Raw genomic sequence first — 47,233 nt, 5'->3', positions numbered from 1 at the left:
GCAAGATCAAAAGCGGTACTCGAGCTAACGCTCATTGTGTTGAGTGGTGAAGGGCGGAGGTGGACGGCTTTTGCTTTCGCTTTTGCTTTCGCTTTTGCTTTCGCTTTGGCTTTTGCTTTCGCTTTGGCTTTTGCTTTCGCTTTGGCTTTTGCTTTCGCTTTGGCTTTGGCTTTGGCTTTGGCTTTTGTGGGAATGGGCTTGCCCGTGAAGGCGGCCTTCGGGCCGACCGGGTTTGGATGGGTGTACGCCTTCTTTGCTGCCGCCTCGATCAGTCCCCTCTCCCTCCGGGCGGTCCGACGTTTCGGGAGGGCTAGGGTGAGGGCAGCGATCTGAAGTCCGCTGAAAAATGACCTGAACCCGAAAACCAAACCGACAGTTGCCCCCCTCGCAAACGCGCTCAACCCGCCGCTGGAGCACGCTTGCTCATAAATGCAATCATGCCGTCGCCGCCGCCCCTTGCGGTTCGATCACTGCTCCCAGCCCTTCTTTCATTCGCTGCGCATCCCGCACAAAGCACCGCGAAGCCAGGAACAGGAACACCATGGTGAAGAACAGCGCCACGGGGATCAGGTACATCGCGTCGTGCAGGCCGACCGCTTTGAATCCTTCGGTCATTTGGTCGGCACCGGCCAGGAGCATCGCCGAATGGGCGAAATGGTCCGACAAGGCGCCAACCACCACCGGTCCCAGGCCGCCGCCCAGCAGGTACAGGCCGGCGAAGAACAGTGCCATCGCCGTGGCTCGCAGGCGGGGTTCGACCACGTCCTGGATCGCCGTGTACACGCAGGTGTAGAAGTTGTAGGCAAACAGCCAGCCGACGCTGAACACCGCGACGAACACGCCGATTTCGATGCGCCCGGCGTGCAGCGCCCAAGCGGTACACAGGGTCGAGATGATCAGGCTGAATGCGGCAAACAGCAGGCGTCCGCTGGCGACGCGCTGGTGGATCTTGTCGGCGATCCAGCCGCCGAGGGTCAGGCCGATCAGGCCGGTCACGCCGACGATCAGTCCGGTGGCCACCGCCGCTTCCTGCAGTGGCATCAGGAAGTAACGCTGGAGCATCGGCACCAGAAACGAGTTGCAGGCGTAGGTGGCGAAGTTGAAGCACAGCCCGGCCAGCACCAGCCACAGGAACGTCGGCACCGCCAGCACCCGGCGGATCGGCCTGTCGATTTTTTCCTGGGAGACCTGCACGGTTTCCGCCGCGCCGCGTTTGGGTTCCTTGATGAAAAACATGAACACCGCCAGCAGCAGGCCCGGCACGGCGGCGATGAAGAATGGTGCGCGCCAGCTGTCGAACGCCTTGACCATCGCACCGATGGTGAAGAACGCCAGCAGCAGCCCCAGCGGCAGGCCCAACATGAAAATGCCCATGGCCCGCGCCCGGCGATGGGCCGGGAACAGGTCGCCGATCAGCGAATTGGCGGCCGGTGCATAACTGGCCTCGCCGATGCCGATGCCCATGCGCACCAGCAGGAAACTCCAGAAACTGCCGACCATGCCGTTGACCGCCGTCAGCGCGCTCCAGGTCGCCAGGCCCCAGCCCATCAGTTTGCTGCGCGAGCCGGTGTCGGCCATGCGTCCGAGCGGCAGGCCGGCGATGGCATAGACGATGGTGAAAGCCGTACCGATGATGCCTAGCTGAAAGTCGCTGAGGTGCCACTCCATGCGGATCGGCTCGATGATGATCGCCGGAATGGTGCGGTCGAAGAAATTGAACAGGTTGGCAAGGAACAGCAGGAACAGAATGCGCCAGGCATTCGCCGCTTGGGTCGAGTTCTGCATGGGTCCGTCTCTTTATTGTTATGAGGGCTTCACTGCCAACGCATTCGAGCCCGGAACCTGCAATCTAGTAAGGCTCGCCGGGGCTGTCTGTGATCATTCGCCAGCCTGATATAGGCCCATGGCACTGTAACGAAACGTAAGCCCTTGAAAAGCCTGGATTCCCCCGTAAACAGGGGCTTTTGCGGAAAAATCCGGCAATGAAAAAATACTTTCGCGCCCCCCTTCCCAAGTTTGTGGCGAAGCCTAGAATGGCCGCCGGATCCGTCCGGATCTCCCGATCAATCCCTTTGATGTCCCGTCCATGTCCGAAGTCAGTCCGTGTCTGAATTGCGGTGCCTGCTGTTCCCATTTTCGCGTGTCTTTTTTCTGGGGTGAGTGCGCGTCCTCCGGCGGTACGGTGCCCGATGAACTGGTCACGCAGATCACCCCCAGCCGGGTGGCGATGATCGGCACCGACCGCAAACCGGCACGCTGCACCTCATTGGTCGGTGAAGTGGGCGACACGGTGCAATGTTCGATCTACGACAAGCGCTCCAGCACCTGCCGCGAGTTCGAGGCGTCCTGGGAGAACGGTGAGCAGAACACCGATTGTGACGCCGCCCGCGCCCGCTTCGGCCTGCCGCCCCTGCAACCGGGCTGGAATGAACTGCCTTACGAGCAGAGCGCCTGACCCTTAGCACGAATCGCTATGGGGCTAATGCCGAAATCGTTAGCACCAATGTGCCACTACCGCTTACACGGCAAATCCGGTCTCTATACTCCTGTCATTCGTGCGTCGATGACGCAATCAGGAAGCGCTGGCTAACCGGGGCAAGCTATGGAGTGGCTGGGTTTGCAGTTTTTTACCGAGCTGCCGCAGAGCGGACAGGTCATTCTCGATTGCACACACAACCCTTTGCTGGTGCTGGTGGCCTATCTGGTCGCCTGCGCGGCGAGTTTTGCCACCCTCGACATGGCGGAACGGGTCGGCCATGCCGAAGATCCGGCATCGCGGCGCCTGTGGCGCTGGATCGGTGCGACGTGCCTGGCGGGCGGGATCTGGGCCATGCACTTCATCGGCATGCTGGCGTTCCAGGCGCCGATAGAAATCCATTACGACCTGCCGATCACCCTGTTTTCCCTGCTGATCGCCCTGCTTGCCTCGTGGCTGGCGATGCACACGCTGAGCGAACTGCGGCCCAGCCTTGCGCATTATCTGCAAACCGCCATCGTCATCGGACTCGGTATCGCCGGGATGCACTACGTCGGCATGGCGGCGATGAATTCGATTGCCACGGCGTACTACCAACCGACGCTGTTCGGCCTGTCCATCGCGGTGGCCATCGGTGCCAGTTTCGCCGCGCTGTGGGTGGCCGGCTACCTGCGTGAAGGCAGCGGTCTGCTCCATCAGATGCTCAAATACACCGCAGCGCTTATTCTCGGCGCGGGCATCATCAGCATGCATTTCACCGGGATGGCCGCGTTGCAATTGGTGCTGCCCGAAGACCGCGTGCCCACCCTGCCGGCGCAAACCGGCCATCTGCAATTGGGCCTGACCGTGGCCCTGATTATTCTGCTGATTCTCGGCAGTGCGGTCAGCGCAGCCCTGGCCGACAAAAAGCTGCAAAACAAGGAGCACGACCTGCGCCGCCTCAACACGCTGCTGGGCCAGCTCGATCAGGCGCGGGTCTCGCTGCAGCAAGCGGCCAATTACGATGCCCTGACCAACCTGATCAACCGTCGCGGCTTCAACCAGCTCTTCGCCGAAAAACTGAGCCAGAAGGCGGCGGATGGCGGCATGCTCGCGGTGATGTTCCTCGACATCGACCACTTCAAGCGCATCAACGACAGCCTCGGCCATGACGCTGGCGACGCCTTGCTGAAGGTCATCGCCGATCACATCAAGGGCTCGGTGCGCAGCCATGAGGACGTGGTCGCGCGGTTTGGCGGCGACGAGTTCTGCATCCTGATCGGCCTGCGTGACCGCGAAGAAGCGCGCAACCTGGCCCAGCGCATCATGCTCAAGATGAAGGAACCGATCGAGCTGGCCGGGCGGCGCATGGTGATGACCACCAGCATCGGCATCAGTCTGTACCCGGAGGACGGCGCCACCTGCGAAGAGCTGCTCAAACACGCGGATCTGGCGTTGTATCAATCCAAGGCTGCCGGGCGTAACGGTCTGCATTTTTACAGCTCCAACCTCAAGAGCCGCGCCAGTTACGAGCTGCAACTGGAAGAGGAACTGCGCCATGCCCTGCATGAAGAAAACGGCCTGACCCTGCACTATCAGCCGATCTTCGAACTGAAAACCGGTCGGGTGACCAAGCTCGAAGCACTGATTCGCTGGCAACACCCCGTCCACGGATTGCTGACCCCGGATCGCTTCCTCAACATCGCCGAAAACAACGGCCTGATCGCCGAACTCGACAACTGGGTGCTGCGCCGGGCCTGCCGCGATCTCGGCGAGCTGTCGCGCCACGGCTGCAATGAACTGAAAATCGCCTGGAACTGCTCACCGCTGAACCTGGCCCGGGAAGAGCTGGCCAATGAAATCGAAAGCGCCTTGCGCTCGGCCGGCGTTGCACCGGAGCGGCTGGAACTGGAAGTGACCGAGAATGCCCTGATGGGCAATATCGCCGACACCCTGGTGCTGCTGCGGCAGATCCGCGCCCTCGGCGTGTCGCTGTCGATCGACGATTTCGGCACCGGCTATTCGTCGCTGGCCTACCTCAAGCGTCTGCCCCTGAACACCTTGAAGGTCGACCGCTCGTTCATTCTCGACATCCCCAAATCCACGGCGGACATGGAGATCGTCCAGGCCATCATCGTCATGGCTCACACCCTGCATTTGCAGGTGGTCACCGAAGGCGTGGAAAGCCTGGAGCAGTACGAGTTCCTTGAGCGTTCGGGCTGCGATTTCATTCAGGGCTATCTGCTCAGCCGCCCGGTGCCGCTGGAGGAATTGCGACCGGTGCTGGAGGAAATCAATCAGCGCAAACACGCGCCCGGGGTCAATCCGTTGAGTCTGGCGCGCGGTACATCTGCACCAGCGTCGCCGGATCCTTCGCCAAAAAGCCCTGCGCCCCATGCAGGCGCATCAGTTGTGCGGCCAATCCGCTGATCGGTGTGGCCGAGCCCGTTTCGCGGGAAAACTTCACCGCCGTGTCGAGATCCTTGAGCAGCGTGCGCACGTGCCACTTCACCGGTTCGAAACGGCTTTCAGCCATCTGCGGAGCGAGGATCTGCAACGGCTTCGAATCGGCAAACCCGCCGGCCAGCGCTTCGGCGATCAGGCTGGCATCGACCCCAGCCTGCTCGGCCAGCGCCACCACTTCAGCGATCACCAGCGCATTGCAGGCAACGATCATCTGGTTGCAGGCCTTCGTCACCTGCCCGGCGCCGACGCCGCCCATGTGCGTGACGCGCTGTCCGAGGCTGAGCAGCACCGGACGCACCCGCGCCAGATCCGCCGCGTCACCGCCGACCATGATCGCCAGGCTGCCGGCCTCGGCACCGACCACCCCGCCGGACACCGGTGAGTCGAGCCAGGCCATACCGGTCCTGTCGGCCAGTTCGGCGGCCATTTCCCGGGTGGCGGTGGGTTCGAGGCTGGAAAAATCCACCAGCAACTGAGTGTTTTTCGCACCTTCGACGATACCGGCCGGGCCAAACACCACCTCGCGCACCACCGCCGTATCGGCCAGGCACAGCATCAGTACATCGGCGTGCTCACACAGCTCGGCGGGCGTAGCGACCTGCCGGGCACCAGCCTCGACCAGCGGTGCACACTTTTCCGGGTTGCGGTTCCACACCGTCAACGGGTAACCGGCGGCCAGCAGACGGCGGCACATCGGCAGGCCCATCAGGCCGATTCCGGCGAACCCCAACGAAGGTAGCGTTGACATCATTTAGCCTCCTTTTGATTAAAGATCGCCGAATAATGGCCGATCCATCATCAATCAGGAAAGGATTCCCCCTGGCGACCCTCAGCGCAAACCCCTGACGCCCGGGCCAAATACGCGCAGTAAAAAGACGCGAGATTCTCTTTCCGTGAGGCCCGGCGACAACGGTCGCGGGCCAACCAGTCCAGGTACATGGCGCAAAATGACTTCTAAAAACAACCCGGCCACCGCGGTATCCGATCTGACCCTGAGCCCAGCGGCGAACAGCAGCGCCCCGATGAAGCCATTGCCACCCTCGCGCCCGCTGGGCACCCAGCAATACCTGTACTTCACCGAAACCAATACCGACCGCATCCTCGATAACCTCGACGGCCTGCGCGATCTGGTGTTCCCGCGCCCGCCGCATCTGGAAGGCGACAACGAACAGCACAACGATCAGGAATTCCCGTCGGTGTGCCTGATCGGCCTCGGTCGCTGCGGCTCCAACATCGCCCTCGACGTCGCGGAGCTGGTGTACAACGCGCGCAAGTTCTACCTCAACGAATTCAACAACGAAGACCGTGCGACGGATCGGCGCCTGGCCGACAAGGGCTACAGCCCGGCCCAGTGGATCAAGCACAACCTGCGGATCGGCCCGAACAAATCCACCAAACCGGTGTTCCTGGTCGAGCCGCTGGTGATGCTCGGCGACCTCGACAAGGACATCGCCGGGCGTATCCGTTTCTCGCGCAAGGGCGAGAAAAGCGGCTTCCTGCGCGACTACAGCAAAATGAAGATCATGGACTTGTCCGAAGTCCACGCCGGTGGCGCCGGTAACGCGCCGATCCTCGGCCAGTACCTGGCCAAGATCATCCTCAACAAGGACACCCAGCGCTTCTCCAGCCCTGACTGGAAAATGATCCACTCGTACCTGATCGACAGCTGCGGCATCAAGGCCAACCAGTCGCGCCTGTACTTCTCGATCTTCAGTGCCGGCGGCGGTACGGGTTCGGGCATGGCCTCGGAATTCGGCCTGGCCCAGCAGCACTCGTACATGAACAAGACGTTCGACACCAAACCGATGGACGAGCATGACGGCAAGAGCGGTCATTCCTTCGTGTTCGAACCGATCTTCACCAGCGGCATCTGCGTGCTGCCGAACATTTCCGACCATCGCAGCGAAATGTCCGAGGCGCTGCACATCAACGCCGGTCGCCTGCTGTGCAAATACCTGTCGGAAGAATGGGATTTCTCCTACAACTTCGCCAACGAAGACAGCAGCGAAGCCAGCGTCATGGGCCGCATCCGCCCATGGAACGCGATGATGCTGATCTCCAACGACATCATGCGTTACGCCGAAGAAAGCGATGACGGCAACATCCAGAACATTGATGTCAATGCGATGGAAAAACACGCCAACCAGTACATCTCACAACAGATTTTCAACATCCTGACGGCCCAGGCGGTCACGACCGACTACGACCAGAACTATTTCCGTCGTGCCGGCATCGACATCGGCGAGACCATTCGCCTGGACGCCAACGACCTGTTCATGAGCCTGGCCGGCCCGGTGGCGATTGCCTACGCCGAATCGGTGGTGCCGGAAACCCCGCCACCGAGCAGCGACAAGTTCAAGGTGTTCGATAAAGAGCCGCAGCGCCTGAACATCGACGACCTGTTCTTCCGCTCGATCGACCTGCCGCACTTCAACAAAGTCACCCAGGCCATCGAGGGCATCAGCCTGCTGCCGATCGAATCCAAGCGCTATCGCGCCTCGCTCGAGCAGTACAAGAACTCCGGCTACGACGCGGCAGCCCTGCATGACCTGCACTTCTTCAAGAACTGCTCGTCGGTGGTGTCGATCGTTTCGCTGCCCAAGGACTACAAGCTGTCGTACATGGATCTGAACCGGCTCAAGACCCACCTCAACAGCCTGTTCCCTAACACCACGCTCAAGCGCTATGCGCTGGTGATCGGTGCCTCGGCCAACCTGTCGCTGACCACCCTGATCGCCAAGAGCCCGTGCCTGTCGGACGACTTCCTGACCCTGATCGTCGCCTTCATCAAGCGCTGCTTCGCCAAGACCCCGTATCGCTTCGACGAAACCCTGGACAACTCGATCCTCGACTTCATCATCCACGAAGACTTCGACGAAGACCGTATCGACGACCTGCTCAACGAATTCGAAAACCCGGCGAAGATCCTCGACACCAACTGGTACGCGATCAAGCCGATGTACGAGAAGAAATACCGCGAGCTGATCAACGACAAAGAGAAGTTCGTCTCGATCAATGACATTCGCCTGTCGCGCGACTGCGTGAAGAAAGCGATCAAGTACCTGCGCGAGATCTACCGTCACCGGATCGGCAAGACCAAAGTCATTTCGCTCAACAGCCACACCGGCAAGACCTACTGATCACGGCTCGCTGACGAGTCGCGTCGATTCGCGAGCAAGCCTGCACATTCCGGTGGGAGCCAACCTGCTCGCGAAGGCGTCCGCTGAATTCACCACGCCTTCGACATTCAACATCCAGAAACAATTGAGCAGCCATCCGGCTGCTCAATAAACTGTTCCCGTTACGTTTACGTCACCGTTATGCCACCCCCGCTTGTGGCGTTTCTCTACGGCAACGTGCCATCACGCTACTCGGCTACACACTTTTAACAGACGAAGACGCGCACCAAAGAGGTGCAGCCATTCAGGCCGACGCCCTTTCCTGGATCAGGATCCACGGACGCACCACAACCGACCACAGCTCGGGATTGCGCTCGAGAATATCCTGCGCCCGCGTCGCAGACAGTTTGGCGACCTTATCTTCGTCCAGCCAGGCCGCCACTTTCTGGCCCTCATCCGAGGCAACAGCCTCTGCGACAGCGATCAAATCCAGCTCGCTGCTGACCCATAACAGGTCACCCTTGGCAAAGAAGGGTTCCAGCTCCTTCCACGTAATAGTTGCGGTTTCACCAAGCAGCTTGGCATAGAGGGTGCTAGGTTCTTGATTCATGGGAGCTGTCCGGAAAAGAAATCGACGCGAATGATAACGTCGGTGGTTCGGCAGAAAAACCCGGTTGCAAATGGCTGCACCGAACGAAAAGAGCAGGAACGCCAGGGAATGCTGCTGATTGGGGTATAAGCCCCGGGAACGCCCCGCCGCAATTCTGTCTTTTTCTTTCATTTAAGCGACATCATCAGGTTTTGCCCCTTGGCGCCAGCTTCCCAGGCCAACAACCGGCGCTCTACACTGTACCGGTACAGTTGCCGGGGGCATTTCCGGAGGATGTCGCGAGATATCTGACCCGGTTCTGCTGCTACGGCGCCAGGACTCTAAAAAAATACAACAGTAAGAGTGGAGCACTATGACTAAGGCTACTAAGCAGATTTCCAAACTGTTTGCCGCTATGGTTCTGGCCGGGGTTGCCAGCCATTCGTTCGCTGCCGACACCATCAAGATCGGCATCGCCGGCCCGAAAACCGGCCCGGTGACCCAGTACGGCGACATGCAGTTCGTCGGCGCCAAACAAGCCATCAAGGACATCAACGCCAAGGGCGGCGTCGACGGCAAGATGCTTGAAGCCAAAGAATACGACGACGCGTGCGATCCTAAACAAGCGGTAGCCGTGGCCAACAAAGTGGTCAACGACGGCGTCAAGTTCGTAGTCGGTCACCTGTGCTCCAGCTCCACTCAGCCGGCTTCGGACATCTACGAAGACGAAGGCGTGATCATGATCACCCCTGCCGCCACCAGCCCGGACATCACCACTCGTGGCTACAAGCTGGTATTCCGTACCATCGGTCTGGACAGCGCCCAAGGCCCTGCAGCCGGCAACTACATCGCCGACCACGTCAAGCCGAAAGTCGTTGCCGTGCTGCACGACAAGCAGCAATACGGTGAAGGCATCGCCACCGCCGTGAAGAAAACCCTGGAAGGCAAAGGCGTGAAAGTCGCCGTCTTCGAAGGCCTGAACGCCGGTGACAAGGACTTCTCCTCGATCATCCAGAAACTCAAGCAAGCCAACGTCGACTTCGTCTACTACGGCGGCTACCACCCGGAACTGGGCCTGATCCTGCGTCAGTCCAAGGAAAAAGGCCTGAACGCCAAGTTCATGGGTCCGGAAGGCGTCGGCAACGACTCCATCTCGCAGATCGCCCAGGACGCTTCCGAAGGCCTGCTGGTAACCCTGCCGAAGTCCTTCGACGCCGACCCTGCGAACAAGGCCATCGTTGACGCCATCAAGGCTGACGGCAAGGATCCTAGCGGTCCGTTCGTCTTCCCGGCCTACTCCGCCGTCGAGCTGATCGCAGAAGGCATCAAGGCAGCCAAGAGCGAAGACACCGCCAAGGTGGCCGAAGCCATCCACGCGGGCACCTTCAAGACCCCTACCGGCGATCTGTCGTACGACGCCAAGGGCGACCTGAAGGACTTCAAGTTCGTGGTCTACCAGTGGCACTTCGGCAAGCCGAAAACCGAAGTCTCCCCTCAGTAACGCCTGGCATTACTGATCGACAAGCCCACTGTGCAAGCAGTGGGCTTTGTTTTACGAGGTTTATGGGCCAGACACCCGCGATCCGGGCGCTGGTTCACCTGAAAATCTTAAAACCGTCACCAGCGGTTCGCTGGCAAACGCCCCTTGCAAATGTGCTCAGAGAACACAGCACCGGGCGGGAACATGACTCCACCAGTGAAATGCGTATCGGGTTTTTAGGAGCGCTGTAATGCCTGAGATCTATCATTTTTTCCAACAGCTGGTTAATGGACTGACCATTGGCAGCACGTATGCGTTGATAGCCATTGGCTACACAATGGTTTACGGCATCATTGGAATGATTAACTTCGCCCATGGCGAGGTCTACATGATTGGTTCCTACGTGGCCTTCATCGCCCTTGCCGGGCTGGCCATGATGGGTATCCACTCTCTGCCGCTGCTCATGACCGCCGCGTTCATCGCGTCGATCGTTGTCACCAGTGCCTATGGCTACAGTATCGAACGTGTTGCATACCGGCCCTTGCGTGGCAGCAACCGTCTGATCCCGCTGATTTCCGCCATCGGCATGTCGATTTTCCTGCAGAACACCGTACTGCTTTCCCAGGATTCCAAGGACAAATCCATCCCCAACCTGATCCCGGGGAGCTTCTCCTTCGGTCCGGGCGGCGCTGAAGAAGTCCTGATTTCCTACATGCAGATCCTGGTCTTCGTCGTGACGCTGATCGCCATGCTCGGCCTGACCACGTTCATCTCCCGTTCTCGCCTGGGCCGCGCCTGCCGCGCCTGCGCCGAAGACATCAAGATGGCCAACCTGCTGGGTATCAACACCAACAACATCATCGCCCTGACCTTCGTCATCGGTGCTGCGCTGGCGGCTGTCGCAGCCGTGCTGCTGAGCATGCAATACGGCGTGATCAACCCGAACGCCGGTTTCCTGGTGGGCCTGAAGGCCTTCACCGCGGCGGTACTGGGCGGTATCGGCAGTATTCCGGGCGCGATGCTCGGCGGGCTGGTGCTGGGTGTGGCCGAAGCGTTCGGTGCCGACATCTTTGGCGACCAATACAAGGACGTGGTGGCTTTCGGCCTCCTGGTTCTCGTTCTGTTGTTCCGGCCGACCGGCATCCTGGGCCGTCCGGAGGTTGAGAAAGTATGAACAAATATTTTAGACAAGCGCTGTTCAGTGCCTTGCTGGTCTGGGCTGTCGCCTTCCCTGTCCTCGGCCTCAAGCTGAGCATTGTCGGGATCAACCTTGAAGTACACGGCACCGGCCCGATCACACTGAGCATCATCGCCCTGTGTTCGGTGCTGATGTTCCTGCGTGTCCTGTTCACCCAACAGGTCGGGACCCTGTTCCGCTCCAACCGTGGGCCGCTGGTTTCGCCCAAGGTCAGCCAGTTCCTGACCCTGCCGCGCACCCAGCGCTGGATCATCATCGGCCTGATCGTGGTCGCGCTGGTGTGGCCGTTCTTCGGTTCGCGCGGCGCGGTGGACATCGCCACCCTGATCCTGATCTACGTGTTGCTGGGCCTGGGCCTGAACATCGTGGTCGGTCTGGCCGGCCTGCTCGACCTCGGCTATGTGGGTTTCTACGCGGTAGGCGCCTACAGCTACGCGCTGCTGTCGCACTACTTCGGCTGGAGCTTCTGGATCTGCCTGCCGATCGCCGGCCTGATGGCAGCCACCTTCGGCTTCCTGCTGGGCTTCCCGGTATTGCGGCTGCGCGGTGACTACCTGGCCATCGTGACCCTGGGTTTCGGTGAAATCATCCGGCTGTTCCTGCGTAACCTCACCGACCTCACCGGCGGCCCGAACGGCATCAGCAACATTCCCAAGCCGACGTTCTTCGGCCTGAGCTTCGAGCGTTCGGCCGGCGAAGGCCTGCAGACCTTCCACGAGTTCTTCGGGCTGACCTACAACCCGGTGAGCAAAGTGGTGTTCCTGTACCTGGTGGCCCTGCTGCTGGCACTGGCGGCGCTGTTCATCATCAACCGCCTGCTGCGCATGCCGATCGGCCGTGCCTGGGAAGCGCTGCGTGAAGATGAAATCGCCTGCCGCGCGCTGGGCCTGAACCCGACCATCATCAAGCTCTCCGCGTTCACCCTGGGTGCGAGCTTCGCCGGTTTCGCCGGCAGCTTCTTCGCCGCCCGTCAGGGCCTGGTGACCCCGGAGTCGTTCACCTTCATCGAGTCGGCGATCATCCTCGCCATCGTAGTGCTGGGCGGCATGGGTTCGCAGCTGGGCGTGATCCTCGCGGCCGTGGTGATGATCCTGCTGCCGGAAATGATGCGTGAGTTCAGCGAGTACCGGATGTTGATGTTCGGTGCCCTGATGGTGTTGATGATGATCTGGCGTCCACAAGGTCTGCTGCCGATGCAACGCCCACACATGGAGTTGCGAAAATGAGCCGCGAGATCCTTAAAGTCGAAAACTTGAGCATGCGCTTCGGCGGCTTGCTGGCGGTCAACGGCGTGGCCCTGACCGTGAAAGAGAAGCAGGTGGTTGCGTTGATCGGGCCGAACGGCGCGGGCAAGACCACCGTGTTCAACTGCCTGACCGGCTTCTATCAGCCGACGGGCGGCAGCATCGTGCTGGACGGCGAGCCGATCCAGGGCCTGCCCGGACACAAGATCGCCCTCAAGGGCGTGGTGCGTACCTTCCAGAACGTGCGGCTGTTCAAGGACATGACGGCGGTCGAGAACCTGCTGATCGCCCAGCACCGTCACCTGAACACCAACTTCCTGTCCGGCCTGTTCAAGACCCCGTCGTTCCGCAAGAGCGAGCGCGAGGCCATGGAATACGCCGAGTACTGGCTGGAGAAGGTCAACCTCAAGGAGTTCGCCAACCGTCCGGCCGGCACCCTGGCCTACGGTCAGCAACGCCGCCTGGAAATCGCCCGCTGCATGATGACCCGCCCACGGATCCTCATGCTCGACGAACCGGCCGCCGGCCTGAACCCGAAGGAAACCGAAGATCTGAAGGCGCTGATCAGCGTGCTGCGCGAGGAGCACAACGTCACCGTGCTGCTGATCGAACACGACATGAAACTGGTCATGAGCATTTCCGACCACATCGTCGTGATCAACCAGGGCACGCCCCTGGCCAACGGCACGCCGGAACAGATCCGCGACAATCCTGAAGTGATCAAAGCCTACCTGGGGGAAGCGTAAATGCTGCAGTTCGAAAACGTTTCCACCTTCTACGGCAAGATCCAGGCCCTGCACAGCGTCAACGTCGAAGTCCGCCAGGGCGAGATCGTGACCCTGATCGGTGCCAACGGCGCCGGCAAGTCAACCCTGCTGATGACGCTTTGCGGTTCGCCGCAGGCCCACAGCGGCAGCATCCGCTACATGGGTGAGGAACTGGTCGGCCAGAACTCGTCGCAGATCATGCGCAAGAGCATCGCCGTGGTGCCGGAAGGTCGTCGGGTGTTTGCCCGCCTGACCGTCGAAGAAAACCTGTCCATGGGCGGATTCTTCACCGACAAGGGCGACTATCAGGAACAGATGGACAAGGTTCTCGGACTTTTCCCACGCCTGAAAGAACGCTTCAGCCAACGTGGCGGCACCATGTCCGGCGGCGAACAGCAAATGCTCGCCATCGGCCGTGCACTGATGAGCAAGCCGAAACTGCTGCTGCTCGACGAGCCGTCGCTGGGCCTGGCACCGATCATCATCCAGCAGATCTTCGACATCATCGAACAGCTGCGCAAGGACGGTGTGACGGTGTTCCTGGTCGAGCAGAACGCCAACCAGGCCCTGAAAATCGCCGACCGCGCCTACGTTCTGGAGAACGGCCGGGTGGTGATGCAAGGCACTGGCGAGGCGCTGCTGACCGATCCGAAAGTACGCGAGGCGTACCTCGGCGGTTAACTGCTCGCGCTAAACAGAAAACGGCCTTCGGGCCGTTTTTTGTTGTCTGTCCAAAAATCCTGAAGCCACTCCCACAAGGGAATTGCGCTGTGTTGAAAACTTTTCTGAATTTTTTCTGCATGGCCTGTAACGCATCGCCGTGTCGTTTCTCTAGTGGGGCAAGCAAGCGCAATCGCTTGTTCAACCCAAGCTCAAATCGGAGAAACATCATGACTGCGACCACCCGTACCCTGTCCGCCACCGCCCTGGTTCTGGCCCTCGGTTCTGCCCTGAGCATCGCCGCCGTCTCGACCGCCCATGCCGCTGACGACAACATGGAAAAATGCTTCGGCGTCGCCATGAAAGGCAAGAACGATTGCGCAGCAGGCGCAGGCACCACCTGCGCCGGCACCGCCAAAATGGATCATCAGGCCAACGCCTGGAAACTCGTTCCGAAAGGCACCTGCGCCACCACCGAAAGCAAGACTTCGCCGACCGGTTTCGGTCAGCTCGAAGCCTTCAAAGCCAAGTCCTGATCCGTCAGCAGCCTGAGTGACGATCATGATCACCTCCAATGACCATTCCGCGCCACGCACTCAGGCTGCCCACGCCGGGCTCCCGCCCCGTGCGGGGCTCGGGCTCAAGACCGGGCACTTCCAGCAAGTGCTCGGCGCCCGACCGGACATCGGCTTCTTCGAAGTCCACGCCGAAAACTACATGGTGGACGGCGGCCCGTTTCATCACTTCCTGAGTTTGATCCGTCAGCAATATCCGCTGTCGCTGCACGGCGTCGGGCTCTCCATCGGGGCCGAAGGGCCACTGGATGCACAGCACCTCAAACGCCTCGCCGCGCTGATCGAGCGCTATCAACCCCACTCCTTTTCCGAACACCTGGCCTGGTCGACCCACGGTCCGGTGTTCCTCAATGACCTGCTGCCCCTGGCCTACGACGCGCCGACGCTGAACCGCGTCTGCGAACATATCGATCAGGTGCAGAACCGCCTCAGGCGCCCGATGCTGCTGGAAAACCCGGCGACTTATCTGGCGTTCCAGCGCTCGACACTGGATGAACCCGAGTTCATCGCCGAAGTGATCCGGCGCAGCGGCTGCGGATTGTTGCTGGACATCAACAATGTCTACGTTTCCTGCATCAACCATCAGCGCGATCCACTGGCCTATCTCGACAGCCTGCCGTTGCACGCGGTCGGCGAGATTCATCTGGCCGGGTTCGCCGAAGATTCCGACAGCCTCGGCGACCGGTTGCTGATCGACGACCACGGCGCGCCCATCGATCAAGCCGTGTGGGCCTTGTACCAAAAGGTGCTGGAATACATCGGCCCGATGGCGACGCTGATCGAACGCGACAATAACGTGCCGGCCTTCAACGTCCTGCTGGCCGAGGCCCGGCAAGCCGATGTGCTTCTGCGGCGCGCGGGAGGCCGGTCATGAGCACGCAAGCCGCGTTCGCCGCCGCGCTGCTCGATACCGAGCGCCCCTGCCCCGAAGGACTGTGCAGCGCCAACGGTGCCGATCCGGCCAGCCGTTTTGCGGTGTATCGCAACAATGTACAAAGCTCGTTGATCAACGCACTGGCGGACAGCTATCCGGTGGTCGAGCAATTGGTGGGGACGGAATTTTTCCGCGCAATGGCTGCCCTGTTCGTCCAGCACCAACCGCCCGACACCCCGTTGATGAGCCGCTACGGTGACGCGCTGCCGGATTTCATTGACGGTTTCGAACCCGCATCGAGCGTGCCGTACCTGGCCGATGTGGCGCGCCTGGAGCGTTTGCGCGTTCTCGCCTATCACGCCGCCGATGCCAACCCGGTGCGGCCGGAACGGATCAGCGCCGCACTGGCCGATCCGCACACCCTGAGCGAGTTGCGCCTGGAGCTTCATCCCTCCCTGCACCTGCTCGACTCACGCCATGCGGTGGTTGCGATCTGGGCAGCGCATCAACACGACGCAACGCTTGCGGGTGTTGAAGTCGATCAAGGCCAACATGCCCTGGTACTGCGCAATGGTCTGGAGGTCGAGGTGTTCGCCCTCGATCACGGCGCCAGCCTGTTCATTCGCCATCTGCGTAACGGCCAGTCACTGCTGGGCGCCGTGGAAAACAGTCCGGAATTCGATCTGAGCGCGACCCTCGCCCTGCTCATCACCCACAACGCAATCACCTGCCTGAACAACAAGGTATCGCCATGAACAACCCCATCACTCGCGCCATCATGCTGCTGGAAAAGATTCCCCACAGCCTGATCGCCTTCATTGCCCGCTTCGCGATTGCCGCCGTGTTCTGGAAGTCCGGGCAAACCAAGGTCGAAGGACTGGCCATCGACCTGATCGACGGCCCCTTCGAATTCGGCTGGCCACGCTTGGCCGACTCGACGATCCCACTGTTCAAGAGCGAATACCACGTCCCGCTGCTGTCACCGGACATTGCTGCTCATCTGGCGGCGTTCGCCGAGCACTTCTTCCCGATCCTGATCCTGATCGGCTTCGCCACGCGCTTCTCGGCGCTGGCGCTCCTGGGCATGACCCTGACCATTCAACTGTTCGTCTATCCCGACGCCTACCCGACCCACGGCACCTGGGCGGCGGTGTTGCTGTACCTGATGGCGACCGGACCAGGCAAATTGTCGATCGATCACCTGATCGCCAGATCCCGGTGACGGTTTACCGGGTTATCGCGACAGTCGGTCGAGCGCCTCGCCACTGCGCTTGAACCAGCCAATCAGATAGTCCGCCAGCACCTGGGTACGTTTCGGCAAACCGCCCTGATACGGATGCACGAGGTACATCGGCATGCGCCGGGTCTGAAAATCGCGCAAGAGCCAGCGCAAACGTCCGTCGGCCAACTCCGTCTGTAGCAGGTAGGAAGGCAGACGGGCGATGCCGGCACCGGCCAGTGCGGCTTTCTTCAACAGGTTGTAATGGTTGCTGGCGAACGGCCCCGATACGGGCACCCGCAACAGTTCGTGCTGCTGGTGATACAGCCATTCCTCGCGGCCGCTGTAATGGCTGTTGAGCAGGCAGCGATGCTCAGCCAGTGCCTGGGGTGTCAGCGGTTCACCGAAACGCTCAAGGTAGGCAGGACTGGCGCAGGTCATTTCCTGCCAGGCCAGCAACGGCCTGGCGACCAGCCTTTCGTCATTGGCCACCTCGGTACGGATGGCGAGGTCGAAACTGTCCCGGGACAGATCGCGGAAACTGTTGTTCAGCTCCAGCTCGATCTGCACTTGCGGGTATTTCTGCGAGAACTCCAGCAACAAGCCGTCGAAGAACGTTTCTCCCAGCGACACCGGAACCGTCATACGCACCGGGCCGGCCATGTCGTCCTTCAGCCGCGCCAATGCCTGACGCGCCCGTTCCACCTGAACGACAAGCGCCTGGGCCTGAGGCAACAAAGCCGCGCCCGCCGCCGTCAAGCTCAAACGGCGCGTCGTGCGTTGCAGCAACACCACGCAAAACCGCGCCTCCAACTGACTGATGCGCTTGGACAACTGGCCTTTGCTGCAGCCCAGTTGTTGCGCCGCCAGGGTAAAACTGCCGGCGTCGATCAACACCGCAAACGCCGCCAGATCATCCATCTCGCTCATGGATTGTTTCCATTTGAAAACCAAAGGTTGCCCATTAGTGCGCTTATCCGCAGAAAAAACCACTCTAGACTGAAACCTCGTTCAATCACTCGAGGCACAGCACGATGAAAATTCTGTTGATAGGCGCTGGCGGCACCATCGGTTCGGCCGTGGACAAAGAACTGTCGCAACGTCATGACGTCATCCGCATCGGCCGCAACAGCGGCGACTTCCAGGTGGACATCAGCGACAGCGCGTCGATTCGCAAACTGTTCGAGCAGACCGGCAAGTTCGACGCCCTGGTCTGCGCCGCCGGCAACGTGACCTTCGCACCGCTGGGCGAAATGACCGAAGACAGCTTCGCGCTGGGTCTGAAAGACAAACTGATGGGCCAGGTCAATCTGCTGCTGATCGGCCGCGAATTCGCCAACGACGGCGCATCGTTCACCCTCACCACCGGTGTGCTCAGCCACGACCCGATTCGCAGCGGCGCTTCGGCGGCACTGGTCAACGGCGCCCTCGACAGCTTTGTTCGCGCTGCCGCCATCGAGCTGCCACGCGGTCTGCGCGTGAACTCGATCAGCCCGACCGTGCTGGTGGAAGCCATGGGTAGTTACGCCCCGTATTTCCGGGGTTACAAGCCGGTTCCTGCAGCCGATGTGGCATTGGCCTACGCCAAAAGTGTCGAAGGCTTGCAGACAGGTCAGACCTTTCACGTGGGCTAAACCCTTGTGATGAACGGTCAGGCTGCGTAACGTGGCGGCACCTGTCTGGAGAGCCGAAGATGCGTGTTGCCCGTTCGTTGATCGTTGTTGCCCTGCTGCCGTTGTTTGCCGCGTGCCAGTTGTTCGATGGCCAGCGAGAAAGCGCTTCTCACGCCGGCCAGACGCGGATGCAGGGGCAACTGACCGCCGCCGACGGCAAACTGGTGTTCCAGCCATGCCAGGACCCGCGCCAGCTGGTGGTCAACGACATCGGCGGCACCAGCATCCTGCAAGAAGCGGCGACCCTCGCCGATGAGCAGGGCAAACTGTTCGCCGACGTGCGCGGCAAGGTCGCCGGCGACCGCCTCGACCTGAGCCAGCTGTACCGCGTCGAACGCTCCGGCACCGCCTGCGATGATCCGAACTTCAAGTTGCTGATCCTGCGCGCTGCCGGCCACGGCCCGGAATGGAACGTCAAGGTCAGCGGCAAGGGCATGGTCATTGACCGCGAAGGCCAGCCACCACTGGCCGTGCCCTACGTCGAAGAGCAACTGGGCGATGGCCGTTTCAACCTCAGCAGCGAAGCCAACAACCAGCGCATCGAGTTGTGGGTGGCGCCGCAACGTTGCGTCGACAGCAGCACCGGCAGCGTCCAGCACATGAGCGCCGAGTTGCGGATCGACGGCAAGGTGCAGCGCGGCTGCGGGTATTTCGGCGGATCACGCAACGACTGATCGTTTTAGCCTCACGGGATCCGGCCGTTGCGGCTTATAATCGCCGCCTTCAAACGCCCTGGCGCAGTTGTGCGCCCCGCGAACCGGATCCTGTCATGTTACGAATTACCGAACTCAAGCTGCCGATCGACCATCCCGACGAAGACCTGCGCGCTGCCATCGTGCAGCGCCTGGGGATCGCCAGCGATGACCTGCTCGATTTCACCTTGTTCAAGCGCAGCTACGATGCGCGCAAAAAGTCCTCCGAACTGTGCTTCATCTACACCATCGACCTCAGCGTGCGCGACGAGGCCAAGGTATTGGGCAAGTTCGCCGACGACCGTAACGTCAATGTGGCGCCGGATGTCAGCTACAAGTTCGTCGGCCAGGCGCCGAACGACCTGAGCGAACGCCCGATCGTGGTCGGCTTCGGCCCGTGCGGGATCTTCGCCGGCCTGCTGCTGGCGCAGATGGGCTTCAAGCCGATCATCCTCGAACGCGGCACCGAAGTGCGCCAGCGCACCAAGGACACCTGGGGCCTGTGGCGCAAAAGCGTGCTCAACCCCGAGTCCAACGTGCAGTTCGGCGAAGGCGGCGCGGGGACGTTCTCCGACGGCAAGCTCTACAGCCAGATCAAGGATCCGAAGTTCCTCGGGCGCAAGGTCCTGCACGAGTTCGTCAAGGCTGGCGCCCCGGAGGAAATCCTCTACGTCAGTAAGCCGCACATCGGTACGTTCCGCCTGACCGGCATGGTCGAGAACATGCGCGAGCAAATCCGCGAGCTGGGCGGTGAAGTGCGCTTTCAGGAGCGCGTTACCGACGTGCTGATCGAAGACGGCCAACTGGTCGGCGTCGAGCTGGCCAGCGGCGAAACCCTGCGTTCGAAGCACGTGGTTCTGGCCCTCGGCCACAGCGCCCGCGACACCTTCCGCATGCTGCACAGCCGTGGCGTATTCATGGAAGCCAAACCGTTTTCGGTGGGTTTCCGCATCGAGCACCCGCAATCGCTGATTGACCGCGCGCGACTGGGCAAGTATGCCGGCCACCCGAAACTCGGCGCCGCCGATTACAAACTGGTGCACCACGCCAAAAATGGTCGCTCGGTCTACAGCTTCTGCATGTGCCCGGGCGGCACCGTGGTCGCGGCGACTTCCGAGCCGAACCGCGTGGTGACCAACGGCATGAGCCAATACTCGCGTAACGAACGCAATGCCAACTCCGGCATCGTCGTCGGCATCACCCCGGAAGTCGATTATCCGGGCGGCCCGCTGGCGGGGATCGAGTTGCAGGAACGCCTGGAATCCCACGCATTCATCCTCGGCGGCAGCGACTACAAGGCCCCGGCACAACTGGTCGGCGACTTCATCGCCGGCACGCCTTCGACCGAACTGGGCGAAGTCGAGCCGTCGTACAAACCGGGCGTGGCGCTGGGCGACCTGGCGCTGGCCTTGCCGGATTTCGCCATCGAAGCGATCCGTGAAGCCTTGCCGGCGTTCGAGAAGCAGATTCGCGGCTACTCGCTGCACGACGCGGTGCTGACCGGGATCGAGACCCGCACCTCGTCGCCGTTGCGCATCACCCGCGACGAGACGCTGCAAAGCATGAACGTCAAAGGGCTGTTCCCGGCCGGTGAAGGCGCGGGCTACGCGGGCGGAATCCTGTCGGCAGGCGTTGACGGGATTCGCATCGCCGAAGCCGTGGCTCGCGACATCCTCGGCCTGGAAGCCTGATCTAAAAAACCTGTGGGAGCGAGCTTGCTCGCGAAAGCGGTGGATCAATCAACACACATGTTGAAAGTGAAACCGCATTCGCGAGCAAGCTCGCTCCCACATTGGTTTTGAGGTGTTCTTCAGATATTCGCGCGCAGCACCGAAGTCGGCAACGCCTCCCCTCGCTCTGCCGTCGCCGCTACCGTCGCGATCAATCCATCCAGCTCATAGCCCTGCGCCTTGAGCCACGCCTGATCGTAATAGGTATCGGCATAGCGCTCGCCGCCATCGCACAAGATCGCCACGATCGACCCCGACGCCCCCGCCGCTTTCATCTGCTGCGCGGCCATCAATGCGCCGATCAGGTTAGTCCCGCTCGATCCGCCCACATGCCGCCCCAGACGCTGCGCCAGATAGTGCATGGCCGCCAGTGACAAGGCGTCCGGCACCTTGACCATCGCGTCGATCACCTTGGGCAGGAACGAGGCCTCGACCCGTGGCCGGCCAATGCCCTCGATCCGCGAACCGTGGCTCAGGCGCAGGCTGGCGTCGCCGGTCTGGTAGTAGTCGAAGAACACCGAACGCTCGGCGTCGGCGCACAACACACGGGTGCAGTGCTGGCGATAACGTACGTAGCGGCCGAGCGTGGCAGTGGTGCCGCCAGTGCCGGGGCTGGAGATCAGCCAGCTCGGTTCGGGATGCCGCTCGTAGCGCATCTGCTGGAAGATCGATTCGGCGATGTTGTTGTTCGCGCGCCAGTCGGTGGCGCGCTCGGCGTAGGTGAACTGGTCGATGAAATGGCCGTCATGCTCGCGGGCCAGACGCTCGGATTCGGTGTAGATCTGCGTCGGATCGTCCACCAGATGGCTCTGCCCGCCGTAGAACGCGATCTGGGCGATTTTTTCCTTCGAAGTGGTCGCCGGCATCACCGCAATGAACGGCAGGCCGAGCATTCGGGCGAAATACGCCTCGGAAATCGCCGTCGAACCGCTGGACGCTTCGATCACCGGCGCACCGGGCTTGAGCCAGCCATTACACAGCGCGTAGAGGAACAGCGAGCGCGCCAGCCGATGCTTGAGACTGCCGGTGGGATGGCTGGACTCATCCTTGAAGTACAACTCGATGCCCGGAAAACCCGGCAGCGGCAAAGGGATCAGGTGAGTGTCGGCGCTGCGCTGAAAGTCGGCTTCGATGATCCGGATGGCTTCGCGAGCCCACTGTCGGTTGTCGCTCATGGCTGTTGTTCTCTTTGAATCGGGCAGGAGGCGCCTTCGACCCACAAGCTTAGGAAAAAACCCACAACACCGACAGATACAGCTGACCTTCAATACCCTGGGCAACTGCTAGGCTCTGCTGCACATCGACCCGGCGCCCTGTAACGACATATAACAAAAAAGAATATAACTTTTGTTTTAACAACTAACGGTACGGGTTAGGGTGTCCCACCTTTTGACTTTACCGATGGAGAGCGACCTTGCCTCTGCGTAGCACTTTCACGCGTTTCTTTCAGTTGGAAGCTGCCAGCGGTCTGTTACTGATCGCCGCAGCCATCCTGGCTTTAATCATCAACAACTCGCCGCTGTCGTGGCTCTACAGCGGCCTGCTCGACACCCCCGTGGTGGCGCAGATCGGCGCATTGAAAATCGCCAAACCCCTGCTGCTGTGGATCAACGACGGCCTGATGGCGCTGTTCTTCCTGCTGATCGGCCTGGAAGTGAAACGTGAAGTGCTCGACGGCCAACTGTCGAAACCTTCGCAGATCGTCCTGCCCGGCGCGGCAGCTATCGGCGGCATGCTGGTGCCGGCACTGATCTACTGGTTCCTCAACCGCGACAACCCGGCGGCCCTCGACGGCTGGGCGATCCCGACCGCCACCGACATTGCCTTCGCCCTCGGCGTGCTGGCTCTGCTGGGCAAACGTGTACCGGTGTCGCTGAAGCTGTTCCTGATGACCCTGGCGATCATCGACGACCTCGGCGCCATCGTGATCATCGCGATCTTCTATTCCGGCGAACTCTCGACCCTGTCGCTGGGACTTGCGGCAGCGTGCATCGCGGCGCTGGTGGCGATGAACCGCCTCGGCGTGGTCAAGCTCGGGCCGTACATGATCGTCGGCCTGATCCTCTGGGTCTGCGTGCTCAAGAGTGGTGTCCACGCGACACTGGCCGGCGTGACACTCGCGTTCTGCATCCCGCTGCGCACGAAAAACGCCGAGCCTTCGCCGCTGCTGAGCCTCGAACACGCGCTGCATCCGTGGGTCGCCTACGGCATCCTGCCGCTGTTCGCCTTCGCCAACGCCGGCCTGTCGCTGACCGGCGTCACCGCCGAAAGCTTCACCCATCACGTACCGATGGGCATCGCCGTCGGCCTGCTGCTGGGCAAGACCGTCGGCGTGTTCGGCTTGACCTGGCTCAGCGTGAAGATCGGCCTCGCCGCACTGCCTCAGGGCGCCAACTGGGGCCAGGTGCTGGGTGTCGCGATCCTGTGCGGGATCGGTTTCACCATGAGTCTGTTTGTCGGCTCACTGGCCTTCGTGCCCGGCGCCAGCGAATACGCGGGCATGGACCGCATGGGGATTCTCACCGGATCGGTTTTCGCGGCATTGATTGGTTATGCGGTGACGGCGGCGGCGAGTCGCAGAAACAACACCCTGCCGTCCTGATACACAGCGAGCAATTTTCACGTCATTAGAGACGCGTCCTACAGTCACGATTTTCCTGCTTCGTTAACGTCGTGCAGCCCCTTCCGAGGGGCTGTCGATGTTAACGAAAGCGTGGGAAAAACCATTGCTGATCCGGCCTTTCTCTTTCAATTGAGTTGCAATGCCTATTAAACACTTGCAAATAAACGCAGGCCCCTAAAAAAACCCCGACCAGTCACCTGATCGGGGTTTTTCTTTAACCTACATCCCGCTTAGTGCGAAACGCGGCTGGTCCCACCGACGGTGGAGATACGCACGCGCTCACCCACGCGGAACACTTCGTTTTCCTGCACTTGCTGCACGTAGGCGCGCATGCTGCCGTCGTCTTCGCGAACGGTGATTTCCACGCCCTGGGTGCGGGTCAGGCCTTCTTCAGTGGCCGAACCGATCAGGCCGCCGGCCACGGCGCCGATGACCGCTGCCACGATGCTGCCTTTGCCGCCGCCGATGGCGCTGCCGCCAACACCGCCGACCACTGCACCGGCGGCGCCGCCGATCGGGGTTTTGGTGCCTTCGATTTTCACCGGACGCAGGGATTCGATGGTGCCCATGCGAATCGTCTGCACGCGACGTGCTTCGTCACGGGAATAGGAGTCGCCGGTCAGGCTCGATTGGCAGCCGGTGAGCAACATCGCCATCGTGGAAAAGGAAGCAACCAGCAGAACAGACTTACGCATAGCATCAACTCCAAAGGAACAGATTTTCATTAAACTCCGCTGCTTGACGCCTGTCACGACGCCGCCCGGACAAATTTGCTTTCATTCAGGCCCGGTACAGGCGCCCTCGCGAACTCACCAACAGTAGCGCCAAATTCGAAAACTTGCGTCGTAACCCCAAGGATTTCCATGGATTACTTCATCATTGTGGTCACCACCGCCGCCGGTCTGTACTTCCACTGGTGGCTGTATGTGCGGACCAGACGCTGGATGGATCGCGATCTGGCATTGTCGCTGGCCGGCAAGGATGAAGGCAAACGCGCCTTCATGCTCGAACGGCTGGCGCACGCTCAGGCGCAGAAGATCAAGCGCCGGGATCTGCCGCAATGGCTGGAGGCCGCTGCGGCGGAGTATCCCGGTCGGTAGACTGCTCAGGGTGCCAGACGTTCAAGAATCCAGTCAGCGCCCTGCGCACGGTAGTTGAGGCGATCATGCAGACGGCTCGGACGGCCCTGCCAGAACTCGATGCGCTCGGGAAGCAGGCGATAACCACCCCAGTGTTGCGGGCAGTCAGGCTGGGTGTCGCTGAAACGCTGTTCGGTGGCCTTCAGCAAATCTTCCAGCTCCCCCCTTCCATTGATCACCCGGCTCTGCGGTGAAGCCCAGGCGCCAAGGCGACTGCCCAGCGGGCGCACCTGATAGTAAGCGTCGGACTCGGCTGGCGTGACCTTCACCACTCGTCCTTCGATACGCACCTGACGCTCCAGGGTCGGCCAGAAGAACGTCATCGCGGCAAACGGGTTCGCCGCCAGATGCTGGCCCTTGGCACTGTCGTAGTTGGTGAAGAAGGTGAAGCCCTGCTCGTCCAGGCCCTTGAGCAGCAGAATGCGGCAATGCGGACGCCCGTCCGCATCGACCGTGGCCAGGGTCATGGCATTGGCTTCCACCGGTGCCTGTTCGGTTTTCACCGCGTCGGCGAACCACTGGTGGAACAGCGCGAATGGCTCGGCCGGGGCTTGCGCCTCGGTCAGGCCATCACGGGTGTAATCACGACGCATATCTGCCAGAGCCTGGGTCATGGCGCATTCCTTTTCGTTAGCGGATCACTTTTTCGCAGGATCGGCAGCGGCGACGTTCTTGTCGGTCGCGGCGGCTTTGGCCGGTGCGGTTTTCTTCACTGGCGTTTTCGCCGGGGCCTTGGCCGGGGTCTTTTTCGCCGGAGCCTTGGCGGCGGCTTTCTTCGCCGGAGCTTTCTTGCTGGCCGGAACTGCGGCTTTCTTCGCGGCCGGAGCCGGGGTCACCGGTTTGGCAGTTGGCTTGACGTCCTGGGCAGCGACCATGGTCACCGGTTTCGGCGCCGGCATGTTGTACTTGCTCAGCAGCGCAACCATGGTGTTCTGCGGCGTCACCAGCAGCTCGACGCGGCGGTTCAGGGCGCGGCCCTCAACACTGTCATTGGCCGCACGCGGCGCTTCGGAACCCATGCCGCGCAGCATCAGGCGATCACGCTGCAAGCCGCTGAGACGGAAAATCGCCGCGACGGCCTGGGCACGCTCCTGGCTCAGCTTGGTGTTGGCTGGAGCGGCGCCGGTGGTGTCGCTGTGACCGAGAACCAGCACGGCAGTCTTCGGGTCGGCTTCGAGGATTTTCGCCACGCGGGTGAACGGGCCGAGGGTGACCGGCAGCAGCATCGCCGGACGATCCGGGTTGAACGAGCCCTCAACCGGAGCGATCACGACCAGTACATCTTCACGACGTTCGAATTGCAGGTTGCTGCCCTTGATCGCTTCACGCAGGCGCGGTTCGTAGTCATCAAGCCAGGCCTGGGTGACTTTCGGGTCAGGCATCGGCACAACCTTGGCGGTGTCCTGATCCTTGCCACCGAACGGCCACCACCATTTGCCACCCTTGTCGGCGTCGGTCTTGGCGACGGCAACCGGTTTGGCCTCAGGTTTTACTTCTGGCTTCACGTCGGCCTTGGCAGCCGAGTCATCAGAGCCGAACGGCCAGTACCAATGGCTGCTGCTTTCGGTCTTGGCCACTGGCGCGGTGACGGCAGGCTTCAACGGTGCAGGCGCAGGCGCGGGAGCAGGTTCCTTGGCCGCGACTTTGTCGGAAGAGCCGAACGGCCACCAGCTACCGCCGTCCGCGTCGTTCTTCGGAGTCTGTGCACAACCGGTAATCGCAAAACACAGGGCCAGGGCGAGAGTTTGTTTGGATGACATTGGAAACCCACAAAATGAAGTAATGAACAATCAGAGGACTTTCGCCCGGATAAACAGACGCTTTGAATCAAAAAACAGGGTGAGGTTCCGGCCCTGGAACCTCGGATGACGCTTTACAGACAAGTGGCAAGCACGCGCGCAAGGTTCTGCGCGCGCGGATCCATCAAGACGTACGGCCCCAGGGTGTTTGTCACAAAACCGAAGGCGACATCGTGTTCGGGGTCGGCAAAGCCGATCGAGCCGCCCGCCCCCGGATGACCGAACGCCCGTGGGCCAAGGCCGTAGGTGGCATTCGGCACGTCAGGCTGGTCGAGCATGCAGCCGAGGCCGAAACGGGTGCGGGTCAGCAAGGTCTTGTCCTCGCCGAGGCTGTGTTCGCGGGTCAGTTCGTCGAGCATTTCGCTTTCGAGCAGGCTGCCGTCGAGCAGACCGGCGTAGAACCCGGCCAGGCTGCGGGCATTGCCGTGGCCGTTGGCCGCCGGTTGCTGCATGCGCCGCCACTCGGGCTTGTTGGTGCTGGTCAGCACCGACGGCGGATTGGTGAAGGCCCGGGTGGTCATCGCCGTCGGCTCGCGCATGGTCACTTGCAACAGGCGCTGAGCGGCGGCGTCACCGGTGTTGCCCTTGCCTCGAGCGATGTGCGCCACGCGGTAGAACTCTTCGTCGGCGAGGCCGACATGGAAGTCCAGGCCCAGCGGCCTGGCGACCCGCGCCACAATCGATTCGCCCGGCCCGCGCCCGTCGGCCCGCCGCAGCAATTCACCGATCAGCCAGCCGTAAGTGATGGCGGCATACCCGTGACCGGTGCCCGGCGTCCACCACGGGGCTTCGGCGGCGAGAGCGTCGACCATGGTTTGCCAGTCATACAGGGCTTCGGGGGCCAGCAGCTCGCGCAGGGCCGGCAGACCGGCCTGATGGCAGAGCAATTGGCGCAGGGTGACGGACTCCTTGCCGGCGGCGGCGAACTCCGGCCAGTAGCGGGCGACCGGCGCATCGAGTTGCAGCTTGCCTTCGGCCACCAGTTGCAGCGCGGTGACCGCCGTGAAGGTTTTGGTGCAGGAGAACAGGTTGGCGATGGTGTCGCTGTGCCAGGCCTCGGCGTCGTCCTTGTCGGCGGTGCCGGACCAGAGGTCGAGGACGGTTTCCCCGCCGACCCGGATGCACAGGGCTGCGCCGCGTTCCTGGGGATCGTCGAACAGCGCGGCGAAGGCTTCACGCACCGGTTCGAACTGAAGCTCGTAATGTCCCTGAATCTGCACCCGCAACTCCCCGCGAAAACGCCTTTAAAGTGGCGCGCATTGTTCCAGCCCTTGAGGGTTTTGGGAACTGTTGCGGGCCGGGCGGTTGTGTCACGGCGGATTGCCGCGATGGCGCGAATGGCGCCTTCGCGAGCAAGCCCGCCCCCTCAGAGACGAGATCAGTGACCGTTCCCGGAGTGCCCCCCGGCATGCCCGGCGCCAGGCCCCTTGCCGGCCTCGCTCTTGCGGCCGCCTTCCGCTTCATGCCCCGCCTCGGTCGCTACTTTCTCCGTTTCCTTGCCCAACTGATCGAGGGTCGCCAGGTTGCTCTTGCGCACCGTTTCGACAAAGCCCTGGAACGGCAGGTCAGTCACCCCGACCAGGCCGAAGTGGCCGTTCTCGCCATCGAGCAGGCGCCCGGTCACCGGTTGATCCAGATACTGGAACCAATGCACGCCGACGATCGACGGCTCGCTCAGTGCCTGCTTGAGGAAGTTGGTGTAGGCCGGGCCGCGATCTTCTTCTTTCGCCAGTTGCGTCACGCCGCCCCAGAACGGGCCACGATCCGCCGAACCGAAGTTGAACTCGGTGATCAGCACCGGTTTGTCCAGCGCCCGCAGCGCGGCGAAGTCATAACCGTCCTGCGGCTTGAGGGTGTACATATTGAAGCTCAGCACGTCGCAATACTGCGCGCAGGAGTTCACGGCCTCCGGGGTGCTGATGGCGAACCGACCGCCGAGCAGCAACTGGTTCGGCGCGTGCCATTTGAGCGAATCGGAAATGGTCTTGAAGTAAGTGTCGGCAAAGACCTTCTGGAAATACTTGAAGTCGGCCTCGATTTCCGGATGTTCCGGGTTCGGCAGCGGTGGCTCGAAGCCCGGGTCTTCCATCAATTCCCACGCTTGCAGATCAATGCCCCAGGCTTTCGACAGACCGGCCTGGTTGCGGTACTTGTCGCGCAGTTGCTTGAGGAACGCACGTTTGGCCGGCACATCGGTGGTCATTTTCAAAGTGCCGTAGGCCAGCGCGTAGCGGGATTTCGGATCGTCGCCGGGGCCGGCCCAGGCCAGTTCATTGTCGGCGAAATAACCGATCAGCCATGGATCGTCGCGGTGATCGCGGGCGGCGATGGCCACCGCGCGCTCGGTAGCCATGGCGAAACGCGGATCGAACGGATCGGGCATGCCGCCCCACCAGTCATTACCGGTGCTGATGCTGGTGTAATCGCCGACGATCGACAGCGGCAAGGTGTACGGCACCCGCTCGGCGTCGCCGAGTGCCGGTGCGCTCCAGTTGCCGACGGTGTTGAAACCCCAGGCTTGCAGGCGATCGAGGGTGTGGCTGGCCCAGCGCTGCGCGTCGACCGTGGCCTTGCATGGTGTTGCCGCCGGCGGCGGCTCGGTCGATTCGGTCTTCGCAGCTTCGGCGACACCCGCCTTGGCTTGCTCAGGTTTCGCGAGTGGTTCTGCGGCGTTGGCAGCGGTTTCTTCCGCTGCGCCAGCCTTGGCCGCTTCGGCTACGCCGGCCTTGTTGTCGCTGTCCGGTTTGCAAGGCTCGCCGTAGAGGCGTTGCAGGTTGGCACCGTAGAAATCGTACCAGCGCCCGGCGCTGTAGCCACGACCCAGATCGGCGCCATTGCCGCCACGGTTGTCGCCTTCGCCGAAATGGCTGGCCAGCGGTTCCTGCGGCTTGGGCAGGGATTCGAACATCCATTCGCGGCCGGACACGTAGGTCTGGTTGACCTCCGGGCTGACGGTGTTCACGCCAAGGGAGTAGAACGGATGCCCCAGCGGCGTGACCAGATACCAGCGACCGTCGCGCTTTTCCGTGCGGAAGAAGCCGCTGGCCTTGAACGCCGGGCCTTTGCTCCAGCCGCCAAACTTGTCCAGCGAGGACTTTTCACGCTCGGCCAGCCAGGTTTTCAGTTGTTGCTGTTCCTTGGCGGCGGCGGATGTCAGCTGTTCGTCGTTGGCGACTTTCTCTGGCCACCTGGCGCGGGTCGACTGGCCGTAGGCATCCACCAGATTGCCGTAGACAGCCTTGACCACCTCGTCGCCATCCTGCACGCCAAAGCGCTCCAGCAGCAGGCTTTGCGCGGCCTTCGGCTGATCCATCGACAGGCTCACGGAAACCACCTGGCTGCGATCCAGTTCACCGCTGCTGCTGGCCAGCAAAATACGCTGGCCGTCGACGGTCATCGGCATCGGTGGCCCGGCCTTCATGCCCTGACTCAGGGGCGCAGTCGCGACCAGTGGCACCAGCAAGGTCTGCGCCGGGCCGGCCGGCAGGTCGACGCGGCTGACCAGGGTCTTGCCGTCGTTGCTCTGGATTTGTACATAAAGCGTGACCGCCCAGTTCATCGCACTCTGGATGCGCAGGCTCATCATTCCCGATTGCGACCAGTCCCAGGCGCCAGTCTGCGGGGTCAGGCGCAGGGTCGGGCGTTCCACCGGGTTGAAGGTCACCCGGCGCAGCACTTCGCCTTCGGGGGTTTGCTCGGCGTTGGCTTGCGGCAGGTCGGCGTTCTCGGTCGCGACCTTCACCACGTCGGCGGGGCGGACAAAGTTGAACAGCGTCTGCTGACCGGCAGGCGCCGCCAGCAACGGGGCGGCGAAGATCAAGGCAAAAACGGCAGGCAACGAACGGCGAATCATAAGAACGGAGTTCTCCCTAGCGACCAACAATGGCCGGTGAAAAAGCGATGGCAGAGAGATAGACAACGCGGCGGGCAAAACTGCCCACCGATGTCTCAGGATATTTCACGGCGGAAAGGCGGCAACGCATTGAGGATCGCCTTGCCGTAGCGTTGGGTGACCAGACGCCGGTCAAGCAAGGTGATGGTGCCGCGATCCTCTTCGGTTCGCAGCAGACGGCCACAGGCCTGGACCAGTTTCAGCGAAGCGTCGGGCACCGAGATTTCCATGAACGGATTGCCGCCCCGGGCCTCGATCCACTCCGACAGCGCGGCCTCGACCGGATCGTCGGGCACCGAGAACGGAATCTTGGCAATCACGACGTGTTCGCAGTAAGCCCCCGGCAAGTCCACCCCTTCGGCAAAACTGGCGAGGCCGAACAGCACGCTGGAATCGCCGCCATCGACCCGCGCCTTGTGTTTGTTCAGGGTTTCCTGTTTCGACAGGTTGCCTTGAATGAACACCTGCTTGCGCCAGTCGCGGTCGAGGCCGTCGAACACGTCCTGCATCTGTTTGCGCGATGAGAACAGCACCAGCGAGCCACGAGAGCCTTCGACCAGTTCCGGCAGGTCGCGGATGATCGCGGCGGTATGAGCGGCGGCGTCCCGTGGGTCGGCTTTCAGATCCGGGACCCGCAACACGCCGGCATCGGCATGATGGAACGGGCTTGGCACCACGGCGGTCACGGCTTTTTTCGGCAGCCCGGCGCGCATACGGAAACGGTCGAACGTACCGAGCGCGGTCAGGGTCGCCGAAGTCACCAGACAGCCGTAGGCCACGTTCCACAGACTACGCCGCAGGGTTTCCGCCGCCAGAATCGGACTGGCGTTGACCTCGATGTCGAACAGCGAACCGCTTTCGGCCAGGGTCAGCCAGCGGGCCATCGGCGGGTTGTCCTCCGGGTCTTCAACGGTGAACGCGGTCCACAGCTCCCAGTTGCCGGACGAACGCGACAGCAGGCTGCCGAACAGCGGATACCACTCCTCGGCCTGATTGCTGGCGATGCCGATGTTGACCTCGCCGTCCATGCCTTCCTTGAGCAGGTCGGTCAGGCGGGTGAACAGGTCGGTGAGACGGGCGAAGCCTTTTTTCAGCTCGACGCCCATCTCGCGCATGTGCTCGGGAATCACCCCGCCGACGAAACGGTGACGCGGACGCTCGCGACCTTCGACGTCTTCGCCGGGCTTGAAATCGGCGACCTGTTCGCAGGCACTGAACATGAACTGCTGCTGGGTCTTGATCTCCCGCGCCAGCTCCGGCACCTGCTCGATCAGCTTGCCCAGATCCCCCGGCAGCGGGTGCTGGGCCAGCAGCTTGGTGAGGTTCTTGGCGGTGGTTTCCAGCCAGTCGGCGGTGGAGCGCAGGCGCGTGTAATGGGCGAAATGGCCGATGGCTTTGTCCGGCAGGTGGTGACCTTCGTCGAACACGTAGATGGTGTCGCGCGGATCGGGCAGCACCGCGCCGCCGCCGAGGGCCAGGTCGGCCAAAACCATGTCGTGGTTGGTGACGATCACATCAACCTTGCCCATGCCCTCGCGGGCCTTGTAGAAGGCGCACTGGCCAAAGTTCGGGCAATGCCGGTTGGTGCACTGGCTGTGATCGGTGGTCAGACGCGCCCAGTCGGCGTCTTCCAGGGCGGTGGGCCAACTGTCGCGGTCGCCGTCCCATTTATTGCCGGCGAGCTTCTCGATCATGCTGGTGAACAGCTTCTGACTGGCCTCATCGACCTCGATCTTGAAGCCTTCTTCTTCGAACAGCTGGGCGGTGGCGGTTTGCGCGTGGCCTTCCTGCAACAGCATGTCGAGCTTGGACAGGCACATGTAGCGGCCACGGCCCTTGGCCAGGGCGAAGCTGAAACTCAGCCCGCTGTTGCGCATCAGGTCGGGCAGATCCTTGTGGACGATCTGCTCTTGCAGGGCCACGGTCGCGGTAGCAATCACCAGCCGTTTGCCCGCCGCCTTCGCGGTCGGAATCGCCGCCATGCTGTAGGCCACGGTCTTGCCCGTACCGGTGCCGGCTTCCACCGCGACAATCGCCGGGTCGCCACTGCGCCGGCCTTCGTCGTCGGTGTCGATATCCCCGAGGACTTTCGCGACTTCGGCGATCATCAGGCGCTGGCCGTAACGCGGCTTGAGGCTCTTGGCCTCCAGAAAACGCGAGTAGGCGCCCTGGATCGTGGTTTTGAGTTCGGTGCTGATCATGGATTGTCGGGCGCAAAAAACGCTGGATAAATTTTCAGTGGTTCGGATCGGCGGCTATCATACCCCGCTAATCAGTCCCGCGCAGAACGGAGTACCCGAATGACACCTTTTAGCCTTGTTTATCCCCTGCATGTGCTGGCCGCCCTGGTCTGGGTCGGCGGCATGTTTTTCGCCTGGATGGTGCTGCGCCCGGCGGCTGTGAAGGCACTCGACGGCCCCGGACGGCTGACATTGTGGGTGGAAGTGTTTCAAGGTTTTTTCCGCTGGGTCTGGGGCGCGGTGATTCTGCTGCCGGTGACGGGGATTGGCATGTTGCATCTGCAACACATCGGTTTCGAGACCGCGCCCAGGTATGTGCAGGTGATGATGGGGTTGTACGTGGTGATGACGGCGCTGTTCATCCGGATTCAGGCGCTGATGCTGCCTGAACTGCGCACGGCGGTGGAGGCGAAGGACTGGCCGGCAGGTGCGGCGGTGCTGGGGCGGATCCGCAAGGTCGTGGGGTTCAACTTGCTGGTCGGCGTGGTGCTGGTGGCGATTGCGGCGGCTCGGCCAGGCTTCTGATAGTCAAAAGCCCCTCACCCTGATGAGGGGCTTTTGATCCAGGCAGCTTTTAAAGACGCTGCACCGTAACGGACCCTGCGGCCCCCGCAGGCCCAGGCTGGCCATCGGCCCCCGCCTTGCCATTCTTGCCGCCATCGGCCTGATACACCAGGCAGCCCTTGGCCTTGCCTCCCGCCCCCGGTTTACCGCCAGGCCCTGCCGCGCCACCGGCACCGCCGGCCACTTCGACCTTGATCAGCTCGGCCGGAAACTCACGCGGCACTTCCAGACGTACCAACGCGCCCGGCGCACCGGGCTGACCGTTGCTGCCGTCGCTGCCATCAAACCCGCGCCCGGCCTGGCCCCAGGTGCAGCCCGGCGCCTCGCCATTGGCCCCGTCGAGGCCGACAAACCCTGGCGCGCCAGTGCCGCCACGGGCATCGACCAGCAATTTCGGTGCATTCAGCGCCTTGAACTGCAGATTCAGATTACGTCCGGCACGCGCCGCCTTTTCGTAAGTGCCCGGTGCACCGCGCGCGGTGATCTGGCTGCCTTCGGCGAGTTGCGCGCGGCTGACTTTGAGGTCCAGAGGCTGTTCGCTCGGCACGATGGCGATGCGCGCCTCACGCCCCAGTTGCAGCTCGCCGACACTCAGTTCGGTGACGTTCGAGGGCACCAGCAAGGTGCCGTAATCGGCGACCACCAGTTTTTCCAGCTGCAAGGTGCTGGCGGTGTTGGGCAGACGCATCAGCGAGTTGGTTTCGACGCTGACCACCTGGGCGCAGGCCAAAGGACTGATGAATGCAGCGAGCAGGCAGAGTTTACGCATGGGAAGCCTCCGGAGCGGCCGGGGCCGGGATGGTTTGCAGGTGGAAAACGCCGAACAGCAGGATTCGGCCACGGTCACGCCACGGGTGCGGACGGCCCTTGAGGCTGCGATTGCACAGCAGCACTTCGAGTACATGGATGGTCAGCAACAGCACGCCGGCCAGATTGACCAGCAGATGCAGCGGATGGACGAACGGCACCAGTTGATTGGCCAGCACCACACAGCAGAACAGCAGGGTCAGCAACCGCCCCAGCCCCCAGAAAACCTTCATACGTGCCCCCGTGTTGCGAATTATTCTTTGGGCGCACAGTAACGGCTTCCGTACGAGATAAGCCAGAGGGGCAAATGAAATATTTGCACCCGACCGCCGGATGGCTGCCGGCGCGACGCCCATCGTCACCCGGCAGCTCTAGCCTGCGGACTACAGACACTTCCTAGCGGTTGATGTGCAACTCCACACGACGGTTCTGTGCACGCCCCTCGTCGGTGTTGTTGTCGGCAACCGGTTCGCGCTCGCCACGTCCTTCGCTGGTGAGTTTGTCCGGCGCCAGCCCCTGGCTCAGCAGATACTCCGCGACGCTGCTGGCGCGACGCTCTGAAAGTGCCTGGTTGTAGGAATCAGAACCCTTGCTGTCGGTGTGGCCGATGACTTTGATGCTGACCACATCGGCGTTGCGCAGCTTGTCCATCAGCCCGTCGAGCTGGCTCTTCGCCGCCGGGGTCAGGTTGGATTTGTCGAAATCGAACAGCACGTTGCCGGCGTCGTTCAGGGTGATGACTTCGGTTTGCGGGGCCGGTTCGGCGGCTTTTTCCGTGACCGGATATTGTGGCAACGGGCAGCCACGGTGGTCGACCGGGGTATTGGCCGGGGTGTCAGGGCAACGGTCGCGGCGGTCGAACACGCCATCGCCGTCTTCATCGCCATCCTGGGCGTAGCAGATCAGTCCGCCGGTGAGGATCCCCAGCGCCGCGCCGCCTCCGGCCCAGCCGCCACTTTCAATGGCGCCAAGACCGCCGCCGACCAGTCCGCCAATCAGGCTGCAGATCGGCCACGTACGTTGATTGAGGGGGGCAGTGCCATCGCTGTGGGTGGCGCAACCGGTGAGCACGCTGCCAAGCAGCAACACCGGCAAGACGGACCTTGTGAAAACACTCATCGTGAAAGCTCCTGTGTCACCGGGCCATACCGGTTACACAGGAGTAAAGACCCGCATCCGCGACTGCACAAGCCGCGGATGCGAGGGGACTAGCGGACGATTTTGATTTCCGTGCGACGGTTCTGCGCGCGGCCATCGGCGGTTTTGTTATCCGCCACTGGCTGGCTTTCCCCGGCACCGGTCACCGAAACGAAGCTGGAACGAGGCACACCTTGCTGGATCAGGTATTCCACCACCGAATGTGCGCGACGATCCGACAGTTTCTTGTTGTAGGCATCGCTGCCCACGCTGTCGGTGTGGCCGGTCACGGTCAGTTGCGCGGTGGAAGACTCTTGTTTCAGGCGCGTGGCGACCTTGTCGAGCACCTGTTTGTCGGAAGCAGTCAGCGCCGCCTTGTCGAACTGGAAGTGAACATCGCGGATGACGATGGTTTCTTCCTTGACCACTACAGCTTCTTCTACCACTGGCGCAGGGGCTGGTGGAGGGCAGCCGTCGGCATCGACCTGAACGCCTTTAGGCGTGTGCGGGCACTTGTCGCGACTGTCCGGCACACCGTCGCCGTCCTCGTCGCCATCACCGTGAACCCAGCAATAGGCTGCCGCCGTACCACCGACCAACAACGCGCCGTAGCCGGCCCACGACGAACTCTCGGTCGCCCCGAGACCCGCACCGACAACGCCGCCGACTGCCGCACAGGTCGGCCAGTCGGTTTTCTGCAAACCTGCGCAACCAGTCAACACACTGGTTAGCAGAACCAAGGGTAATGCTGTCCGAACTATGCTCATCTAGTTTTCTCCTGAGGGATCGGCTTAGAACCGATTCAGGGAGTAAAGACCGGAGTTTTAATCTCCGCCAGCAATAGGCCAGCGGTGTTTGCGACCGTGTTCACAGGACTTCGGCGCTTTTGCCGCAAACCCGCTCTAGGCTCGAACGATTGGGCAGGCTAGTCTTGGCGATCTGATTTGAGGAGTTTCGATGAACGTCGCCCTATCTTCACGCACGCCGCAACAGGCCCTGGCCGCGTTGCTCGATCGCTACGCCCCGGCGCGCCTGCTGCTGATCGGCGCCAGCGAGTTCCCGGCGCTGGCCGCTTTCAGGCAGGCGCACCCGGACACCTGCGTGGCCCACGCGGCGCCTGGCGCCCTGCCCGCCGAGCTGGCGGCACGACGTTTCGACCTGGCGCTGGTGGTCGATTGCCTGGAGCATTTGCCCAAGCGCGACGGCCTGAATCTGCTCGGCGGGATCCGCAACCTCAACGCCAGCCGCATCGCGGTGTTGACGGATCTGTCGGCCAGCGGCTGGCAGGAGACGGATTTCTACTCCCTGGCCCTGCAAGCCAGCGAGCGCTTTCAGCGGGACGAGCAGGTGCTGACCCTGTTCACCTACGATCTGCTTGAATACAAACAAGTCCCCGACTGGCTCAACTCGCGGTTCTGGGCCAATCCGGAAAATTTCGGGAAATACTGGTGGTAATGCAATGAGTACAGCCATTTGCCCGTGCGGCAGCGGCAATCTGCTGGAGGCCTGCTGCGGCCACTATCACGCCGGCCACCCGTCCCCCTGCGCCGAAGCGTTGATGCGTTCGCGCTACAGCGCTTATGTGCTGGGCCTGATCGATTATCTGGTGGCAACCACCCTGCCCGCCCAGCAAGCGGGCCTGGATCGCCAGTCGATCGGCGCCTGGAGCGCGCAGAGCACCTGGCTGGGCCTTGATGTCGAAAGCTCGGAAGTCCTCGGCGGCCAGCCAGAACACGCCTTCGTCACCTTCACCGCGCGCTGGCATGACAGCCAGGGCGAACACAGCCACCGCGAGCGCTCGTCGTTCGTGCAGAACAGCGGCCGCTGGTACTTCATCGACCCGACCTTGCAGATGAAGCTGGGCCGCAACGACGCCTGCCCATGCGCCAGCGGCCAGAAGTTCAAGAAATGCTGTGCGGGATATTTCGGCGCCTAGGAGGGGGCCGAAGGTTGTGACCGTTTAGCGACTAGACTGGCGTCAAAGGGAGCAAAACCATGGTCGGTCGCAGGCGCATATTCCAATCCTTGATTCTGATGCTGGTCCTGAGCCTCGGCGGCTGCGCCTCCTGGTTCAGCGATGACTTGCCCGATCCCGCCGTGCATCTGGTGAAAGTCGAAGTCGTGCGGGCCAAATTGCTCGAACAGAAGTTCATCCTGCACTTTCGCATCGACAACCCCAACGACAGCGAGCTGACCGTGCGCGGCCTGGATTACCGCGTGCATCTGGGCGGCATGCTACTGGCCGAGGGCGAGCACGAACACTGGATCACCGTCGGGGCCAGACGCAGCGCTTTCTACAACGTGCCGATCCGCACCAACCTGTGGCCGAAAGTCAAAGAGGTGGTCAAGCTGCTGAAAAAACCCGAGCAGAGCATTCCCTATCGGCTGGAAGGCGAGATGGAAACCGGTTTATTCATCGCTCACTACGTGCATCTGGCGCGCAATGGCGTGATAATCCCCGCCGATTTAATTCCGGAGTGACCCCGATGACCCAGCAACCTCATGTCCATGGCCCTGACTGCAACCACGATCATGACCATCACCACCATGATCACGACCATGGCCATGTCCACGGCCCGAACTGCGGCCATGCCCACCAGGAACCGGTGCGCAACGCCTTGAAAGACGTCGGCCGCAACGACCCGTGCCCATGCGGCAACGGCAAGAAATTCAAGAAGTGCCACGGCGCTTGATGCGCCAGGCGTAGAAAGCTCCACGCCAGTCGGATCACCTTCGCGGGCAAGCCCGCTCCCACATTGGATCAAGTTGCCGTTGTGGGAGCAGGCTTGCCCGCGAAGGCTTCAGCCCATGCAGCCTCGACGTGTCAGACCGCCGCCAGAATCTCGCGACTCCCCGTCACCGTCGCATATTCCCCGTGCAGGTTCCCCAGCGACATGGCGTGTACCTCTTCTGCTGAATGCGCAGTGCCGAAATAGTCAGCCTTGTCGAAGGTAAAACACGCATCTTCCGCCACCCAGGCCTCGAACCCCAGATTCCCTGCCGTACGCGCCGTGGACTCCACCGAATTGTGGGTCGCCACGCCGACGATGACCAACTGAGCGATATCCGCCTCGCGCAGCTTCGCCTCCAGTCCCGTGGCGCAAAACGCATCCGGCACCTGCTTCTGGATCAGCCACTCGCCGTCCAGCGGGAAAAACCGCTCCTGAAACTCCACCCCGGATTGCTCCGGCCAAAACACCGATTCCGGCGAGCGCGACAAATGCTGCACCTGAATCACCGGCCGCCCGCTGCGCCGCCAGGCCCCCAGCAGATCAAGGATGCGCAGCTCGGCCTGCGGATTGTTCCGCCGCCCCAGTCGGGGATGAAGGATGCCTTTCTGCTGGTCGATGATGATCAGCGCGGCGTTGGCCTGAAGCTCCATGGCAATTGTTCTCTTGAGTGGTTGAAGGCTTGCGCACTTCAACATCCCCGCCTTCACCCGTGCAACCCGTCAGCACATGCTCATCGAGCATTCCGTGCACATTCATCGACATATCCAGAAATAACCGCGCGCCCCGCTTGCGCGGCCAACGCCCGCTCACTAACGTAGCGCCTTTATTGCGCCCCCAGCCTCTACACCCCCGCAGGAGCTTTGCCATGGCCTCGCCAGCCCTCACACATTTTCTTCCCCGGTTCGGCGTTGCCGCAGCAGTGGCCGGTGTCCTGAGTCTGGCCGGTTGCCAGACCTGGAACGCTCAGGATTCTCTGCCGCCCACCTCCGGTGTACAGCCGCTCAAGGGCCTGGCGCAGAACGTTTCGGTACGCCGCAATGCCATGGGCATGCCGCTAATCGAGAGCAACAGCTTCCACGATGCGCTGTTCGCCCTCGGTTACGTCCACGCCAGCGACCGCATCAATCAGATGGTCACCCTGCGCCTGCTGGCCCAGGGGCGGCTGGCGGAAATGTCCGGCGCGTCGATGCTCGATGCCGACCGCTACATGCGCGCGGTCAATCTGAAGAAAAGCGCCGACGAGCTGTACAAGGCGTCGTCGCCACGCCTCAAGCGTTTCTTCGAGGTCTATGCGCGGGGCGTCAACGCCTACCTGTTCCGCTACGCCGACAAGCTGCCGGGGGATCTCGCCAGCAGCGGTTACAAGCCTGAATACTGGAAGCCGGAAGATTCGGCGCTGATTTTCTGCCTGCTGAACTTCAGCCAGTCGGCCAACCTGCCGGAAGAAATCGCTTCGCTGGTACTGGCGCAGACCGTCACCACCGACAAACTCGCCTGGCTGACGCCGTCGGCGCCTGACGAAAACCTGCCGCTGGCCGAAGCCGACAAGCTGCAAGGCATCAAGCTCAACGGACAGATCCCCGGCCTGAGCGAACTGAACAATGCCAGCGAACAACTGGCGGCGCTGAACCTGCTCGGCACCCCGTCGTCGAACAACTGGGCGATCGCCCCGCAGCGCAGCCGCAGTGGCAAGAGCCTGCTGGCCAGCGACAGCCATGGCCCGCTGGCCGCGCCGTCGCTGTGGAGTTTCGTGCAGATCCGTGCGCCGAAATATCAGGCCGCCGGCGTGACCGTGGCCGGTCTGCCGATGGTGCTGGGCGGTTTCAACGGCAAAGTGGCGTGGAGCCTGACCAGTGTGCTCGGCGACAACCAGGACCTGTTCCTGGAAAAAATCCGCCGCCAGGGCAGCAGCCTGACCTACGAGGTCAACGGCAAATGGCAACCGCTGGGTGTGCGCAACGAAACCTATTTCGTCAAAGGCCAGCGGCCGATTCGCGAAGCGGTGTACGAAACCCGTCACGGTGCGCTGCTCAACAGCGCCCAGGCTGCGGCTCAGGGCGCCGGTTTCGGTCTGGCCTTGCAGACCCCGAGTTTCACCGACGACAAATCCCTCGACGCGTTCTTCGACCTGAGCCGCGCGCAGAACGTTGAGCGCGCGTCGGACGCCAGTCGGGAAATCCGCGCCATCGCGTTGAACCTGGTGTTTGCCGACGCCAGCAACATCGGCTGGCAAGTCACCGGGCGCTTCCCCAACCGCCGTGAAGGCGAGGGCCTGCTGCCGTCGCCGGGCTGGGAGGGTCGCTACGACTGGGACGGCTACGCTGACCCGATGCTCCACCCCTACGATCAGGATCCGGCCCAGGGCTGGCTCGGCACCGCCAACCAGCGGGTCATTCCCCACGGCTATGGCATGCAACTGTCCAACTCCTGGGCGGCGCCGGAGCGTGGCGAACGCCTGGCCGAACTGGCCGGCGCCGGCAAGCATGACAGCCGCAGCGTGATCGCCATGCAGTACGACCAGACCACCACCTTCGCCGCCAAGCTGAAAAAGATGTTCGAAGCGCCGGGCATGGCGCAGCCGTTGAAACAAGCCATCGAAGCCCTTCCGGACGCCGAACGCAGCAAGGCGCGCGAGGCGTACACCCGTTTGATGGCGTTCGACGGCAAGCTCAGCCCGACCTCCGCCGATGCGGCGATCTACGAATTGTTCCTGCAAGAAAGCATGAAGCAGATCTTCCTCGACGAACTCGGCCCGCAGAGCAGTCCGGCGTGGAAAGCCTTTATCGCCAACGGTGACTTGTCCTACGCGGCGCAAGCCGATCACTTGCTCGGCCGCGAGGACAGTCCGTTCTGGGACGACGTCCGCACCCCGCAGAAAGAAGACAAACCGGCGATCCTCGCCCGCAGCCTGGCCGCCGCGATCAGCGCCGGCGACAGTCAGTTGGGCGGCGATCACCGGGCCTGGCAGTGGGGCAAGCTGCATCGCTATGAGTGGAAAAACGCCAGCGGCCAGACCGTGCGCGGCCCGCTCGCGGCCGGCGGCGACCACACCACGCTCAACGCCGCTGCGTTTGCCTGGGGCCAGGACTTCAACACCACGCGGGCGCCGTCGATGCGCTTCATCGTCGACTTCGGCCAGAGCGAGCCGCTGATGGCGCAGAACGGTGCGGGGCAATCCGGCAACCCGGCCAGCCCGAACTACCTCAACGGGATCGATGCCTGGCTCAAGGGGCAATACACCGGCCTGCCGATGCAGCCGCAGAACTTTGACCGGGTGTACGGCAAGACCCGTCTGACCCTGACACCGGGCAAGTAAAGCCCCCTCCGTCGGCCTGAAAATCCATAATCGACTGGTTTTTTTCAGGTCGACGCATGACGCCAGACACCGCGGTCGGCCCCCTCTCTCTCCGGGAGAGGGGATCGCCAAAAAATCGATAGAACTTCTCAACCCGCGCCAGCCTCATAGCTAACAAGTCCTCCATCCGGGTCACGACATGGACCTTGTTATCGCGCGCCCCGAAGGCTTGTACTGCCCCGCCGGGGATTTCTATATCGATCCCTGGCGACCGGTCGAGCGCTCGGTCATCACCCATGCCCACGGCGATCACGCCCGCACCGGCAACGGGCATTACCTGGCCAGCAGCGCCAGCGAAGGGATTCTGCGCGCGCGTCTGGGCCAGGACATCAATCTGCAGACCCTGCCCTACGGCCAGCGCCTGACTCACCACGGCGTCACCCTGAGTTTCCACCCGGCCGGGCATGTGCTCGGCTCGGCCCAGATTCGCCTGGAATACGGCGGCGAAGTCTGGGTCGCCTCCGGCGACTACAAAATCGAGCCCGACGGCACCTGCGCGCCTTTCGAACCGGTGCGTTGCCACACCTTCATCACCGAATCGACCTTCGGCCTGCCGATCTACCGCTGGCAGCCGCAGGCGCAGGTGTTCACCGAGATCAACCAGTGGTGGCAGGCGAACATCGCGCTCGGCAAGGCCAGCGTGCTGTTCTGCTATTCCTTCGGCAAGGCCCAGCGGATTCTCCACGGCATCGACGAAACCCTCGGCCCGATCCTCAGCCACGGTGCGGTCGAGCCGTTGAACCGGGTGTACCGCGACGCCGGGGTGTACCTGCCGCCGACGCTCTACGCCGGCGACGTGAAGAAGAACGACCCGCTGCTGCGCCAGGCGCTGATCATCGCCCCGCCCTCGGCCGGTGGCAGCAGCTGGATGCGCCGTTTCGGCGACTACAGCGACAGCTTCGCCAGTGGCTGGATGCGCTTGCGTGGCACGCGACGGCGGCGTGGCGTGGATCGCGGCTTCGTGCTCTCGGATCACGCCGACTGGCCCGGCCTGCTGTGGGCCATCGAACAGACCGGCGCGGAACGGGTGATGGTCACCCACGGCTCGATCGGCGTACTGGTGCGGCATCTGCGCGAACGCGGACTCGACGCCCAGGGTTTCAACACCGAATACGGTGACGACGAAGAGGACAACACCACCGCCGAACCGGCCATTGCCGAGGTGCAACCATGAAGGATTTCGCCGGGTTGTACGCCGAACTCGACGCCACCACGTCCAGCAACGCCAAACTCGCAGCCATGCAGGCCTATTTCGCCCAGGCTGCGCCGCAGGATGCCGCGTGGGCGGTGTACTTTCTGTCGGGCGGGCGGCCACGACAATTGGTGCCGGTGCGAATCCTGCGGGAGTTGGCCGTGGAGGTGTCCGGGTTGACGCCCTGGCTATTCGAGGAAAGTTATCAGGCGGTGGGCGACCTGGCGGAAACCATCTCGCTGGTGCTGCCGGAAAATCCACACACTTCCGAAGCCGGCCTGGCGCAGTGGATCGAAGACAAACTGCTACCGCTGCGCGGTGAAACCCCGGACTACCTCTCCCGCCAGTTACCCCTGCTTTGGGCGCAACTGGACCGGCCGAGCCTGATGCTGTGCATCAAACTGATCACCGGCAGTTTCCGCGTCGGCGTCTCGAAGCTGCTGGTGACCCGTGCCCTGGCGTCCATGGCCGGTCTCGACAGCAAACGCGTGGCGCAGCGGCTGGTGGGTTACACCGACCTGTCGAACCGCCCGGACGCCGCCAGCTATCTGAAACTGATCGCCCCCGAATCCAGCGACGAACACGCCCAACGCGGTGGCCAGCCCTATCCGTTCTTTCTCGCCCATGCACTGTCGCAGCCGGTGGAGCAGTTCGAAGCCTTGCTGGGACCGGCCAGCCACTGGCAGGTGGAATGGAAGTGGGATGGCATCCGCGCGCAAGTGGTCAAACGCGACGGACGGCTGTGGGTCTGGTCGCGGGGCGAAGAACTAGTGACCGAACGCTTTCCCGAACTCGACAGTCTGGTCCACGGTTTGCCCGACGGCACGGTGATCGACGGCGAAATCGTGGTCTGGAAAACTGCCCGGCCGAGCACCGAAGATGCCTTCGACCCGCAATCGTCAGCGCCACCGGCGGTGCAACCGTTCGCCCTGCTCCAGCAGCGCATCGGCCGCAAGACTCTGGACAAGAAGATCCTCGAAGAAGTGCCGGTGGTGGTACTCGCCTACGACTTGCTGGAATGGCAGGGCGAAGACTGGCGCAACCAGCCCCAGGCCAGGCGTCGCACGCAACTGGAGCAGGTCATCGTCCGCTGCAACAATCCGGTGCTGCTGCCCTCGCCCGTGCTGACCGGTGAAGACTGGTTCGATCTGGCGCGCCAGCGCGAGGCGTCACGGCGCCTTGGCGTCGAGGGCATGATGCTCAAGGCCCGGGATGCCTTATACGGTGTGGGCCGCACCAAGGACATGGGCGTGTGGTGGAAATGGAAGGTCGACCCGTTCAGCGTCGACGCGGTGTTGATCTACGCCCAGCGTGGACACGGCCGGCGCGCCAGCCTGTACAGCGATTACACCTTCGCCGTGTGGGACGGCCCGCCCGAATCCAGCCAGCGGGCGCTGGTGCCGTTCGCCAAGGCCTATTCAGGGCTGACGGACGCGGAAATGCGCGAGGTCGACAGTATCGTGCGCAAAACCACGGTGGAAAAATTCGGCCCGGTCAGCAGCGTGAAACCGAGCCTGGTGTTCGAACTCGGCTTCGAAGGCATCGCCCTCTCCCGCCGCCACAAAAGCGGTATCGCCGTGCGCTTCCCGCGCATGCTGCGCTGGCGCCAGGACAAGACCGTCGACGAAGCGGACAGTCTGGCGACCTTGCAAGACCTGTTGGCCTGAGCGTCACGCGCCATTCCAGGGCATGGATTTCTTCATGCCCGTTTTCGTGCATTCGCCCCGCTGCACCCTCCCTTCCTACACCTTTTAAAACACTTGTTCGGGACTCTGGTTCGGAAATTGCTACTTTCTATAAGTCGTAAGCGTTCCAGTAACAATAATTCTGCGCCACAAGCGCTCATATTGGTTCTTAGGGATTGAATAATGAAAAAAGCATTGCTGACCCTTTCTGCACTGGCGTTGTGCATGGCCGCCGGCTCCGCGCTGGCCAAGGAATACAAAGAGCTGCGTTTTGGCGTTGACCCTTCCTACGCACCGTTCGAGTCGAAAGCGGCCGATGGCAGCCTGGTGGGCTTCGACATCGATCTGGGCAACGCGATCTGCGCCGAGTTGAAGGTCAAGTGCAAGTGGGTCGAAAGTGACTTCGACGGCATGATTCCGGGCCTGAAAGCCAATAAATTCGACGGTGTCATCTCGTCGATGACGGTGACCGAAGCTCGCGAAAAAGTCATCGACTTCTCCAGCGAACTGTTCTCCGGCCCGACCGCCTACGTGTCGAAAAAAGGCTCCGGCATCACCGATGACGTCGCGTCCCTGAAGGGTAAAACCGTCGGTTACGAGCAAGGCACCATTCAGGAAGCCTACGCCAAGGCCGTGCTGGACAAGGCCGGGGTGAAAACCCAGGCCTATCAGAACCAGGATCAGGTGTACTCCGATCTGACCTCCGGCCGTCTCGATGCCGGTATCCAGGACATGCTGCAAGCCGAACTGGGCTTTTTGAAGTCGCCGCAGGGCGCCGACTATGACGTCAGCAAGCCTGTCGACAACCATTTGCTGCCCGCCAAAACCGCTGTCGGTATTAAGAAAGGTAACACTGAGCTGAAAGCGCTTTTGGATAAAGGTATCAAAGCGTTACACGATGATGGCACCTACGCCACCATCCAGAAGAAACACTTTGGCGATCTGAATCTGTACAGCGGCAAATAATGCCCTGGCGCCCATCCTTCGATGGGCGCCTTTTTCATCCGATCAGGTTGCGCAATTCATGTTCGAAAACCTCCTGCAAAATCTGGGGCTTTCCGCCTTCAGCCTCAAGGGCTTCGGTCCGTTGCTGCTGGAAGGCACCTGGATGACCATCAAATTATCGGCGTTGTCGCTGCTGGTGGCCGTGTTGCTCGGCCTGCTCGGCGCCAGTGCCAAACTGTCGAAAGTCAAAGTGCTGCGCCTGCCCGCCCAGCTCTACACCACGCTGATTCGCGGGGTGCCGGACCTGGTGCTGATGCTGCTGATCTTCTACAGCCTGCAAACCTGGCTGACGTCGCTCACCGATTACATGGAATGGGAATACATCGAGATCGACCCGTTCAGTGCCGGGGTGCTGACCCTGGGTTTCATCTACGGCGCGTATTTCACCGAAACCTTCCGTGGCGCGATCCTCGCGGTGCCCCGTGGCCAGGTTGAAGCCGCCACCGCCTATGGCCTCAAGCGCGGCCAGCGCTTTCGCTTCGTGGTGTTCCCGCAAATGATGCGCTTCGCCCTGCCCGGCATCGGCAACAACTGGATGGTGATGCTCAAGGCCACTGCGCTGGTATCGATCATCGGCCTCGCCGATCTGGTCAAGGCCGCGCAGGACGCCGGCAAAAGCACCTATCAACTGTTCTACTTCCTGGTACTCGCCGCGTTGATCTACTTGCTCATCACCAGTGCCTCCAACTTCATTCTGCGCCGGCTCGAACGCCGCTACGCCGCCGGTGCCCGGGAGGCCGTCCGATGATCGAACTCCTGCAGGAATACTGGAAAGCCTTCCTTTATACCGACGGTAACAACATCACCGGCCTGGCGATGACGATGTGGCTGCTCTGCGCGTCGATCTTCTTCGGTTTCATCGTGTCGATCCCGCTGTCGATCGCCCGCGTCTCGCCGCACTTCTACATCCGCTGGCCGGTGCAGTTCTACACCTACCTGTTTCGTGGCACGCCGCTCTACATCCAGTTGCTGATCTGCTACACCGGGATCTACAGCCTGGCCGCCGTGCGCGCCCAGCCGATGCTCGACAGTTTCTTTCGCGATGCGATGAACTGCACGATCCTGGCCTTCGCCCTCAACACCTGCGCCTACACCACGGAGATTTTCGCCGGGGCGATCCGCAGCATGCACCACGGCGAAGTCGAAGCGGCCAAGGCCTATGGCCTGACCGGCTGGAAGCTGTATGCCTACGTGATCATGCCGTCGGCGCTGCGTCGTTCGTTGCCTTATTACAGCAACGAAGTGATCCTGATGCTGCACTCGACCACCGTGGCCTTCACCGCGACCATCCCGGACATCCTGAAAGTCGCACGGGACGCCAACTCCGCGACCTTCCTGACCTTCCAGTCGTTCGGCATCGCCGCGCTGATCTACCTGACCGTCACCTTCGCGCTGGTCGGCCTGTTCCGCCTCGCCGAACGCCGATGGCTGGCCTTCCTCGGGCCGACCCACTAGGACACCTTTGTAATGCGCCACCAGATCCATGACTTGCTGGCCCCGCTGCCGGGGACCGCACGACAGATTCACAGCTTCCACTTCGGCCCCGAGAAGGCCAGGGGCAAGATCTACATTCAGTCTTCGCTGCACGCCGACGAACTGCCCGGCATGCTCGTGGCCTGGCACCTCAAGCAACGCCTGGCGGAGCTGGAAGCCGCCGGACGCCTGTGCAGCGAAATCGTCCTGGTGCCGGTCGCCAACCCGGTCGGCCTCGAACAGGTGCTGATGGATGTACCGCTGGGCCGCTACGAACTGGAGAGCGGGCAGAACTTCAACCGCTGGTTCGTTGACCTCAGCGAGGAAATCGGCAACGACATCGAGGCGAAACTGGGCGATGACCCGCAGCGCAACCTCGACCTGATCCGCGCCAGCCTGCGCGCCGCCCTCGAACGCCAGACCGCCAGCACCCAACTGCAATCCCAGCGCCTGATCCTACAACGGCTGGCCTGCGATGCGGACATGGTGCTGGACCTGCACTGCGACTTCGAAGCCGTGGCCCACCTCTACACCACGCCCGAGGCGTGGTCACAGGTCGAGCCACTGGCGCGCTACATCGAGTCCCAGGCCAGCCTGCTGGCGACCGACTCCGGCGGCCAGTCGTTCGATGAATGCTTCACTCTGCTGTGGTGGCAATTGAAGGAGCGTTTCGGCGAACAGTTCGAGATCCCGCTCGGCAGTTTTTCCGTGACCGTGGAATTGCGCGGCCAGGGGGACGTCAGCCATCCGGTTGCCAGTCGCGACTGTCAGGCGCTGATCGATTATCTGGTTCACTTCGGCGCCATCGTCGGCGAGGCGAAACCGCTGCCGGCGCTGCCCTTTCCCGCC

Annotated in this window: 46 protein-coding genes (1 of these 46 cut by a window edge); 29 read left to right on the top strand and 17 right to left on the bottom strand. The window is 62.1% G+C overall.

Annotated features, from left to right (window positions below):
- Together N8H74_RS15260 and N8H74_RS15255 are read right to left on the bottom strand one after the other, a co-directional pair.
- Positions 1-401, bottom strand: a 401-nt coding sequence (locus tag N8H74_RS15260) for a hypothetical protein (protein WP_262148525.1), incomplete at its 3' end; no start/stop codon positions are given.
- Positions 402-435: 34 nt separating this feature from the next.
- Positions 436-1,785 (bottom strand): MFS transporter, encoded by a 1,350-nt coding sequence (locus tag N8H74_RS15255; protein ID WP_262148523.1) that lies wholly within the window; start codon positions 1,783-1,785, stop codon positions 436-438.
- Between the two features lie 301 nt (positions 1,786-2,086).
- On the opposite strand from N8H74_RS15255, the gene N8H74_RS15250 reads away from it, so the two are divergent.
- Entirely contained in the window at positions 2,087-2,455 is a 369-nt protein-coding gene (locus N8H74_RS15250; protein WP_217834662.1) for a YkgJ family cysteine cluster protein, read from the top strand.
- Positions 2,456-2,602: 147 nt separating this feature from the next.
- Positions 2,603-4,885 carry a bifunctional diguanylate cyclase/phosphodiesterase gene (locus tag N8H74_RS15245; RefSeq protein ID WP_217834661.1) on the top strand — a complete coding sequence of 761 codons (2,283 nt, stop codon included), beginning with the start codon at positions 2,603-2,605 and terminating at the stop codon, positions 4,883-4,885.
- Here N8H74_RS15245 and N8H74_RS15240 read toward each other — a convergent pair.
- Entirely contained in the window at positions 4,776-5,672 is an 897-nt protein-coding gene (locus N8H74_RS15240) for an NAD(P)-dependent oxidoreductase (RefSeq protein WP_262148521.1), read from the bottom strand. The genes N8H74_RS15245 and N8H74_RS15240 overlap by 110 nt on opposite strands.
- Positions 5,673-5,868: 196 nt before the next feature.
- Here N8H74_RS15240 and N8H74_RS15235 point away from each other — a divergent pair, with 196 nt between their 5' ends.
- Positions 5,869-8,061 (top strand): hypothetical protein, encoded by a 2,193-nt coding sequence (locus N8H74_RS15235; RefSeq protein WP_262148519.1) that lies wholly within the window; start codon positions 5,869-5,871, stop codon positions 8,059-8,061.
- A 283-nt stretch (positions 8,062-8,344) separates the two neighbouring features.
- On the opposite strand, the gene N8H74_RS15230 is transcribed toward N8H74_RS15235, so the two are convergent.
- Positions 8,345-8,650, bottom strand: a complete 306-nt coding sequence (locus N8H74_RS15230) for a DUF2288 domain-containing protein (protein ID WP_217834658.1) — start codon at positions 8,648-8,650, stop codon at positions 8,345-8,347.
- Between the two features lie 352 nt (positions 8,651-9,002).
- On the opposite strand from N8H74_RS15230, the gene N8H74_RS15225 reads away from it, so the two are divergent.
- The 9 genes from N8H74_RS15225 to N8H74_RS15185 all read left to right on the top strand — a co-directional run bounded on the left by N8H74_RS15225 (position 9,003) and on the right by N8H74_RS15185 (position 16,649).
- Positions 9,003-10,130 (top strand): branched-chain amino acid ABC transporter substrate-binding protein, encoded by a 1,128-nt coding sequence (locus tag N8H74_RS15225; protein WP_217834657.1) that lies wholly within the window; start codon positions 9,003-9,005, stop codon positions 10,128-10,130.
- A gap of 229 nt (positions 10,131-10,359) precedes the next feature.
- Positions 10,360-11,283 carry a high-affinity branched-chain amino acid ABC transporter permease LivH gene (gene livH, locus N8H74_RS15220; RefSeq protein WP_085581658.1) on the top strand — a complete coding sequence of 308 codons (924 nt, stop codon included), beginning with the start codon at positions 10,360-10,362 and terminating at the stop codon, positions 11,281-11,283.
- Positions 11,280-12,533 (top strand): high-affinity branched-chain amino acid ABC transporter permease LivM, encoded by a 1,254-nt coding sequence (locus N8H74_RS15215; RefSeq protein WP_217834656.1) that lies wholly within the window; start codon positions 11,280-11,282, stop codon positions 12,531-12,533. Before livH ends, N8H74_RS15215 begins: the two co-directional genes overlap by 4 nt.
- Complete coding sequence (gene livG, locus N8H74_RS15210; protein ID WP_217834655.1) at positions 12,530-13,297, top strand: high-affinity branched-chain amino acid ABC transporter ATP-binding protein LivG; 768 nt, start codon at positions 12,530-12,532, stop codon at positions 13,295-13,297. The genes N8H74_RS15215 and livG overlap by 4 nt, the downstream gene beginning before the upstream one ends.
- Positions 13,298-13,999, top strand: a complete 702-nt coding sequence (locus N8H74_RS15205; protein ID WP_217834654.1) for an ABC transporter ATP-binding protein — start codon at positions 13,298-13,300, stop codon at positions 13,997-13,999.
- 209 nt (positions 14,000-14,208) lie between these two features.
- Complete coding sequence (locus N8H74_RS15200) at positions 14,209-14,514, top strand: DUF2282 domain-containing protein (protein ID WP_007959157.1); 306 nt, start codon at positions 14,209-14,211, stop codon at positions 14,512-14,514.
- A gap of 25 nt (positions 14,515-14,539) precedes the next feature.
- Positions 14,540-15,427 (top strand): DUF692 domain-containing protein, encoded by an 888-nt coding sequence (locus tag N8H74_RS15195; protein ID WP_262148513.1) that lies wholly within the window; start codon positions 14,540-14,542, stop codon positions 15,425-15,427.
- The gene (locus tag N8H74_RS15190) at positions 15,424-16,182 is read left to right on the top strand and encodes a DNA-binding domain-containing protein (RefSeq protein ID WP_262148511.1); all 759 of its coding nucleotides are present in this window, start codon (positions 15,424-15,426) and stop codon (positions 16,180-16,182) included. The genes N8H74_RS15195 and N8H74_RS15190 overlap by 4 nt, the downstream gene beginning before the upstream one ends.
- The gene (locus N8H74_RS15185; RefSeq protein WP_262148509.1) at positions 16,179-16,649 is read left to right on the top strand and encodes a DoxX family protein; all 471 of its coding nucleotides are present in this window, start codon (positions 16,179-16,181) and stop codon (positions 16,647-16,649) included. The genes N8H74_RS15190 and N8H74_RS15185 overlap by 4 nt, the downstream gene beginning before the upstream one ends.
- A 12-nt stretch (positions 16,650-16,661) precedes the next feature.
- Here N8H74_RS15185 and N8H74_RS15180 read toward each other — a convergent pair whose 3' ends face one another.
- Positions 16,662-17,576 carry a LysR family transcriptional regulator gene (locus N8H74_RS15180; protein ID WP_262148508.1) on the bottom strand — a complete coding sequence of 305 codons (915 nt, stop codon included), beginning with the start codon at positions 17,574-17,576 and terminating at the stop codon, positions 16,662-16,664.
- 104 nt (positions 17,577-17,680) lie between these two features.
- On the opposite strand from N8H74_RS15180, the gene N8H74_RS15175 reads away from it, so the two are divergent.
- From N8H74_RS15175 to N8H74_RS15165, 3 genes are all read left to right on the top strand, one after another.
- The gene (locus tag N8H74_RS15175; protein ID WP_217834649.1) at positions 17,681-18,280 is read left to right on the top strand and encodes a short chain dehydrogenase; all 600 of its coding nucleotides are present in this window, start codon (positions 17,681-17,683) and stop codon (positions 18,278-18,280) included.
- Between the two features lie 59 nt (positions 18,281-18,339).
- On the top strand, positions 18,340-18,993 hold the full coding sequence (locus N8H74_RS15170) for a hypothetical protein (protein WP_217834648.1): 654 nt from the start codon (positions 18,340-18,342) through the stop codon (positions 18,991-18,993).
- Between the two features lie 95 nt (positions 18,994-19,088).
- Positions 19,089-20,702, top strand: a complete 1,614-nt coding sequence (locus N8H74_RS15165; protein WP_217834647.1) for an NAD(P)/FAD-dependent oxidoreductase — start codon at positions 19,089-19,091, stop codon at positions 20,700-20,702.
- 119 nt (positions 20,703-20,821) lie between these two features.
- On the opposite strand, the gene N8H74_RS15160 is transcribed toward N8H74_RS15165, so the two are convergent.
- Positions 20,822-21,916, bottom strand: coding sequence for a PLP-dependent cysteine synthase family protein (locus N8H74_RS15160; protein WP_262148505.1), 1,095 nt, complete (start codon positions 21,914-21,916; stop codon positions 20,822-20,824).
- A 239-nt stretch (positions 21,917-22,155) separates the two neighbouring features.
- On the opposite strand from N8H74_RS15160, the gene nhaA reads away from it, so the two are divergent.
- Complete coding sequence (gene nhaA, locus N8H74_RS15155) at positions 22,156-23,343, top strand: Na+/H+ antiporter NhaA (protein ID WP_262148503.1); 1,188 nt, start codon at positions 22,156-22,158, stop codon at positions 23,341-23,343.
- A gap of 251 nt (positions 23,344-23,594) precedes the next feature.
- On the opposite strand, the gene N8H74_RS15150 is transcribed toward nhaA, so the two are convergent.
- On the bottom strand, positions 23,595-24,059 hold the full coding sequence (locus N8H74_RS15150; protein ID WP_007969461.1) for a glycine zipper 2TM domain-containing protein: 465 nt from the start codon (positions 24,057-24,059) through the stop codon (positions 23,595-23,597).
- A 168-nt stretch (positions 24,060-24,227) separates the two neighbouring features.
- Here N8H74_RS15150 and N8H74_RS15145 point away from each other — a divergent pair, with 168 nt between their 5' ends.
- Positions 24,228-24,464 (top strand): hypothetical protein, encoded by a 237-nt coding sequence (locus tag N8H74_RS15145; RefSeq protein WP_217834644.1) that lies wholly within the window; start codon positions 24,228-24,230, stop codon positions 24,462-24,464.
- Between the two features lie 5 nt (positions 24,465-24,469).
- Here the strand turns inward: N8H74_RS15145 and pdxH are convergent, their stop codons facing one another.
- From pdxH to dinG, 5 genes are all read right to left on the bottom strand, one after another.
- Complete coding sequence (pdxH, locus tag N8H74_RS15140; RefSeq protein ID WP_217834643.1) at positions 24,470-25,117, bottom strand: pyridoxamine 5'-phosphate oxidase; 648 nt, start codon at positions 25,115-25,117, stop codon at positions 24,470-24,472.
- A gap of 24 nt (positions 25,118-25,141) precedes the next feature.
- Complete coding sequence (locus tag N8H74_RS15135) at positions 25,142-26,263, bottom strand: OmpA family protein (RefSeq protein ID WP_262148500.1); 1,122 nt, start codon at positions 26,261-26,263, stop codon at positions 25,142-25,144.
- Between the two features lie 113 nt (positions 26,264-26,376).
- Positions 26,377-27,522 carry a serine hydrolase domain-containing protein gene (locus N8H74_RS15130; RefSeq protein ID WP_262148499.1) on the bottom strand — a complete coding sequence of 382 codons (1,146 nt, stop codon included), beginning with the start codon at positions 27,520-27,522 and terminating at the stop codon, positions 26,377-26,379.
- Between the two features lie 158 nt (positions 27,523-27,680).
- On the bottom strand, positions 27,681-30,155 hold the full coding sequence (locus tag N8H74_RS15125; protein ID WP_262148497.1) for a beta-galactosidase: 2,475 nt from the start codon (positions 30,153-30,155) through the stop codon (positions 27,681-27,683).
- A 95-nt stretch (positions 30,156-30,250) separates the two neighbouring features.
- Entirely contained in the window at positions 30,251-32,395 is a 2,145-nt protein-coding gene (gene dinG, locus N8H74_RS15120) for an ATP-dependent DNA helicase DinG (RefSeq protein ID WP_217834639.1), read from the bottom strand.
- Positions 32,396-32,494: 99 nt separating this feature from the next.
- Here dinG and N8H74_RS15115 point away from each other — a divergent pair, with 99 nt between their 5' ends.
- Positions 32,495-32,959, top strand: coding sequence for a CopD family protein (locus tag N8H74_RS15115; RefSeq protein ID WP_217834638.1), 465 nt, complete (start codon positions 32,495-32,497; stop codon positions 32,957-32,959).
- Positions 32,960-33,008: 49 nt separating this feature from the next.
- Here the strand turns inward: N8H74_RS15115 and N8H74_RS15110 are convergent, their stop codons facing one another.
- The 4 genes from N8H74_RS15110 to N8H74_RS15095 form a co-directional block, all read right to left on the bottom strand.
- Positions 33,009-33,767, bottom strand: a complete 759-nt coding sequence (locus tag N8H74_RS15110) for a collagen-like protein (RefSeq protein ID WP_262148493.1) — start codon at positions 33,765-33,767, stop codon at positions 33,009-33,011.
- A complete protein-coding gene (locus N8H74_RS15105) occupies positions 33,760-34,038 on the bottom strand; it encodes a DUF1145 domain-containing protein (protein WP_262148491.1) in 279 nt (92 codons plus the stop codon). Before N8H74_RS15105 ends, N8H74_RS15110 begins: the two co-directional genes overlap by 8 nt.
- A gap of 163 nt (positions 34,039-34,201) precedes the next feature.
- On the bottom strand, positions 34,202-34,924 hold the full coding sequence (locus N8H74_RS15100) for an OmpA family protein (RefSeq protein WP_217832536.1): 723 nt from the start codon (positions 34,922-34,924) through the stop codon (positions 34,202-34,204).
- Positions 34,925-35,013: 89 nt separating this feature from the next.
- Complete coding sequence (locus N8H74_RS15095) at positions 35,014-35,709, bottom strand: OmpA family protein (RefSeq protein WP_217832537.1); 696 nt, start codon at positions 35,707-35,709, stop codon at positions 35,014-35,016.
- Between the two features lie 190 nt (positions 35,710-35,899).
- Here N8H74_RS15095 and N8H74_RS15090 point away from each other — a divergent pair, with 190 nt between their 5' ends.
- Genes N8H74_RS15090 through N8H74_RS15075 form a run of 4 tightly spaced genes read left to right on the top strand, consistent with a single transcriptional unit; the run spans position 35,900 to position 37,635 of the window.
- A complete protein-coding gene (locus tag N8H74_RS15090; RefSeq protein WP_262148489.1) occupies positions 35,900-36,397 on the top strand; it encodes a DUF6231 family protein in 498 nt (165 codons plus the stop codon).
- Between the two features lie 4 nt (positions 36,398-36,401).
- A complete protein-coding gene (locus tag N8H74_RS15085) occupies positions 36,402-36,878 on the top strand; it encodes a YchJ family protein (protein WP_262148487.1) in 477 nt (158 codons plus the stop codon).
- Positions 36,879-36,937: 59 nt separating this feature from the next.
- A complete protein-coding gene (locus N8H74_RS15080; RefSeq protein WP_262148485.1) occupies positions 36,938-37,423 on the top strand; it encodes an LEA type 2 family protein in 486 nt (161 codons plus the stop codon).
- 5 nt (positions 37,424-37,428) lie between these two features.
- Complete coding sequence (locus tag N8H74_RS15075; RefSeq protein WP_007955014.1) at positions 37,429-37,635, top strand: SEC-C metal-binding domain-containing protein; 207 nt, start codon at positions 37,429-37,431, stop codon at positions 37,633-37,635.
- A 131-nt stretch (positions 37,636-37,766) separates the two neighbouring features.
- Here N8H74_RS15075 and N8H74_RS15070 read toward each other — a convergent pair whose 3' ends face one another.
- Positions 37,767-38,324 carry a cysteine hydrolase family protein gene (locus N8H74_RS15070; protein ID WP_217832542.1) on the bottom strand — a complete coding sequence of 186 codons (558 nt, stop codon included), beginning with the start codon at positions 38,322-38,324 and terminating at the stop codon, positions 37,767-37,769.
- Between the two features lie 215 nt (positions 38,325-38,539).
- Between N8H74_RS15070 and N8H74_RS15065 the strand changes: the two genes are divergently transcribed.
- The 7 genes from N8H74_RS15065 to N8H74_RS15035 form a co-directional block, all read left to right on the top strand.
- Positions 38,540-40,990 (top strand): penicillin acylase family protein, encoded by a 2,451-nt coding sequence (locus N8H74_RS15065; RefSeq protein ID WP_262148482.1) that lies wholly within the window; start codon positions 38,540-38,542, stop codon positions 40,988-40,990.
- Between the two features lie 178 nt (positions 40,991-41,168).
- Positions 41,169-42,203: a ligase-associated DNA damage response exonuclease gene (locus N8H74_RS15060; protein ID WP_262148481.1), complete on the top strand. Its 1,035-nt coding sequence runs from the start codon at positions 41,169-41,171 to the stop codon at positions 42,201-42,203.
- Entirely contained in the window at positions 42,200-43,888 is a 1,689-nt protein-coding gene (locus N8H74_RS15055; protein WP_262148479.1) for an ATP-dependent DNA ligase, read from the top strand. The genes N8H74_RS15060 and N8H74_RS15055 overlap by 4 nt, the downstream gene beginning before the upstream one ends.
- A gap of 201 nt (positions 43,889-44,089) precedes the next feature.
- Positions 44,090-44,872, top strand: coding sequence for a transporter substrate-binding domain-containing protein (locus tag N8H74_RS15050; RefSeq protein ID WP_217832546.1), 783 nt, complete (start codon positions 44,090-44,092; stop codon positions 44,870-44,872).
- A 58-nt stretch (positions 44,873-44,930) separates the two neighbouring features.
- Positions 44,931-45,659 (top strand): ABC transporter permease, encoded by a 729-nt coding sequence (locus N8H74_RS15045; RefSeq protein WP_262148476.1) that lies wholly within the window; start codon positions 44,931-44,933, stop codon positions 45,657-45,659.
- The gene (locus N8H74_RS15040; RefSeq protein ID WP_262148474.1) at positions 45,656-46,366 is read left to right on the top strand and encodes an ABC transporter permease; all 711 of its coding nucleotides are present in this window, start codon (positions 45,656-45,658) and stop codon (positions 46,364-46,366) included. The genes N8H74_RS15045 and N8H74_RS15040 overlap by 4 nt, the downstream gene beginning before the upstream one ends.
- A gap of 12 nt (positions 46,367-46,378) precedes the next feature.
- Positions 46,379-47,233: the 5' portion of a succinylglutamate desuccinylase/aspartoacylase family protein gene (locus N8H74_RS15035; RefSeq protein ID WP_217832549.1), read on the top strand. The gene runs 264 nt beyond the window's last position; 855 of the gene's 1,119 nt are visible here — the first part of the coding sequence; the start codon lies at positions 46,379-46,381; its stop codon lies off the right edge, out of view.

The sequence above is a fragment of the Pseudomonas sp. B2M1-30 genome (assembly GCF_025447575.1).
Taxonomy (GTDB): Bacteria; Pseudomonadota; Gammaproteobacteria; order Pseudomonadales; family Pseudomonadaceae; genus Aquipseudomonas; species Aquipseudomonas botevensis.
Note: the sequence above shows the minus strand (reverse complement) of the source record. Positions and strands in the feature narration are given on the sequence as shown.

What these genes read in the sequence shown, in the direction of transcription:
- N8H74_RS15255 (WP_262148523.1), bottom strand. Translation starts at nt 1,785, where the DNA reads ATGCAGAACTCGACCCAAGCGGCGAATGCCTGGCGCATTCTGTTCCTG.
- N8H74_RS15250 (WP_217834662.1), top strand. Translation starts at nt 2,087, where the DNA reads ATGTCCGAAGTCAGTCCGTGTCTGAATTGCGGTGCCTGCTGTTCCCAT.
- N8H74_RS15245 (WP_217834661.1), top strand. Translation starts at nt 2,603, where the DNA reads ATGGAGTGGCTGGGTTTGCAGTTTTTTACCGAGCTGCCGCAGAGCGGA.
- N8H74_RS15240 (WP_262148521.1), bottom strand. Translation starts at nt 5,672, where the DNA reads ATGATGTCAACGCTACCTTCGTTGGGGTTCGCCGGAATCGGCCTGATG.
- N8H74_RS15235 (WP_262148519.1), top strand. Translation starts at nt 5,869, where the DNA reads ATGACTTCTAAAAACAACCCGGCCACCGCGGTATCCGATCTGACCCTG.
- N8H74_RS15230 (WP_217834658.1), bottom strand. Translation starts at nt 8,650, where the DNA reads ATGAATCAAGAACCTAGCACCCTCTATGCCAAGCTGCTTGGTGAAACC.
- N8H74_RS15225 (WP_217834657.1), top strand. Translation starts at nt 9,003, where the DNA reads ATGACTAAGGCTACTAAGCAGATTTCCAAACTGTTTGCCGCTATGGTT.
- livH (WP_085581658.1), top strand. Translation starts at nt 10,360, where the DNA reads ATGCCTGAGATCTATCATTTTTTCCAACAGCTGGTTAATGGACTGACC.
- N8H74_RS15215 (WP_217834656.1), top strand. Translation starts at nt 11,280, where the DNA reads ATGAACAAATATTTTAGACAAGCGCTGTTCAGTGCCTTGCTGGTCTGG.
- livG (WP_217834655.1), top strand. Translation starts at nt 12,530, where the DNA reads ATGAGCCGCGAGATCCTTAAAGTCGAAAACTTGAGCATGCGCTTCGGC.
- N8H74_RS15205 (WP_217834654.1), top strand. Translation starts at nt 13,298, where the DNA reads ATGCTGCAGTTCGAAAACGTTTCCACCTTCTACGGCAAGATCCAGGCC.
- N8H74_RS15200 (WP_007959157.1), top strand. Translation starts at nt 14,209, where the DNA reads ATGACTGCGACCACCCGTACCCTGTCCGCCACCGCCCTGGTTCTGGCC.
- N8H74_RS15195 (WP_262148513.1), top strand. Translation starts at nt 14,540, where the DNA reads ATGATCACCTCCAATGACCATTCCGCGCCACGCACTCAGGCTGCCCAC.
- N8H74_RS15190 (WP_262148511.1), top strand. Translation starts at nt 15,424, where the DNA reads ATGAGCACGCAAGCCGCGTTCGCCGCCGCGCTGCTCGATACCGAGCGC.
- N8H74_RS15185 (WP_262148509.1), top strand. Translation starts at nt 16,179, where the DNA reads ATGAACAACCCCATCACTCGCGCCATCATGCTGCTGGAAAAGATTCCC.
- N8H74_RS15180 (WP_262148508.1), bottom strand. Translation starts at nt 17,576, where the DNA reads ATGAGCGAGATGGATGATCTGGCGGCGTTTGCGGTGTTGATCGACGCC.
- N8H74_RS15175 (WP_217834649.1), top strand. Translation starts at nt 17,681, where the DNA reads ATGAAAATTCTGTTGATAGGCGCTGGCGGCACCATCGGTTCGGCCGTG.
- N8H74_RS15170 (WP_217834648.1), top strand. Translation starts at nt 18,340, where the DNA reads ATGCGTGTTGCCCGTTCGTTGATCGTTGTTGCCCTGCTGCCGTTGTTT.
- N8H74_RS15165 (WP_217834647.1), top strand. Translation starts at nt 19,089, where the DNA reads ATGTTACGAATTACCGAACTCAAGCTGCCGATCGACCATCCCGACGAA.
- N8H74_RS15160 (WP_262148505.1), bottom strand. Translation starts at nt 21,916, where the DNA reads ATGAGCGACAACCGACAGTGGGCTCGCGAAGCCATCCGGATCATCGAA.
- N8H74_RS15150 (WP_007969461.1), bottom strand. Translation starts at nt 24,059, where the DNA reads ATGCGTAAGTCTGTTCTGCTGGTTGCTTCCTTTTCCACGATGGCGATG.
- N8H74_RS15145 (WP_217834644.1), top strand. Translation starts at nt 24,228, where the DNA reads ATGGATTACTTCATCATTGTGGTCACCACCGCCGCCGGTCTGTACTTC.
- pdxH (WP_217834643.1), bottom strand. Translation starts at nt 25,117, where the DNA reads ATGACCCAGGCTCTGGCAGATATGCGTCGTGATTACACCCGTGATGGC.
- N8H74_RS15135 (WP_262148500.1), bottom strand. Translation starts at nt 26,263, where the DNA reads ATGTCATCCAAACAAACTCTCGCCCTGGCCCTGTGTTTTGCGATTACC.
- N8H74_RS15125 (WP_262148497.1), bottom strand. Translation starts at nt 30,155, where the DNA reads ATGATTCGCCGTTCGTTGCCTGCCGTTTTTGCCTTGATCTTCGCCGCC.
- dinG (WP_217834639.1), bottom strand. Translation starts at nt 32,395, where the DNA reads ATGATCAGCACCGAACTCAAAACCACGATCCAGGGCGCCTACTCGCGT.
- N8H74_RS15115 (WP_217834638.1), top strand. Translation starts at nt 32,495, where the DNA reads ATGACACCTTTTAGCCTTGTTTATCCCCTGCATGTGCTGGCCGCCCTG.
- N8H74_RS15110 (WP_262148493.1), bottom strand. Translation starts at nt 33,767, where the DNA reads ATGCGTAAACTCTGCCTGCTCGCTGCATTCATCAGTCCTTTGGCCTGC.
- N8H74_RS15105 (WP_262148491.1), bottom strand. Translation starts at nt 34,038, where the DNA reads ATGAAGGTTTTCTGGGGGCTGGGGCGGTTGCTGACCCTGCTGTTCTGC.
- N8H74_RS15100 (WP_217832536.1), bottom strand. Translation starts at nt 34,924, where the DNA reads ATGAGTGTTTTCACAAGGTCCGTCTTGCCGGTGTTGCTGCTTGGCAGC.
- N8H74_RS15095 (WP_217832537.1), bottom strand. Translation starts at nt 35,709, where the DNA reads ATGAGCATAGTTCGGACAGCATTACCCTTGGTTCTGCTAACCAGTGTG.
- N8H74_RS15090 (WP_262148489.1), top strand. Translation starts at nt 35,900, where the DNA reads ATGAACGTCGCCCTATCTTCACGCACGCCGCAACAGGCCCTGGCCGCG.
- N8H74_RS15085 (WP_262148487.1), top strand. Translation starts at nt 36,402, where the DNA reads ATGAGTACAGCCATTTGCCCGTGCGGCAGCGGCAATCTGCTGGAGGCC.
- N8H74_RS15080 (WP_262148485.1), top strand. Translation starts at nt 36,938, where the DNA reads ATGGTCGGTCGCAGGCGCATATTCCAATCCTTGATTCTGATGCTGGTC.
- N8H74_RS15075 (WP_007955014.1), top strand. Translation starts at nt 37,429, where the DNA reads ATGACCCAGCAACCTCATGTCCATGGCCCTGACTGCAACCACGATCAT.
- N8H74_RS15070 (WP_217832542.1), bottom strand. Translation starts at nt 38,324, where the DNA reads ATGGAGCTTCAGGCCAACGCCGCGCTGATCATCATCGACCAGCAGAAA.
- N8H74_RS15065 (WP_262148482.1), top strand. Translation starts at nt 38,540, where the DNA reads ATGGCCTCGCCAGCCCTCACACATTTTCTTCCCCGGTTCGGCGTTGCC.
- N8H74_RS15060 (WP_262148481.1), top strand. Translation starts at nt 41,169, where the DNA reads ATGGACCTTGTTATCGCGCGCCCCGAAGGCTTGTACTGCCCCGCCGGG.
- N8H74_RS15055 (WP_262148479.1), top strand. Translation starts at nt 42,200, where the DNA reads ATGAAGGATTTCGCCGGGTTGTACGCCGAACTCGACGCCACCACGTCC.
- N8H74_RS15050 (WP_217832546.1), top strand. Translation starts at nt 44,090, where the DNA reads ATGAAAAAAGCATTGCTGACCCTTTCTGCACTGGCGTTGTGCATGGCC.
- N8H74_RS15045 (WP_262148476.1), top strand. Translation starts at nt 44,931, where the DNA reads ATGTTCGAAAACCTCCTGCAAAATCTGGGGCTTTCCGCCTTCAGCCTC.
- N8H74_RS15040 (WP_262148474.1), top strand. Translation starts at nt 45,656, where the DNA reads ATGATCGAACTCCTGCAGGAATACTGGAAAGCCTTCCTTTATACCGAC.